This window comes from Sphingobium fluviale (assembly GCF_004122115.1).
Lineage (GTDB): Bacteria > Pseudomonadota > Alphaproteobacteria > Sphingomonadales > Sphingomonadaceae > Sphingobium > Sphingobium fluviale.
This window is the reverse complement of sequence record NZ_SBKP01000002.1, coordinates 165,560-212,500: the sequence shown is the minus strand read 5'-3', so window position 1 is coordinate 212,500 and position 46,941 is coordinate 165,560. Positions and strand designations below refer to the sequence as shown.

Sequence of the window (46,941 nt, the reverse complement as noted above, 5' to 3'; positions counted from 1 at the left end):
TGATCATCGCCACCAGCGCGGGTGTGTGGTTCACCTTCATGCTCGGCACCGCGCTGATGAGCCTGGCCTTCCTTTCGAGCGGCACCGGGCATGACGAACAGATAGAAGATTATCTGAAGAAAGAAGCCGGATATGACGACGATTGACAGGACCGAGCCTGTGTTGCGCGTGGCGCCCAGACCGGGCGACATCAACGCCAATGGCCATATCTTTGGCGGCTGGGTGTTGAGCCAGATGGACATAGCAGGCGGTATCGTCGCCGCGCGCGAGGCGCAGGGCGCCGTGGCCACAGTGGCGATCGAGGCGATGAAGTTCATTGCGCCCGTGATGCTGCATGATGTCGTTTCGGTTTACTGTGCCGTCGAGCGGCGGGGCAGCACCTCTATCGCGATTCGGGTGGATGTGGTTTCCACACGCGGGCGCGCGCAATCCGAGGTGCCGGTTACGAGCGGGATTTTCACATTTGTAGCGCTGGATGAGAATCACCGGCCACGCCCGCTGCCGGAGGGGTGAGGCTCAGCGCGCGCTGAACGTCAGGTCGATTTTCTTGCTGCCATTTGCAGGGATGACTACGCTGACGATACTGTCCGCTCCGTCTGGCACAGGCTTTGGCGATGCGTTCAGCCGGTAGTTGCTGAAACGCGGCACGCGCAGCTCGACCTTCGCTTGGGACGGCAAGGCATTTGTCAGCGTGATTCGCACACGGCGCGCGCTTTCATCGACAGACAGCGTCTTCTGCTCGAACCGGACCTGCTCACTCTCGCCCACATCCAGCTCCACGCGCTCGGCCACCGCCTTATCATCCAGCCGGCTTTCGCCGACCAGCATGTCCTCGTCATTCTGCCTCTGCGTGATCACGACGCCGCCCGCGGGGAGAGGAACGCCAAGCCCTTCCTTCACCTTGTTCTGCATGCGCAATGTGACCTCAAGCGGTCCTTCATCTTCTGAATCCCACGGGTTCATCGTCCGGGTGTAAAGCCGCTCGAAGGGCACATTCGCCTTGCCTATGAGCGCCACTTGCTTCTGCCCATTGGGCACGACATCGACGGGAACGGGTACACGATAGAGCTTCAGGTCGCCAAGGTCTTCCTGCTGGGCCGTGACGGCGACCGGCGAGGCCTGGAGCGATTCGGACCGTTTCATCGCGGTGACGATCACCTCCTCGCTGCCGTCATACATTCCCGCCGCCATTGGGGGTGGAGCGGGCGCAGGAGAAGGCTGCACACCCCACGCGGGATAGGTGCTCGTCCCGTCCATCGGCCAGCATTGAAGCGCGAGCGACAGCGCCTCAGGCTTGGCGCCCAGCGCGCGGAAATCGCTCGTCTGGTTGGGCTTGCCCGCCACCGCCAGCAGCTGCGTGCCCCGATAGTCCGCGCCATTGCCGTTGGCGACGGTGAGCCAGGCGGATAGGTCGAGCGTCTTGCCGTCTTCCGCCACGGTCGCGACATAGGCGGCGCTCCAGTCAAACCCCGTGGCGAGATAGGTGAGCGTCACCTCCGCCGTGGTGGCGCTTGGGCTATTGGTATGCACCGAGAAAGTCGGTTTGGCAGACAAGCCCTCTGGCACAGCATCATAAACCAGTGCTTCCGGCAGGCCAGAGCAGCGCAACGCCTCTACCCCCTCCTGCGTTTGCAGCACCACCGCGCCGCCGGAGCCGGAGCGGATGATCGCATCGCCCTCGCTCACCTTGCCGGTGGCGGGATTGGTGCGGCGGATATGGACACGGTTGCCGAGTGAGCCATCCAGCAGCGAGGCGGGAGTAAGCAGCCGCGCATCGCGGTTCTTCTCGCTCACCCCGCCCGGCAGGCCGGAGACGACGGCGCTCACCGCGATCATGCCATCCGCCACGCCCTCGAACCGCACCACCGATTCGCCCGCGGGCAGGCTGATGCGCCGCTTTTCCGAGATCAGCGCATAGCCGTTGAGCCAGCCGGGGTTCATTGCCCCGTCCCCGCGCCCCATGTCCCGATAGACGGTGACGGATGTGGAGACCGGCGCGCTGCTCACCACCACGCTCTGCGCAAGGGCGGGAGCGCTGAGTATCACAGGCAAAATGGCGAGGGCCGCCCGCATCACGCGCGCCTCAATACCGCGTTTCGAACGTCGCCGTCACTGTGGCGCTGCCGTTCGCCGCCACCGGCACATGCCAGACCGTGGCGTTGGCGTCCTTGCGCTCGCTCTTCATCGATTCGGCGGTGATGCGCGTATCCGCCCACCACCAGTCGAGGCCGGACTGAACCAGATCGACCGTCACCGCGTCGGGCTTTGCGTTGGTCAGCTCATAGCGCATCGTCGTGCGCCATTTGCTGTCGCTCAGCCGCTGGCGCTGCTCTACGGTCGCCTTCACCTTCACGTCAAACGCGTCGCCGGTCTTCAAGGCAAGGCTGCTCCCCATCGGCGTGTGGCCGATGCCGTTCTCGCCGATGAACTGGGGCGCTCCGGCGGCATCCTTCATATAGAAGCGCACGGTCCCGGCAGGCAGCGCATCGCCAAGGCCGCCCTGTTTCGAGGTAGAGAACTTGACCACGCTCGCCGCGCTCTGCGGCTCGTTATTGCCGGAAAGCCAGCCGTTCACGAACTCATAGGTCGCCTGCGCTGCCACGCCCTGCACATCAAGGAAGCTCACCTGCTTGGTCTGGTTGGTGGCTATCGTTGTGCGCTGCGCGATGGGATAGAGATAGAAATCGCCCAGCCGCTCGCGATTGGCAGTCTCGGTGCCGGCCTTGACCATTGAGGGGCGCACCGGCGCATATTGGGGCCGGGCATAGGGTGGATAGCCGCCGCCATTCTGGTTGACGGCCCCCGCGACCAGCAGCGTGTTGGCGTTGGTATAGGTCGTGCCGCTATTGTTGGTGAGCGTGACCCAGCCCTGCACGTCGATCCTGCCCGCCTTGCTGTCAAACAGCGCGACATAATCGGCGTTCCAGCCGAGGCCGGGGGTGAGGTAGCGGATCGAGGCGGGGCGTGTGCCTGCGCGGTCACTATCGACCTTCACCGAAAGCGTGGGCTTGGCGCGCAGATTGGGCGGCACCTTGTCAAAGATCACCCGCACCGGCAGGCCATCGTCACGCAACACCTCGATCCGGCTGCCGATCTGGAGCACCACGCCGCCATTGACCGCCAGCACCCGCGCCTGCTCGCGCGTTTCCGCGCCGGTTGCGGGGTTAGTGCGCACGATCGTCACCACCTGCCCCACCGCCTTTTCCATCAGCTTGTCAGGGCTGAGCAGGTCATAATCGAAATTCTGTTCAATGATCGCGGCGCCCGGCGCGGCGAAGGAGAGGGTTTCGGCGCGGATCTGGGCCGAGACATCGGGAAACTCGATCCGGCTGACCCCTTGCGCGATGGCAAGCTGGCGCACATCCTGCACCAGCGCGAGATTGTTGTTATAGATGGTGACGGAGACATCGCCCTGCGCGCTAGGGCCAACCGGGTTGGCGCTGTCCTGCGCGCCAGAGGGAGTGGCGGCGAGCGCCAGAGCCAGACCCGCGCCCGCTAACAGAAACTGCTTCATCATCCTCAATCCTCTATCTGCTCCGCCCGCAAACGAATAGGGCGGTGTATCGCTACACCGCCCTTTCATCACTGTTGCGAGATTATCGCAAGCTGAACGGGATCAGAGTTTACTCTGCCGCCTCGACCGTCACCTTGCGCGGGCGGCCCCGGCGCTTGGGCGCGGGCGCTTCCTCTGCCGCCGGGGCGGGCGCGCTGTCTGCGGTGTCATTATCGGCCCGCGAGATCGATGGCGGCAGCACCGCCAGATCCAGACCGGGCGCATCCTGCTCCTGGCTTGCCACTTCACTGGACTCGCGGCGCGGGCGGCGTCCACGGGTGGGGCGCGCTGCGCGCTCGGCGCGAGGCTGTTCATCCTGCTGGTCTTGCTGAGGCGCGGGCTGCGCCTGCTCCTGACGCGGCTCGCGGGGTTCGTATGCCGGGCGCGGATCACGATCCTGCCGGGGCTGACGCGCCTCGCGCGGCTCGCGGTATTCGCGGGGTTCGCGGCGCGGGCGCTCGGCCTGCTCCATGCGCGCGTGCGGCGCGTCCTGCTCGTCGCCATCCATGCGCTCATCCGCAGCGCCGCTCTGGGTGCGCGGCTGATGCCGGTCCGCCTCGGTTGCCATCATCGGACCATCGTCATACGCGGAATAGCCGCCGCGCTCGCCCTCGTCGTCAAATGGCTCGTCGTTGCGGCGATAGCGCGACTGCTGCTCTTCCTGGCGCGAGCGGTTGTCCGCGATCACGCGGAAATAATGATCCGCGAACTGGAGATAATATTCGGTGTTGACCCGATCTCCCGCCAGCTGCGCATCGCGCGCCAGATTGCGATATTTTTCCAGAAGCTGCGGCGCATTGCCGCGCGCCCGGCTGTCTATCCGGTTGCCATTTTCGCCGCTGCTGCGGTTGTTGCCGTTATTCGGGCGACCATTGTTCCGGCCGCGATTGCGGCGACCGGCCTGACGATTATTGATCAAAGGTAGATCCTTGCTTTCAATGCCATCCTTAAACGCACTGCCCGATGCGCGGTAAGCGTCGCACGGGTTCGGGCCGTTCACGGCCCGGACCTCCATCTCAGCACCAGACACTCATTTATGTGTCCGACGATTGTGGGAGCCAGCCTCACCCGGATCAAACCGATCATCGGGCTTTGCCTGCCCGTCCTAGACGGTTCGGGTTAAGAAACCAAGCAGAAATGCCTTTGAGGCGGATAAAATCACAGCCGCACCAATTTGAGACAGCGCTGCCGACCGCCCAGATCGTTGAACACAGACACGCCCAGTCCGTTCGCCGCAAAGAGTGCGGCGGCGCTAACCCCTTGATCGTGGCCGATCTCAACCGCCGCCATGCCACCGGACGCGAGATGCCGCCCCATGTTCGGCGCCAGGACGCGGTAAGCGTCCAGCCCGTCCGGCCCAGCGAAGAGCGCGCCGTGCGGCTCATAGTCCACCACATCGCGGGGCAGCACGGCGCTGGTGGCGATATAGGGCGGGTTGGCGAGGATGAGGTCGAAACGTTCCTCGATACCGGCAAACCAGTCGCCCTCCACCAACTCCGCCCGCCCCCCCAGCCCGCACCGCAAGGCATTGCCGCGCGCCACCGCCAGCGCCTCACCGCTGATGTCGACGCCAATGCCGGTGGCGGACGGCCATTGCGATAACGCGGCCAGCAACAGCGCGCCTGAGCCGGTGCCGAGATCGAGGACGCGCTTTGGCCCCTCACTCCCGGCGAAATGCGCCACCGCCGCCTCTATCAAGGTCTCGCTATCCGGCCGGGGGGTGAGCACATCGCGCGTGACGGTGAGCGTCAGCGTCCAGAATTCGCGCGTGCCGACGATCTGTGATACCGGCTCGTGCGCCAGGCGCCGCTCCACCAGCGCGGCAAAGCCCTCCGGCTCCTTCATGTCGCGCAGCCGCAGGAGCAGCGCCCCGCGCTCCAGCCCCGCAGCATGGGCCATCAGCAGCTCGGCATCAAGCCGGGGCGTATCGGATACAGCGGCGAGACGGATAGCGGCCTCGCGCAGGGCTTCAGCGGCCGATATGCTCTCCTTACTGTTCATAATATCCCGGAGTTTATGTGGTTCGCGCAGAGGCGCAGAGTACGCTGAGGGGTAGAATTGACGGCGAAGCCGTCTCTAATAGATTGCACTGTAGAAAAAAATGGTGCCTGCGGCGCATGAGAACCCCTCCGCGTTCTCTGCGCCTCTGCGCCTCTGCGCGAAAAAAACCTCCCCGCTCACCCCACCCCATCCAGCTGCGCCAGCCGCGCGGCTTCGTCTTCGGCCATCAGCGCGGAGATGACCTCCTGCAATCCCGGCCCCTCCAATATCTCCGGCAGGCGGTGCAGCGTCAGGTTGATGCGGTGGTCCGTGACGCGGCCCTGCGGGAAATTATAGGTGCGGATGCGCTCCGAGCGGTCGCCCGACCCCACCATCGCCTTGCGCGCGCCTGCCTGCTCGCTGTGGGTGCGCTCCCGCTCCAGCTCGTAGAGCCGTGTGCGGAGCACCTTCATCGCCTTTTCCTTGTTCTTGTGCTGGCTGCGCTGATCCTGCTGGATCACGACGAGGCCGGTGGGAAGATGGGTGATCCGCACCGCCGAATCGGTGGTGTTCACATGCTGCCCGCCCGCGCCGGATGCGCGAAAAATGTCGATCTTGAGGTCAGTCGCCTCGTTGATCTGCACGTCCACGTCCTCCGCCTCTGGCAGCACAGCGACGGTGGCGGCGCTGGTGTGGATGCGGCCGCCGCTCTCGGTGACGGGCACGCGCTGGACGCGATGCACCCCGCTCTCGAACTTCAGTTTCGCGAACACCCCAACGCCGTTGACCGACGCCACCACTTCCTTGAAGCCGCCTTGCTCGGACGGCGAGGCGGAGATGATCTCCATCTTCCAGCCCTGCTCGTCGGCATAGCGCTGATACATGCGCAGCAGATCGCCCGCGAAGAGCGCCGCCTCGTCGCCGCCGGTGCCGGCGCGGATTTCGAGCATGGCGGGGCGAGCATCCGCCGCATCCTTGGGCAGCAGCTGCAGCGCGAGGGCGCGCTCGGCCTGCGGAAGCTGGGCGCGCAGTTCCTGCAATTCATCGTTGGCGAGCGCGCGCATCTCGGCGTCCGCCTCGCCGGAGGAAAGCAGCGCTTCGAGGTCGGCGATCTCCTTCTGGCAGCCGGAAAGCGCGCGCGCGGCCTTCACCACCGGCTCGAGCTCGGCATATTCCTTGGAGAGCTTGACGAACTCCGCCGCGTCAAGATCCGGCCGCGCCATCGCGGCCTCCGCCTCCTCATAGCGCCGCTCGATCTGGGAAATGGTGGCGGGGGAGATTTTCATGCCGGTTTCTTCCGCTCCCCGCCAGGGGAGCACATGACGGCAAGAATAGATAGTGCGCGCACATGAACCCACGCGCGCCCTCTCTGCGTCCTTTGCGGTCTCTGCGCGAACACAATTTTCTCGCGCAGAGGCGCAGAGAACGCAGAGGTAAAAATCTCTTCGTCATGCTGAACTTGTTTGGCTTCACCGCCCTGACGGGTCAGGGTCCATTTTGAGGCTGGCACCGGACCAATGGGCACGATGGATGCTGAAACAAGTTCAGCATGACGGTGGGGAGTAGTGGGGAGGATGTTCATTACTTATCCGAATTGCCCCGGCCTAAGACACGCGCAACAGACGTTTCAACCACATTGTTGGCCTGCTGATTGTCAGAAACAAAGGTAAGGTGAACGCTATCAGCTTCCAATAAAGGTTGACGCACATATATAATCGCAGTGTTGGCTGCCTTCCGTGCAATCTCTGCCTGACGCTTGGCATTGCCTTTATAGGCGACATCCACTGCAAGCCCTTCCGCGCGAAGCTTGGTAATTAGCGTATTTGCTTCACCTGACAGCTCTGGCTTGTCGGCAATCACTGCAACAGTGGGTGCATTAGGCAATCTATCCACCAACATCGCCAACCGCTCGATCCCCGCCGCCCAGCCGACGGCTGGCGTTGCGGGGCCGCCCATGTTCTCGATCAGGCCGTCATAGCGGCCGCCGCCGAGTACCGTCCCCTGCGCGCCCAAGCGATCCGTCACGAATTCGAACGCGGTGTGGCGGTAGTAATCGAGGCCACGCACCAGCCGCGCGTTGCGCTGCCAAGCGACGCCTGCCGCATCCAGCCCTGCCGTCACCTTGTCGAAGAACTGGCGCGCCTCTTCCGTCAAAAACGCATCGATATCCGGCGCCGCGTCGGCGATGGGGCGGTCGCGCGGGTCTTTGCTGTCGAGGATGCGCAGCGGGTTTTTCTCCAGCCGGGCGAGGCTGTCTTCGCTCAATTCCCCCCGATGCGCCTCGAAATGCGCGACCAGCGCCTGTCGCCACGCCTCGCGGCTCTGCGCGTCGCCCAGCGTGTTGAGTGTCAGCGTCACGCCCTCGTTGATGCCCAGCTCCTTCAGCAGTTGATCCGCGAAGCACAACAGCTCCACGTCCGCCAGCGGCTCTGCCGCGCCGATAATCTCGGCATCGACCTGATGGAACTGACGATAGCGGCCCTTTTGTGGGCGCTCATAGCGGAACAAAGGGCCGTGCGTCGCCACCTTCAAGGGCGCATATTGCTGCCACCCCTCGGTGATATAGGCGCGCGCGATCCCGGCGGTGAACTCAGGCCGCAGCGTCACCGAATCGCCGCCGCGATCCTCAAACGTGTACATCTCCTTGGACACCACATCGGTGCTCTCGCCCAGCGAGCGCGCGAACACCGCCGTCTGCTCAAACACCGGCACCTCGATGCGGCGAAAGCCATAGAGCTTCCTCACGCGCTCGAACGTCTCGACCACGTAAGCGAAACGATCCGCCAGGCTATCGGACGTGCCGCCGAGCATGTCCTGTGTGCCGCGAATGGGGCGGGGCGTTTCGATGCGTTTGGTGTCTTTATCTGCCATGCGCGCGCTCTAGCGGGAAAATGCGTTTATGGAAACAGGGCTGCAACAGACTTGCGGCAGCGCTGTGTTCTTGATATGTTCGAACCGAAGAAGGAGAGTGCCATGCAAGTTACAGGTGGATGCCATTGCGGCGCGGTGCGTTATGAAGTCAACGGCGCGCCAAAGCATGTGGCGCTGTGCCATTGCGTGGATTGCCGCAAGAGCGCGGGTGCGCCGATGGTTGCCTGGGCAGCCTTCACCGAAGCCGAGTTTTCGCTCACCAAGGGCGAGCCGAAGACGATCAACTCCTCTGGCGCCGCCTACCGCAGCTTCTGCGGAGAGTGCGGCACCGGCCTGTTCTATCGTAATGCCGAGTTCCTGCCGGGTATCGTGGACATACAGTCTGCCACAATGGATGATCCGGATGCGCTGCCCCCCACGGCGCATATTCAGGTGGCGGAGCGCATCGGCTGGATGGCAACGGCGCATGATCTGCCCGCTTTTTCCCGTTTCCCCGGCATGGAGTGACGCGACCAGTCGCGGCAGGGGTGGACGTGAGGGAAATCCCGCGTCATTCTGCGCTCCTGCACTCGAACAAGGCCTCCTCCATGCGTTCTTTGATCCCCCTGTCCCTGCTTCTATATTCCGCCCCGATTGCCCTCGCGCAAACAGCCGCCCCTTCACCCTTCACCGCACCCGCCACCCGCTCCGCCCCTGCCGCCCAGCCGATCCTCGATACCATCCCCGCCGCGCGGGACATTCCCTACCCCGGCACGATGCGGCTGGAGGTTGACGCGAGCGACACGACCCAGCGCATATGGCGGGTGAAACAGACGATCCCAGTCTCCTCATCCGGCCCGCTGGTGCTGCTCTATCCCGAATGGATACCGGGCGCGCACTCCCCACGCGGGCAGATAGACAAGTTCGCGGGCCTCAGGATCAGCGCCAACGGCAAGGACATCGGCTGGCGGCGCAACCCGCTCGATGTCTTCGCCTTTCATGTCAACGTGCCCGAAGGCGTGCGCGAGATCGTGGCGGAGTTTCAGTTTTTGAACCCCACGACCGACAATGCCGGGCGCATCAGCGCCACCGACAAAATGGTGAACCTGCAATTCTGGGCGACGGCGCTCTATCCGGCGGGCTATTATGTGCGCCAGATCCCGGTGCAGGCGAGCGTAACATACCCTGCCGGGTGGTCCGCCTTTTCAGCGCTTCGGGGCACGCAGGCCGGTGCGACGATGATCTATGAACCGACCGATTTTGAGACGCTGATCGATTCGCCGATCTTCGCGGGCAAATATGCTGGCACGGTCGATCTGGGCAGCAACGTGACGCTCAACATCGTGGCCGACAGCAAGGAGGAGCTGGCCGCCACCCCGGATCAGGTGAACGCACACAAGAAGCTGGTGGCCGAATCGCTCGCGCTGTTCGGGGCGCGCCACTTCGACCGCTATGACTTCCTGCTCGCCATCACCGACGAAATGGGCGGCATCGGGCTGGAGCATCACCGTTCCTCGGAAAATGCCGTCGACACAGGCTATTTCACCAAATGGAACGACGGGCCGGGCGACCGCAACCTGCTGCCGCATGAGCTGGTGCACAGCTGGAACGGCAAATTCCGCCGCCCCGAACTACTCTGGACGCCCGATTACCGCACCCCGATGCAGGACAATCTGCTCTGGGTCTATGAGGGGCAGACGCAGTTCTGGGGTTATGTGCTCGGCGCGCGCTCCGGCCTTTATACCAAGGAGCAGACGCTGGATGCTCTTGCTTCCATCGCCGCGCGGCTGGACCTCGCGAAAGGGCGCAGCTGGCGCGCGCTGGAGGATACGACGCATGATCCCATCATCTCCGCCCGCCGCCCGAAGAACTGGGCGAGCTGGCAGCGGGCCGAAGATTATTACAATGAAGGCCTGCTCATCTGGCTGGAGGCGGACGGTATTATTCGGCGCGAAAGCAAGGGCGCGCGCGGCATGGATGATTTCGCCAAGGCGTTTTTCGGCATGAAGGACGGCGACTGGGGACAAATCACCTACACCCGGCAGGATGTGATCGACACGCTGAACACGGTCCAGCCCTATGACTGGGCGGGCTTCCTCAGCCAGCGGGTGGACCGCACCACGACGGAAGCGCCCAAAGCCGGGTTCACGCTCGGTGGCTATGCCTTGAGCTTTGGCGATACACCCAACAGCACCACGAGAGAGATCGAAAAGGCGCTGAAGGGTATTGACCAGAGCTATGGCATAGGGCTGGTGGTGAAGACGGACGGGGATATCCTCACGACGATCTGGGATAGCCCCGCCTTCAAGGCTGGCCTCGCGAGCGGCATGAAGATCGTCGCGATAAACGGCACCGAATATTCCGGCGATGTCTTCAAAGCGTCACTCACGCAGGCAAAGGCCGATAAAAAGCCGCTGGAGCTGATCATGAAGCAGGGCAAAAATATCAGGGTTATCAGACTCGATTATTTCCTCGGCGTGCGCTATCCGCGCCTCACCAAAACAGGAGAGGGTGAGAGCAGTCTTGACCGGCTGCTCCAATCAAAAACAACATCGCCCTAACGATCAACACGGAACCAAGTCAGGCCATTCATGCGTATCGACCTTATCCCGGTGGGCACCAATCCGCCGCACAGCCTTAACGTCATCATCGAAGTGCCGACCGGCGGCGAGCCGGTGAAATATGAGTTCGACAAGGCATCCGGCGCCCTGTTCGTGGACCGCATCCTCCACACGCCGATGCGCTATCCCGCCAACTATGGCTTTGTGCCGCACACCTTGTCGCCCGATGGCGACCCGCTGGATGCGCTGGTCGTCGCGCGCTCGCCGTTCGTGCCGGGCTGCGTGGTGCGCGCCCGGCCCATCGCGGTGCTGAACCTTGAGGACGAGCATGGCGGCGACGAAAAGCTGATCTGCGTGCCGGACGACGCGACCTTCCCTTATTATAAGGACGTGCAGGAAAAGGACGATCTGCCCGACATCGTCTTCGCCCAGATCGAGCATTTCTTCACCCACTATAAGGATCTGGAAGCCGAAAAGTGGGTCCGTGTCGGCACCTGGGGCGATGCCACCGAAGCCCGGCGCGTGACGCTGGAGGCGATCGAGCGCTATGGCGCGGAGAAATAAGCAGGCCTCGCTTTACTGAAATTCACGACGCGCCGGGAGAGATTCCGGCGCGTATTTTATGCGGTTTGCGAAGCGGCGCGCTCTAACTTTTTGTTGTCGCATCGCTTTTTGCCAAAAACCGGTTCCCACTTTTTGGCGCGATGCTCCAGCTGATACGATCAGATCAAATACAGGCTGCTTCAGGTTCCTGCTCACACAGGCGCGCAGGCCTGGCTGAGCCAGACACCTGCGTCGCCCTCCAATAGCGGCGCGATACGGCGCAGGGTTTCTGCGTGATAGGCGTTGAGCCACGCGCGTTCGCTCGCGTCCAGCATGCCCGCATCCACCAGCGCCCGGTCTATCGGCACATGCGAGAGAGTGCGAAAGCCCAGCATGGGCTTCTCCGCCCCGGCCACTTCCCGCGCCTCCACCAGCACGAGATTCTCGATGCGGATGCCATATTCCCCGGTCTTGTAATAGCCGGGCTCGTTAGACACGATCATGCCCGGTTTGAGCGGTTCATCGCCCCCGCCGAAGGTCGCTATGCGCTGCGGCCCCTCATGCACTGAGAGGAAGCTGCCGACACCGTGGCCTGTGCCATGCGCATAATCCAGCCCCGCCTCCCACAAGGCGCGGCGCGCAAGCACGTCGAGCTGGCTGCCGCGCGTGCCCTGCGGAAAAAGCGCGCGGGCGAGTGCGATATGACCCTTCAGCACCAGCGTGAAGCGGGTGCGCATCTCTTCAGTCGGCGTGCCGATGGCGATGGTGCGGGTGATGTCGGTCGTGCCATCGCGATACTGCCCGCCGGAGTCGACCAGATAGAGCATATCGGGCGCGATGGCGCGGTTGGTGCGCTCCTCCGCGCGGTAATGGACGATGGCGCCATTCGGTCCCGCGCCGCTGATCGTATCGAAGCTGAGGTCGATGAGCTTGCCGGTCGCTTCGCGGAAGGATTGCAGCTTGGCTGCGGCGGAAAGCTCGGTTTCGCTGCCTTGCGGTCCAACAACGCTGATCCAGTGGAGGAACCGCACCAGCGCAGCGTTGTCGCGCAGTTGCGCGGCATCATGCCCCGCGATTTCGGTGGCGTTCTTGATCGCCTTCGCCAGCACAACGGGATCGCGCACGGCATCAATCTGCGCGCCGCCTCCCCCAAGCGCCTCGAAGATTGCCGCGACGGCGCGCTCCGGGTCAACCGTGACCCTTTTGCCCGCATATTCGGAGGCAAGCGCCTGCGCAAAGTCCGCCCGGTCGCGGATCGAGACGCGATTACCCAGATGCGCGCGCAGGGCGTCCGTGACTTTTTCGGGCGCTATGAACAGATCAACCGTGCCATCCGCCTTGGCGATAGCATAGGACAGCGCAACCGGCGTGCGCGCCACATCGCTTCCCCGGATGTTGAGCGCCCATGCGATGCTGTCCAGCGCGGAAAGCACCGCCGCATCGGCCCCGCGCGCCTTCAGCCACTCGGCAATGTCGGAGAGCTTGTCCTCATGCGCCTTGCCCGCAAATTCCAGCCCATGCGGCACGGCGGGCGCGAGGCTGGGGGCGGGGCGATCCTGCCACACCGCATCGACCGGGTTATCCTCCACCGCGACCAGTTCGGCCCGCTTCGCCGCCAGCGTCTCTCGCATCTTCGCCACCCAGTCGCGCGTATGGAGCCATGGGTCATAGCCGATGCGCATGCCCTCGCGCGCCTCCGCCACGAGCCAGTCGGTAGGCTGCTTGGCCGGCAGATCGCAATAGTCATACAGCGCGCCATCCACCTGATCGCGCACCTGCAATGTATAGCGCCCGTCAACGAAGACCGCGGCTTTCTCCGCCAGCACCACCGCGCTGCCCGCGCTGCCGCCAAAGCCGGTGAGCCACGCCAGCCGCTGGGCATAGGCGCCGACATATTCGCTCATATGCTCGTCCGTCAGCGGCACCACAAAGCCATCGAGCTGGCGGGAGGCCAGCTCTGCGCGCAAAAGGGCAAGGCGCTTAGTATAGTGGGCGGCAGAAGTGGACAATTGGTGCTCCTTGAAGCATGGCAGGCGCATCCAACATAAGCAGGCGTGGGCGATCCCGCTACCCGCAACAGCACCGGAACCGTGATGACCGATCCCAAGCCCCTTACCGCCGCGCCAATGGCCGCCCGCCGCGCCCACAGCATCAGCCATCATGGCAAGGTGATCGAAGACCCCTATTTCTGGCTGCGCGACCCCGGCTACCCGGATGTCACAGACAAGGATGTTCTCGCCTATCTGGAGGCAGAGAACGCGTGGTTCGAGCAGGCGATGGCCCCGCACAAGGGGCTGGTAGACACATTGTTCACCGAGATGAAGGGCCGCATCAAGGAGGATGACAGATCCGTGCCGCAGAAGGACGGAGACTGGATCTACTGGCGCGCGTTCGAGGTGGGGGCGCAATATCGCAAATGGTATCGCAAGCCCGCAAACGGCGCTGGCGCGGACCAGCTGATTCTTGACGAACCGGCGCTGGCCGAAGGACATGACTATTTCCGCCTCGGCGCGATGTCCGTCTCGCCCTGTGGCCGTTTCCTCGCCTTCGCGATCGATACCGATGGCGGCGAGCGGTTCGAGGCGCGCATCCGCGATCTCGAAACGGGCGATCTGCTTCCCGATGTCATCCCCGGCACCCTGTCCGCGCTGGTGTGGACGTCAGACAGCAAGGCGCTGCTCTATAGCCTCGCCAACGAGAACTGGCGGACGGACAATGCGCGTGTGCATGTGATCGGCACACCAATAGCCGAGGACCGCGAGATTTTTCATGAGGATGACGAGGGCTTCCGCGTCTCTATCGGCCTCACCTCCTCCGAAAAATGGATCGTCATCGGCACCGGCGACCATGTGACCAGCGAGGCGTGGCTGATCCCCGCCGACGATCCGTTCGCCACACCCCAGCTCGTTTCCGCACGGCAGGCGGGCCGCGAATATGATGTCGATGAGCATGAAGGCACGCTCTACATCCGCACCAACGACACCCACCCCAATTTCCGGCTGGTGAAGGCGGCGCTCGATACGCCGGACCAGTGGGAGGAAGTGATCGCGCCGGACGATCATTTCTACCTGACGGACGTGACCCTGTTCAAACGCTTCTATGTCACCGAAGGGCGGCTGGATGGCCTCGACCAGATCGAGCTGCGCGATTACACCACCCATGAGGCAAAGCGCCTGCCCTTCCCGGAGGCGAGCTATACCGCCTCGCTCGATGACAACCCGGAATATGATGTCGAGAAACTCCGCATCGGCTATGAATCGATGGTCACGCCGGACACGATCTATGACTATCATCTGGACAGCGAAGAGTGGGAGTTGCTGAAGGTTCAGGAAATCCCCGCAGGCTATGACGCAGAGAAATACGAGACGCAGCGGATCATGATTGCCGCGCGGGATGGAACGATGGTGCCGGTTTCCATCGTCTATCCTGCCGGTTTCCCGATGGATGGCTCCGGGCGGCTGCACCTTTATGGCTATGGCGCCTATGGGCTGGCGATGGAGCCGGGCTTTTCGACGGCGCGGCTGTCCCTGCTCGATCGCGGCTTCGCCTATGCCATCGCGCATATCCGTGGCGGCGATGATCTGGGCCAGCAATGGTATCTCGATGGCAAGCTCGACAAGCGCACCAACACCTTCACCGATTTCGTCGATGTGGCCAAGGGGCTGATCGAACGCGGCTTCACCGCCAAGGGGCGGATCAGCATTTCAGGCGGATCGGCGGGAGGCGAACTGATGGGCGCGGTGATGAACTCCGATCCTGACCTTTGGGGCGCGTGCGTCGCGCATGTGCCGTTCGTCGATGTGTTGAACACCATGCTGGATGCCTCGTTGCCCTTGACGCCCGGCGAGTGGCCGGAATGGGGCAACCCGATAGAGGATAGTCAAGCGTTTGACCTGATCGCCTCCTATTGCCCCTATCAGAATGTCCGCGCCCAGGCCTATCCGCCGCTGATGGTGACGGCGGGGCTGAATGATCCGCGCGTGACCTATTGGGAGCCGGCGAAATGGGTGGCGAAGCTGCGGGCGACGAAGACGGACGGCAATGCGCTCATCCTCAAGACCAACATGGGCGCGGGGCATGGCGGCAAGTCTGGCCGGTTCGAGAGTTTGCGCGAAACGGCGGAGGAGTTCGCCTTCATCCTGTGGCAGATGCCGGAATAATCATTCTGCGGACGCGGGCTCGTCCGTCTCCGGCAGGGGAATACGCTTTGGCTCCAGTATCGCCGCCGCCTCGATCACATCGAGCGCACGGCGCGCTTCGTTATATTGCCGGGCCATTTGCAGCCATGCGTCCGCCTTGTCATGAGTGCGCATCCGCTCGATCTCGGCCAGCGCCGCATCAACCCGGCCTGAGGCGAGCAGCATCTGCGCGCGCTCAACCACCCTTCGCGGCTCCGGGGAGGGCGCACCGGCCTTGCGCACGATGATGAGCGACGACAGCTCGCGCCGGGCGGCGTCCCACCAGTCCGCCTTCGCGTCGGCCCCGGCGAGCGCGGGGGTCAGTTCGCCAAGGCGCATCTGAAGATCGGGGATCGTGACCGGCGAGGCGGCAGCGTTGATGATGGTGGCGACGGCCCGCGGCTGCGCATCGGCAAAGCGCAAGCGCAGCTCAGCCTCCAGATAGCCCAGCGGCGCCCCGCGATCGAGCGCGCGGCGCGCGGCGAACGCGATCAACAGCGCCTCGGCGCGGGCGGCATTGCCACCGGCATTGGCTGCCTGCTCAGAAATGCTGTCCAGCTTCACGGAGACTGCCGCCAGCCGGGCCTCCAGCGCGGATGCGGTCTGTGGACTGGGGGTGGAGGCGGCAGGTGCCGCGACATTGGCGAGCGGCGCCTGCTCCGCTGCGTCCTGACCGCGGTCTAGCCACTGCCTGACCACCGGCACGGCCCAGACTGTCGCCACAACACCGCCCGCAAAGGCGATGAGCAACAGGATCAGCGTGATCGTGGCACGAGACTGATGAGAGGGTGGCCGATATGCGGGGGGCTGTGGCGCCATCGGCTGAGGCGCCCGATCCGGTGTTGAAACTTCGCTGTCCATCTCATCCCCTCCGGGTCGCGTCCGGCGCTGTGTCGTGGGGTTTGTGGCATAGTTCTTCGGCCAAGGCCAGCATGGCGGCATCGGAGGGATGCTGCGCGGCGACTCTATGTGCCCAGCCAGTTCCTGCGGCGATACGCGCCGTGTCTGATATGGCGATGAGGGAGAGGCTTGCGCGCTGGTCTGGCATCACCAATGTCGCAAGCCTTGCGCCAGATCGGGGCGAATGGACGAGGCAGATGTCGCCGGGTTGGAGCAAGGCAAGCGCCTCGCCCGTTTCGCGGGTATGATAGACAGGGATGCGCCGTATCGACAGGCCCTCCGCCTCCGCCGCGATGACCTCCGCGCCGCACAGATGCAGTGCGCGCCTGATGCCCGCCCGGCGCATATCTTCCACCAAGGCGGCGGCATAGCGCGTACCAATATGGGTGGGGTTCAGCCCGGCGGTGCGCGCGGCCTGCGCCGTCGCTTCGCCTACTGCGAACAGCGGCAGCGCGGCATAGCGCAACAGGACCGGCCCGGCATGGCGCGCGGCGTTGGCGCTGGTGAGCATCAGTGCGTCGAACTGTTCGGGGCCGGGCGGCATCCAATCCAGCGGCTCGACGGCAAAGAGCGGCGCGAGCAGTGTTTCCAGCCCCAGCGCGCTGGCCGCATCGGCGGTGGCGTCAGCCCCCGGCTGTGGGCGCAGGATGACGACGCGGCGCGTCATGGGGTGAATAATGCGCGCAGGTCTGGGCTGGCTTGCACCAGCATCTCCGCGCCCAATGCCTCCGCCAGCGCTGGCGCAGCTTCGGCTGGAAGCAGACGCTCCTCCGCCACTCTTTCCCGCCCATCGGCGGAAAGGATCTCGGCGCGCAGGCGGACGGTATCGCCTTCCATCGCCGCCAGCGCGGCGATAGGCGAGTGGCATGTGCCGCCCAGTCCCTTAAGGAGTGCGCGCTCCACCCGCACGCAGGCGGAGGTCGGCGCATCGTCAATCGCCACGATCAAGGCGCGCACGGCGTCATTATCGCGCAACGTCTCGATGCCGATTGCCCCTTGCGCGGGCGCGGGCAGCATATCCTCTACGCTGACTGGCGTGCCGACGCCCGCTTCGCCCAGCCGCACCAGCCCGGCAGTCGCCAGCAGGGTCGCCTCGGCCTCACCCCGCTCCAGCCGGGCGAGCCGCGTCGCGACATTGCCGCGAAACAGCACGATCTCGATATCCGACCGCAACCGCTTCACCTGCGCGGCGCGGCGCGGCGAGCTGGTGCCCAGCCGCCCGCCTTGCGGGATCGCCTGAATTGAAGGCGCGCCCACCAGGCTATCGCGCACATCGGCGCGCGGCAGCATCGCCACGATCTCCAGCGCATCAGGCCGCAGCGTCTCGACATCTTTCATCGAGTGGACAGCGGCATCGATATGCCCCTCGATCAGCCACTGGTCCAGCTCCTTGGTCCACAGCGCCTTGCCGCCTATCTCGGCAAGCGGCCGATCCAGCACCTTGTCGCCGCTCGCCGTCACCGGCACGATCTGGATGGCATCGCGATGCCAGCCATGCGCCGCGCACAGCGCATCCGCCGCCAGATGCACCTGCGCCATCGCGAGCGGGGAAGCGCGGGTTCCGAGGCGCACCGGGCGGCCCAAAGGAAGAGGGTTTGTCATAGGCGCTTGCTCTAATCCGCGCGGTCATTAGAGGAAAGGCGGAAATGAGCATCATCCTCGGTCTTGAATCAAGCTGCGATGAAACGGCGGCGGCGCTCGTCTGCCAAGACCGTCGCGTGCTGGCGCACAAGGTGGCGGGGCAGGAGGCGGCGCACCGGCCCTATGGCGGTGTGGTGCCGGAAATCGCAGCGCGCGCCCATGCGGAGGTGTTGACGCCGCTGATAGAGGCTGTGTTCGCCGAGGCGGGGCTGAAGCTCAAGGATGTGGACGCCATCGCCGCCACCGCGGGGCCGGGGCTGATCGGAGGCGTCATGGTCGGGCTGGTAACGGGCAAAGCGCTCGCCCATGCTGCGGACAAGCCGCTCATTGCCGTCAATCATCTGGAGGGGCATGCGCTCTCGCCTCGCCTCACTGCGCCGGAGCTGGCCTTTCCCTATCTGCTGCTGCTGGTGTCTGGCGGGCATTGCCAGCTGCTGCGGGTCGAGGGGGTAGGGCAATACCGGCGGCTGGCAACAACGATAGACGATGCGGCGGGCGAGGCGTTTGACAAGACGGCGAAGATGCTGGGCCTCGGCTTTCCCGGCGGTCCGGCGGTGGAACGGGCGGCGATGCTGGGCGACGCGAAGGCCGTGCCGCTGCCGCGCCCACTGATGGGCAGCGCAGAGCCGCATTTCTCGTTCGCTGGCCTCAAAAGCGCGGTGATGCGGGCGCAGCAATCGGGCCAGTATCGCACCGAAGACATTGCGGCGAGCTTCAGCGCGGCGGTGGTGGACTGCCTCGTTGATCGCACTGCGCGGGCGCTTACGCCAAGCGAGGGCGTAACCGCGCTGGTGGTGGCGGGCGGCGTCGCGGCCAATCAGGGCGTGCGGGGCGCCCTGTCTGCACTGGCCGAGAGCCACGGCCTGCCCTTCATCGCGCCGCCGCTCTGGCTCTGCACGGACAATGCGGCGATGATTGGCTGGGCAGGCGCGGAACGCTTTGCATTGGGCCTCACCGATGGCATGGATGTGCCCGCAAGACCGCGCTGGCCGCTGGACGAAGCGGCGGAGAAAGTGCGCGGCGCGGGAGTGAAAGCATGAGGGGATGCGCATGAAGATCGGCGTGGTGGGCGCGGGCGCATGGGGCACCGCACTGGCGCAGGTGATGGCGCAGGGCGGCGAGGTGCTGCTCTGGGCGCTGGAGGCCGAGGTGGCGGACGGCGTCAACCGCGATCATGTGAACGCGCTCTATCTGCCCGGCGTGCCGCTCTCGCCCGCCATCCGCGCGACGACTGATCTGGCCGGGATGGCGGCATGCGACGCGTTGCTCATCGTCACGCCCGCACAGCATCTGCGCGCCACGCTGGGCCGCCTGCCGCGCACCGATGCGCCCCTGATCCTCTGTGCCAAGGGGATCGAGGCGGGCAGCGGCAAACTGATGTCTCAGGTGGCGGAGGAGGTCGCCTCGCACGCCCCGCTCGCTGTCATCTCCGGCCCCACTTTCGCGCATGAGGTGGCGGCGGGATTGCCGACGGCGGTGACGCTCGCCTGCGCCGACGCTGCGCTGGCCGAGCGGCTGGCGGCGCGCATCGCTCGCCCGACCTTCCGGCCCTATCTGTCTGACGACGTGATCGGCGCGGAGGTGGGAGGCGCGGTCAAGAACGTGCTCGCCATTGCCTGTGGCGTGGCGGAGGGGGCGGGGCTTGGCCTCAATGCCCGCGCCGCGCTCATCAGCCGGGGCTTTGCGGAAATGACGCGCTTTGGCCTGGCGCTCGGCGCGAAGGCGGAGACGCTGGCCGGGCTTTCCGGGCTGGGCGACCTCGTGCTGACCTGTTCCTCCACCAATTCGCGCAACTTTTCGCTCGGCAAGGGGTTGGGCGAGGGGCAGGCGGCTGCGGAGCTGCTGGCCGAGCGCCGCACCGTGGCGGAGGGCGCATACACCGCGCCGGTACTGCGCGATGTCGCCCGCAAGGCAGGAGTCGAGATGCCGATCGTCGAGGGTGTATGCGCGTTGATCGAGGGGCGGGTGCCGCTCGGCCATATGATCGACGCGTTGCTCGCCCGTCCGCTACGCAGCGAATGACGATATACTTGGGCGGATGCTTCGCCTATTATGCCGCCTCCGTGGGGCAAGGAGCAGCAGTTTGGCGGTGAACCCGACGCCCGCAGGGGCGCAGCGCGAGGAAGGCGACATCGCCGCGCTGGCCAAAGGCGGGCGCACCAATGTTGCGGGATTTTTGCTGCGCCTTGCCGCGCGCATCCCGTTTCTGTTCATCGCGGGGCGAATCTATGGCCCGGAGGTGCTGGGCCGCTTTGCCTATGCTGTCATCATCGTCGAGTTCGCCGCGCAGATCGCGACCGTCGGCCTGAAGCGCGGACTGGCGGGCGCACTGGCGCAGACCAAGCGGCCAGAGGCGCATGTGCTGGCCGATGCGCTGGTGCTGACGCTGCTCTTCTCGCTGATCACGGCAGGCCTGTTGATGCTGGTGCCCCAGATCATGTTTCCCAATAGCGGGTTGAACGGGCTGGACCGGCTGCTGCCGCTTATCATCATCGCGATTGCCAGCACGGACGTGGCGCTCTCGGCCTGTGCGTGGCGGTTTGACATTGCCGCCACGGTGCGCGCCCGCGCGCTGGTGGAGCCATGGACGATCAGCATCGCGGCGTGGGTGCTCTCATACTACTCGCTGCGTGACGGCCTCATCATCTCTTATGTGCTGGCGATGGTCGCCGCGATGATCGTGGCATTGTGGGCGATGGTGCGCCATTTCGGCTGGAAACCGGGCTGGCGCCCGCACCCAAGGCGGTTGTGGCGCATGACCAAGATCAACCTGCCGCTTGCCGCCGCCGACGCGGTGGAGTGGGGCTCGCGCAGGCTGGACCTTGCGCTGCTCGGCCTGTTCGTCTCGCCCGCCACGGTGGGCATCTATTATGTGGCGCAGCAGGTCGCGTCCCTGCCGCAAAAGCTCAAATCCAGCTTCGAGCCGATTCTCGGCCCGGTCATCACCCGCAACCTAGCCGAGCATAATCATGCGGCGATTGCGCGGCAGGTGAGCCAGGTGGGGTTCTGGATATTGGCCGCGCAGACGGGCGTATCGCTTGCGCTCGGCATACCGGGCGAGGCGGTGATGGGGCTGGTCGGACCGGAATTTGCCGTGGGGGCTCTGGCGCTGGGCTTCCTGCTGGTGGCAGAGGTGGCGGCGGCGCCCTCGGTGGTGAGCGAGAGCGCGCTGGTCTATATGGCGCGGCACCGCAACCTCGCGCTGTCTATGGGGATGATCGCGATCCAGATCGGGCTGACGCTGATCCTGCTGATCGTGATGCGTAGGGGCGGATACCCTGAAATTGCGATGGCGGTCGCGCCCGCTCTGGCTTTGGCGCTGGCGCTGGGGTTCAACTCGGTGGTCAAGTCCCGCCTGTTGCAACGATTATTGCGCCTGCCGATCGCGACATGGCGCCCGGCGCTGGTGATGGCGTCCGCCGTGGCGGTGATCGTCGGCAGCGGCTTCGTCGCCTTGCCGCACGCGCTGGAATGGGTGGAACTGGCGGTGGGCGTGCCGGCGATATTGGCGGCCTATAGCGTGGTCATCTGGCGCTATGGCTTTGGCCCGGAGGACAGGGCGCTGTTCAGAAAGCAGGCCGGGTCAACCACATAGAAAAAGGGCCGCGATCCGAAGACCGCGACCCCTTTCTTGTATCGTGCTTCCGATCAGGAGATCAGAAGGAAACGCCAACCGAAGCAACGACACCAGCCTTGGCGATGTCCTTGCCGCTGAAGGGGCTAACCAGGGCACCCTTGGCAAAGTTGGTGTCGACATAGGAAACGCCGAAGGTCAGGTTCTTCCAGGCATAGGAAGCGCTCAGCGACCAGTCAGTGTAGTCCTTGCCAGCCGACAGGAAGCTGTCATCGCTGAAGTTGTGGCCGAGGTGCGCGCTCAGCGACACGCCGGTGTCAGGGATCGAACCGGAGATATCCAGCGCACCGTAGAGGTTGTCATCCTTGGTGTTTACGAGGGCCAGAGCCTTCTGCTTCGGAGCATATGCAGCCGAAACCTTCGCGGTGACGGGGCCAAATGCCTGCGAAACAGCAACATAAGGCTCGAAGAAGTCAGAATTGTAACCCGGAACCACATCGCCCGAACCCGGGTAGAAATAATAGAGCACGCCGACATCAACAGTGGTCGCGCCAAAGCTCTTCTTGTAGCCGAGGATAAAGTCGATTTCCTGATCCGAAGCAGCGGCGACATACTCGTCAACCGAGCTGCCCCACACGCTTGCATACAGGCCAGACGAGTGAGTCAGGGTCATGCTGCCCTGAACCGCAAAGCTCTTGTCGGTCTGCGAAATGCCGCGGAAGCGGTAGTCGGACACGAGGGTCGCACCGCCAGAGATCGTTACGGCCGGAGTCGCTTCTTCAGCGAAAGCAGGCGCAGAAACAGCTGCCAGCGCGAGCGCCGACATGCCAAGAATGATGTTACGCATAGTTATTTTTCCCTTCGTAGAGTCGATCAATTGATCGTCCCACCTGCGTTCGGGCCGCTGCCTCTGTGGATGCCCTGATCAAGAGCTGGGCCAGTCACCGCGAACACGCTTTTGATGGCCGGAACCTTCGCGCTGCACAAGACGAAATCGTGCTCGCAAACCCAATTAGACACACAGATGTTGCCTTTCTGCAACGCTTGGTCCGGTGAAGCTGGAATGGCGCATCTATGGTTAATAAAGGGTAAACGGCAAATAAAATATTATTTTACAACATGTTGCGAGAGCGGGTTACAGGCGAAGAAAGGCCTGCTCCAAATCGGCGATCAGATCCTGAGAGTCTTCAAGGCCAATATGCAACCGGATAAGCGGATCGGTAGCGGGCCATATTGTCGCGCTGCGGCATAGCTGTGGATCGACCGGCAGCGCAAGGCTTTCAAACCCGCCCCAGCTATAGCCGATGCCGAAATGGCGAAGCGCATCGATGAAGCGCGCCCGCGCTGCATCGTCGGCACCTTTGAGGGTGAAGCTGAACAGCCCCGATGACCCGGCAAAATCGCGCGCCCATTGGGCATGGCCGGGGCAGGAGGGCAAGGCGGGGTGCAACACGGCGCCTACCTCCGGCCGCGCGGCCAGCCAGCGCGCCACGCTGAGCGCGCTCTCCTGATGCTGCTTTAGCCGCACGGCAAGGGTGCGCAGCCCCCTCAGCGCCAGCCACGCGTCATCAGCCCCGCATATCTGTCCGAACAGGCGCGCTGTCTGCTCTATGCGCGGGAACAGTGCGGCGCTTGCGGTGACGGAGCCGAGCATCACATCGCTGTGCCCGGTGATATATTTGGTGCAGGCAAGGATGGAGATGTCCACCCCGTGGCTGTGCGCCGGGAACAGCAGCGGCGTCGCCCATGTATTATCGATCAGGGTCACGACATCGCGCGCCTTCGCCGCCGCGACAATGGCGGGCACATCCTGCACTTCGAAAGTCAAACTGCCGGGGCTTTCCATGAATATAGCGCGCGTGCGCTCGGTCATCAGATCCGCAATCGCACCACCGATCATCGGGTCGTAATAGACCGTCTCGATGCCCATAGGTTTGAGCACCTTGTCGCAACAGGCGCGGCTGGGGTCATAGACACTATCGACCATCAACAACTGGTCGCCGGGCTTCAGCACAGCCATCAGCGCGCAGCTGATCGCCGCGACGCCCGAGGGGAACAGCATCGTGCCCGCCGCGCCCGGTTCCATCTCGGTCAGCGCGTCGGCGAGCGCCCAGTGTGTAGGGGTGCCGCGCCGGCCATAATACCAGCGCTCGTGGCTGTTGCCGCGCGCGGCGCGCAGATGGGCGACATCATCATAAAGGATGGTGGACGCGCGCCATACCGGCGGGTTTACGACGCCGCCGGGCTGGCCGGGAATGCCGGTCCACTCCGCCCTGCGCCCGGCCTGTGTCACTTGCGTGGAAGGGCTGACCGCTTCCCCGTCGTCGCCCGGCTTGCTCATGCCGGGCCAGTGGCCTTGGGGGTGGCGGGGTCGGAGCCCCAGTCGCTCCAGCTGCCGTCATAGAGAGTCACGTCCTTCTTGCCGAGCAGGCGCGCGCCGAACAGCACGCATGCCGCAGTCACGCCGCTGCCGCAGGTCGTGATGAGCGGCTTGTCGAGATTGACCCCCGCCTCGATGAACAGGCCTTTCAGCTCATGCCCGCGCTTCCATGTGCCGTCCGCATTGAATAGGCGCGAATAGGGCAGGCAGACCGAGCCGGGGATATGGCCGGATGCCATGCCGGGGCGCACCTCGGGCTCTTCGGCGGTGAAACGGCTCATGGTGCGCGCGTCGACTGTCTGCGCGGCCTTCGTGCTGATGTTCTCCAGCACCTGCGCCTTGGTCGTTATCGCCTTGTCGTCGCGCCAGACGGTGAAGTGGCGGTGGCGCAGTTGCTGCTTGCCGCTCTCGGTTTCGCGCTTTTCGCTGAGCCATTTGCCAAGCCCGCCGTCGAGAATCGCGATGTTGGGGGCGCCCATGATCTCGAACAGCCACCAGGCGCGCGCCGCGGTGCGAAGTGGGCTGTTGTCATACAGCACGATGCGGCTGCCATCGCCCAGGCCCAGCGCCTGCATCCGGCTGGCAAACTTTTCCGCCGGGGGGACCGTGTTGGCGAGCGGGTTGGTGGTGTCCACCAGCTCGGCAAGGTTCAGGAACACCGCGCCGGGGATATGCTCCGCCTCATATTCGGCGGCCGCATCCCGGCCCATTTCGGGCAGGAAATAGCTCGCGTCGACAATGCGCAGGTCGCTCGCACCCATATTTTCCGCCAGCCAGTCCGTGCTTACCAAAATGTCCATGTATCGCCCCTGAAGTCCGCGTGAGTCCGTTTACAGCGATAGGGGAGTGGCCAGCCTCTTTCCAGCCCCTTTGCGCTGTTGGCGGCCATCGTCTATAGCGCGGGGCATGAACCCGATCCATCTTGGCCAGACCAGCCCGCTGCCCGCCTCTCCGCAAGAGGCGGTGCTCGATTATGTGCCCAACCCGCGCACGGGCGCGCGCTATATGGTGCGCTTTGCCGCGCCGGAGTTTACCTCGCTCTGCCCCGTCACCGGCCAGCCCGATTTCGCGCATCTGGTGATCGATTATGTGCCGGCCGAGACGATTGTGGAGTCAAAATCGCTGAAGCTGTTTCTGGGGAGCTTTCGCAATCACGCCGCGTTTCACGAGGATTGCACCGTCGGCATCGGCCAGCGCCTGTTCGATGAGATGAAGCCCATATGGCTGCGCATCGGCGGCTACTGGTATCCGCGCGGCGGCATCCCCATCGATGTATTCTGGCAAAGCGGCGTGGCCCCGGCAGACATGTGGGTGCCGGATCAGGGCGTGGCAGGGTATCGGGGGCGGGGGTGAGCATGGATGCACAAGGGGCGATGTTGCTTCGGTCCGCATGAACAGCAGCACAGGCCTGATCTCTCGCCCACATCGCATGGGTCGCCACGCTCAGGAAGGATAAATGATGGTGCTGCTGGAGAGGATTGAACTCTCGGCCTCTCCCTTACCAAGGGAGTGCTCTACCACTGAGCTACAGCAGCATCCGTCCTGTAGGCAGGGGATGAAGACAAACCCGCCGGAGCCGGGCCTATGGCCTTGCTCCACACAAAAAGTCAAGCAAGGCTTGAGCCGCGCCGCTCTTTTTGGTTAAGCCGCACTATGGCGGAAACGGAAACAAATCGTAAAAAGAGGCTGGCAGAGCAGTTGCGCGCCAATCTGCGCCGCAGGAAGACGCAGGATCGTGAATTGAACCAGCAGGCGACCGATCCCGGCGCGTCTGCCGAGCTGCCGCCTGCCGCCCCGGATACGCCCTGAAATATAAGCCGCGACAGCGTGTGCAATCTCTGCTATAAAGGGAATATTGCCGCGAAAATGGCCCGCAAGCATTCGCCGTAACTGAGAGACCAATGCGCTCCCGCTTGCCGATGGGAGTGTAAGATGGTTGTTTGTATCATGACGCAAGAGGCGCGTCCTTTGGCCCTGCCAACCAGCATGGCTTCCATCCTTTGAGCCGGGCCGTTCATATTGATGCCAATATGCAGGTTGTGATCGATTGCTGCGACAAGCATGCAATTGGCATTTCGGTGATAGAGCCGCTGCAATCCGGCGGCACGCGCGTGGTGCTGAACAACAGCGATGGCGCGGCCAGCCTGCGCATCCGCATGAAGAAGAACCTTATTCTGGGGCCGGTCACACGATCCGGCCTGTATATGAGACGTGCGCCGCTACCCTATCGGTAACGCCCTCCGCTTTCGGATGCGCTGGCCGGGTCGGGCGGCGTTTCGGTCATACTCGTTTCCCGGCCCGGCCTACACCGCTCGCCATCTGGCGGCGGTACATACTAAGGAACTACCCATGCCTACTGGCACCGTTAAATTTTTCAATACCGACAAGGGCTATGGCTTCATTGCGCCCGAAGATGGCGGAAACGACGCTTTTGTCCACATCTCCGCCGTAGAGCGCGCCGGGCTTCGCACGCTCGATAAGGATCAGCGCATCACCTATGAGCTGGAGCTGGACAAGCGCGGCAAGCAATCTGCCGTCAATATCCAGACAGCCTGATTTCTGGGATGGGCGCTATCCAATGGGGTGGCGCCCTCACCCCCACCTGCCGGAAAGGCCCCGGTATGAAATATGCCGCATTTTGCAGAACACAGGCCAATCAGGCGCGTAACGACGCGCTATCAACCCCGCTCGATAATGTGCGCGAGCGGTGCATGCGCTCCGCCACCGCATGGGAGCAGATGGCCGACCGCGCCGAACGCATCGAAAAAACCAAGAGCGACAGGCTGACAGCGGATCAGCTGGACGAGGATTGACCCCGCGTAAGACTGTTCAGCCGTCGCTGGCGCGTTCTATATCCGCGCCGACGGCCTGGAGTTTCTCCTCCAGCCGCTCATAGCCGCGATCAAGGTGATAGACGCGGTTGACCTGCGTTTCGCCCTCCGCCGCCAGCCCTGCGAGGATGAGGCTCATCGAGGCGCGCAGATCGGTCGCCATCACCGGCGCGCCGGTCAGCTTTTCCACGCCACGCACGACTGCAGTGCGGCCATTGACGGAAATGTCCGCCCCCATGCGCGCCAGCTCCGGCACGTGCATATAGCGGTTCTCGAAGATCGTTTCGGTCAGCACGCTCGCGCCGTCCGCCAGTGTCAGCATCGCCATGAACTGCGCCTGCATGTCGGTCGGGAAGGCGGGGAACGGCGCGGTCGAGAGGGTGAGCGGCAACAGCCGCCCTTCCGCAGCCACGCGGATCGAGTTGCGCTCCGCCTCCACATGCACGCCGCAATCGCGCAGCGCGGTCAGCACTGCCTGCATATCATCCGCATGCGCGCCAACCAGCTCTACATCGCCCCCGGTGATCGCCGCCGCGCAGGCATAGCTGCCCGCCTCGATCCGGTCCGGCATCACGGCATAGGTCGCGCCGTGCAGGCGGGGCTTGCCGTGGATGACCAGCCGGTCCGTGCCGATGCCCTCTATCTCCGCACCCATGGCGACCAGCATGCGGCACAGGTCCGTGATTTCCGGCTCGCGCGCGGCGTTTTCAAGGATGCAGACCCCGCTCGCCGTGCTCGCGGCCATCAACGCGTTTTCCGTCGCACCGACAGAGACGACCGGGAACACATATTTGCCGCCGGGCAGGCCGCCATCGGGCGCGGATGCCTTCACATAGCCCGCCGCCAGCTCGATATGCGCGCCAAAGGCCTCCAGCGCCTTCAGATGAAGGTCGATCGGCCGGTTGCCGATCGCACATCCGCCTGGAAGCGAGACGGTGGCCTCGCCTGCGCGCGCCAGCAGCGGCCCCAGCACAAGGATCGACGCGCGCATCTTGCGCACGATGTCATAGGGCGCCTCTGTCGAGGTGATCCGCCCGGCGCGCATCGTCATCACCCGGCCGAAATCCTCCGGCCGCGCACCCTCTATCATCGTGCTCGCACCAAGCTGGTTCAGCAGATGACCGAAGCTGTCCACATCCGCAAGCCGCGGCAAGTTGCGCAGCGTCACCGGCTCGTCGGTCAGCAGCGCGCACGGCAGCAGGGCAAGGGCGGAATTTTTCGCGCCAGAGATGGGGAGGCGGCCGGAAAGGCGGTTTCCGCCGCGAATGATAATGCGATCCATCTGGTGGCTATTAAAGCCTAATGCGCGCCGCGCAAGTATGGTTAAGGCTGCAGCTCGACATCCCAATAGAGCCAGTCATGCCAGCTCTCGTGCAGGTGGCCGGGCGGAAAGGCGCGGCCATGCTCCTGCAGCTGCCATGTCGTCGGGCGGATGGGCTGCACATGCAGGCTCATATGCGCCTCCTTGGGCGTCCGCCCGCCTTTCTTGAGGTTGCAGGGCGAGCAGGCGGTGGCGACATTCTCCCACGTGGTGCGCCCGCCCGCGCGGCGCGGCACGACATGATCGAAGGTCAGGTCTTTCAAACTGCCGCAATATTGGCACTGAAACTTGTCGCGCAGGAACAGGTTGAAACGGGTGAAGGCGGGATAGGCGGACGGGCGCACATATTGCTTGAGCGCGATCACCGAGGGGATTTTCATCTGCAGGCTGGGCGAATGTACCTCACGCTCATAGCTGGAGACGATATCCACCCGGTCCAGGAAAACCGCCTTGATCGCGGTCTGCCACGGCCACAGGCTGAGCGGATAATAGCTCAATGGGGTATAATCCGCGTTCAGCACCAGCGCCGGGCAACGCTCCACGTTCCAGTGTTCTTCCGGTCGTATCAGGTCGGGATGATACATAAATGCTCACTACCCCCTTGTTGCGCCCCGCTCATCGCCGATAAGCATGACAGCGCCATGACAGCATTAACCCTATCCTCCCGTCAAGAGTCTGTGTGACGATGAGCGCCGACATACAGCATATTGTGCGGCCAGTCGTCACCCGCTTTGCGCCCAGCCCGACGGGCAGGCTGCACATCGGCCATGCCTGGTCGGCGCTGATGGCAATGGATATGGCGCGGACGGGCGGCGGGGTGCTGCGCCTGCGGATCGAGGATATCGATGGCGTTCGCTCCCGCCCGGAGCATGTGGCGGGGATCATAGAGGATCTGCGCTGGCTTGGGGTGGAGTGGGACGGTGAAGTCATGTTCCAGTCCGCCCGGCTGGCACTCTATGACGCCGCGCTGGATCGGCTGAAGGCGGATGGCCTCGTTTATCCCTGCTTCTGTACCCGTGCGGAAATCGCAGCGGAGATTGCGGCCAGCGGCTCCGCCCCGCATGGGTCCGGCGGTCCGCTTTATCCCGGCACGTGCCGCTTACTGTCCGATCAGGAACGAGCGGAGCGGATCGATGCGCATGAGCCGCACTGCTGGCGGCTGGATATGGCGCGGGCAGTGGCGCGCGCCGGGCCGCTAAGTTGGCAGGATATGGATCGCGGCACTATCACCGCGCACCCGGAGCGCGCAGGCGATGTCATCCTCGCCCGCAAGGATGCGCCGACCAGCTATCACCTCGCCGCTACAGTTGACGATGCCGAAATGGGCATCACCCATGTGCTGCGCGGCGATGACCTCCTTAGCGCGACAGATATTCATCGGCTGTTGCAGGCGCTGCTCGGCCTGCCAAGCCCGCTCTATCGACATCATCTGCTGCTGGCGGATGCGCAGGGCAAGCGCCTCGCCAAGCGCACCGGCGGCATAGCCCTCGCGGATTTGCGCGAACAGGGCGTCAACCCCGCCCACCTGCGCGAAGACCTGCGTGCAGAACGCTTTCCGGTTGGCATCCGCCTGCTTAGCGCCTAAAGTCGTCGCATGAACACTTTCCTCATCCTGCTCCTCGTCGCCGCCATGGGCGCGACCCTGTTCATGCTCGTCAAGGGCATCGTCACCTTTTTGAAGACGACCGAGGCAGAGCTGAAATCGGGCGAAAGCGGCCCCAGCGCGTCTGGCCTCAAGCAGAACAAGGCAATGATGGGCCGCATCATGTTTCAGGCGCTGGCAGTGCTGATCATCGCGCTGTTGCTGATGATGCGCGGGCATTAACGGCCCGCCTGCCAATCATGGTCAAGCTCAACAAGATCTACACCCGCACGGGTGACGACGGCACCACCGGGCTGGTCGATGGCTCGCGCGTGGCCAAGCATGATGCGCTGATGCAGGCGGTGGGCGATGTCGACGAGGCGAACAGCGCGATCGGCATGGCGGTCGCCGCGCTGGGGCAGTGCGACGAGGCCGCGCTGTTGCGGCGCATCCAGAACGACCTGTTCGATCTTGGCGCAGACCTCGCGACGCCGGTGACAGACGGCGCGGACCCGGAATGGGCGCTGCGGATCACGCCCGCGCAGCCGGAGCGGCTGGAGCAGGAGATCGACCGTTTGAACGAGGCGCTGCCCGCGCTAGACAGCTTCATATTGCCCGGTGGCTCAGCAGCAGCGGCGGCGGTGCATCTCGCCCGCGCGATCACCCGCCGGGCGGAGCGCAGCGTGGTCGCCGCCGCTGAAACGCGCACGATCAATGCGCCAGCGCGCACCTATCTCAACCGCCTGTCAGATCTGTTGTTCGTGCTGGCGCGGCATGTAAACGCCTCCGCCGCACTGGGCGGGCAAGGCGACATCAAATGGGTGCCCGGCGCCTCGCGCTGATCGACGCGACCGTTTTTTTGCATTGCGGAATCGAGCCAGAGGCAGCATAGAGCCGCGCAGCAAGTTTACGCTTACGGAAAGGGAAAGACATGGGCACAATCGGGGTGATCGGCGCAGGGCTGATGGGCTCAGGCATCGCGCAGGTGAGCGCACAGGTGGGCTACCATGTGCTCCTGTCTGACATTGACCTCGCCCGCGCGCAGGCCGGCAAGGATGGCATCGCCAAGATTCTGGGCAAGCAGGTCGAGAAGGGCAAGATGACGCAGGCCGATCTCGACGCCCTGCTCGCCCGTATCGAGCCGGTGGCCGATTATGCGCCGATGAGCGCGGCGGAGATCATCATCGAGGCGGCGACCGAGCGCGAGGAGATCAAGGCCAAGATATTCGAGGCGGTGGGCAAGGTGCTGGCGCCCGACGCGATCCTCGCCTCCAACACCTCCTCTATCTCGATCACCCGGCTGGCAAGCTACGCCGCCGATCCCGCGCGTTTCATCGGCATCCACTTTTTCTCGCCCGTGCCGCTGATGGCGCTGGTAGAGCTGATCAACGGCCTCGCCACGGCACCGGCAACGACCGAGCGCGCAAAGGCTTATGGAGAGAAAGTGGGCAAGCAGGTCGTCGTCGCGGCGGACAGCCCCGGCTTTGTCGTCAACCGCATCTTGCTCCCCCTCATCAACGAGGCATGCTTTGCCGCGGGCGAGCGGCTGGCCTCGATTCCGGATATCGACGCGGCCTGCAAGCTGGGCCTTGGCCACCCGATGGGCCCACTGACGCTGGCGGACATGGTGGGCCTCGATGTGTGCCTCAATGTGCTGCACGTCTATCTCAAGGATTTCGGAGACCCGAAATACCGCCCCGCGCCGGTCCTCACCAAGCTGGTGGAGGCGGGCTGGCTGGGGCGCAAGACCGGCAAGGGATTTTACGATTATTCCGGGCCGGAGCCAGTGCCGAGCTTCTGAGCGGGCTGCGTGTAATTACCGGCTTGTTCCCTTGTAAAAATGCTGCATGATGCGCTCCTGTCTTTCTGGAGAGGGAACGCATCATGAGCGACACCGACCAAGGCACCCCACTGCCGCCTCAACCCGCTGGTCCGCCACCCGCAACGCCAGTCGGAGGCTTTGACTTCAACCGCCCGACGATCATCGGCCTGCTCTATGCCGGTTCGCTGCTCACCGGCGTCAGCGGGCTGATCGGCCTTGTTCTCGCCTATGTCTGGAAGGCCGAGCCGCATGAGCCGTGGGAGGCGACGCATTACACCTATCTCATCCGCACCTTCTGGTTCGGGCTGGCCGGATGTGTGCTGGGCGCGCTCACGCTCATCATCCTGATCGGGTTCGTGATCATGACGATCACCTGCATCTGGATGCTGATCCGCACCGTGCTCTCGCTCGTGAAGGCGCAACAGCGCGCGGCGATGCCCGATCCGCAGACATTGCTGTTCTGAAGAGCGTCCTTTTCGTCTGGCAAAAAACTCGCTAGGGGGCGCAGCCATGAGCAACAAACACGCCCCCGAACCCGCCCTGCTCGCCAAGGCCGAAACGCTTGTCGAGGCGCTGCCCTATATCCAGCGCTATACCGGCGAGACCTTTGTGGTGAAATATGGCGGCCACGCAATGGGCGACCCCGAAGCCGCGCGCGATTTCGCCGAGGACGTGGTGCTGATGAAGGCGGTCGGCATCAATGTCGTCGTCGTGCATGGCGGCGGGCCGCAGATCGGCGCGATGCTGAAGCGCCTTGGCGTCGAATCGCAGTTCGTCGGCGGCCTGCGCGTGACGGATGCGGAGACGGCGCAGATTGCCGAGATGGTGCTTGCCGGTTCCATCAACAAGGAGATTGTCGGCTGGATCGCGCAGGCCGGTGGCCGCGCTGTCGGCATTTCCGGCAAGGATGGCGGGCTGGTGCTGTGCGAGAAGGTTGGCGGCAAGCGCGAGGCAGACCCCAACAGCGGTATAGAGCGGCATGTCGACCTCGGCTTCGTCGGAGATCCGGTGCAGGTGGATCGCCGTATACTCGATACGCTGTGCCGCGATGGCATCATCCCCGTGGTCGCGCCAGTGGGCATTGGCGCAGACGGGCACACCTACAACGTCAATGCCGATACGATGGCGGGGGCGATCGCGGCGGAGCTGAAGGCCAAGCGCTTTTTCCTGCTGACGGACGTTCCCGGCGTGCTCGACAAACAGGGCGAGTTGATGACCGATCTTAACCCCGCGCGCATCCGCGCGTTGCAAAGCGACGGCACGATCACCGGCGGGATGATCCCCAAGCTCGATACCTGCGTTCACGCGGTCGAGGCCGGGGTGGACGCCGCCGTGATCCTCGACGGGCGGGTGCCGCACGCGATGCTGCTGGAGATTTTCACCCGGCGCGGCGCGGGCACGCTGGTGCGGGGGTAAGTTTGATCCGAAATTTCCGCGCTTGTGCCGGATGAACCGGCTGGGCTAAGGCTTGCTGCAAGCTTCAGGGAGTTAATATGGTCCTCGCTCTGTTTCAGATCATCATGATTCTCTTGAACGTGCTGTGGTGGATCATCATCGTGCAGGCGATCATGAGCTGGCTGATCGCATTCAATGTCATCAACACGCAGAATGAAGTGGTGCGCTCCATCTGGATCGCGCTCGACCGGCTGACCCAGCCCATTTATCGCCCGATTCGCAAAGTGATGCCGGATCTCGGCGCGCTTGACCTCTCGCCGATGGTGGTGCTGCTCATCATCATCATCTTGCAGACGATTTTGCCAGGCCTGTACTCTTCAATGATGTGATCCGGCGGTGAGCGCCGGTTTCTTGCGCGCTGATGGAGACGACCTCCTCCTCGCCATCCGCCTGACGCCGAAAGCTGCGAAGGAGCAGATCGGCGGCACATGGCGGGATGAGAAGGGCGCGGTCTGGCTCCAGATCAGCGTTCGCGCGGTGCCGGAAAGGGGCAAGGTCAACAAGGCTTTGATCCAGAGCATTGCGGAGCGGCTCGGCATTGCCGCAAGAGACATCGTGCTTGAGTCGGGAGACACCAACCGGCTAAAGCGCATCCGCCTCATCGACCACGCCCATGAAGCGGGCGCAATTTTGCAGAAACTGGACCCAGAACAATGACCATCGGCAAGCTGATAGACGGCAAGGGATTCGCGGCAGGGCTGCGGGTACAACTTACAGATCATATTATTGATTTTGTTGCAAAAACTGGGCGCAAGCCGGGCCTTGCGGTGGTGCTGGTGGGTGAAGATCCGGCCAGCGCCGTCTATGTCCGCTCCAAGGGCAAGATGACGGTCGAGGTCGGCATGGAAAGCTTCGAGTTCCGCCGCCCGGCCAGTATATCGCAGGATGAATTGCTGGAGCTGATCGAGGAGCTGAACGGAGATCCGCGCGTCGATGGCATCCTCGTGCAACTGCCGCTGCCGAAGCATCTCGATGAGCAGGCGGTGATCGCCGCGATCGATCCTGCCAAGGATGTCGACGGCTTTCATGTCATCAACAGCGGGCGGCTCGCCGTGGGCCTGCCCGCGCTGGTGCCCTGCACGCCATTGGGCTGTCTCATGCTGCTGAAAGACGAGCTGGGCGATCTTTCCGGGCTGGAGGCTGTGGTCGTCGGCCGCTCGAACATCGTCGGCAAGCCAATGGCGCAATTGCTGCTCGGCGAAAGCTGCACCGTGACCATCGCGCACAGCCGCACCCGCGACCTCGCCAGCGTCGTCCACCGCGCGGACATAGTCGTCGCCGCCGTGGGCAGGCCAGAGATGATCAAGGGCGAATGGATCAAGCCCGGCGCGGTGGTCATCGACGTTGGCATCAACCGCGTAGCGGCTGAGGAAGAGGGCAAGACGAAGATCGTCGGCGATGTCGCCACCGCCGAGGCAATCAGCCATGTCCGCGCGATCACGCCCGTGCCCGGCGGCGTCGGCCCGATGACCATTGCGGTGCTTCTGCGCAACACACTGGTCGCCGCCTGCGTCCGCGCGGGGCTGAAGGCGCCGGAAGGGCTGTAATTTCGGTTAGCGCTGATCGGCCTGTTGTGCATTGCGCGCAGTTCCGGCAATAAGGCCACAGGCCATGACCGACGCATTATCCCTAACCCCCTTTCCCTGGGCGGATGTCTTCATCATTCTCGCGCTTGTGGCGCTCAACGGATTGTTCGCCATGTCTGAACTGGCGATCGTTTCCGCGCGGCGGCCCCGGCTGCAAGCTGCGGAAAAGGCGGGGAAGAGCGGGGCACGGGTGGCGCTCTCACTCGCCGAAGACCCCGGCAAGTTCCTTTCCACGGTGCAGATCGGCATCACGATGATCGGCATCGGCGCGGGCGCTTATTCCGGCGCAAGCCTCGGCGGCCCGGTGGCGGAGCGGCTGGAGATGCTGGGGCTGAGCGCGGAGACGGCAGAAACCGTCGGCTTTGCGCTCGTTATCGGCCTCACCACCTTCGCGTCGCTGATCGTCGGCGAACTGGTGCCCAAGCAGTTCGCGCTGCGCGCGCCGGAGCCGATTGCCATCGTCATGGCCCGGCCGATGCTGTGGCTGGCGAAGGCGACCGCGCCGTTGGTGTGGCTGATGGACCGATGCTCCGCCCTCATCTTCCGCGCGCTAGGGCTCAACCGCGAGTCTCAGGCGCATGTCACGGCGGAGGAGCTGCACCTGATCGTCGCCGAGGCCAGCAAATCCGGCGTGATCGAGGAGAGCGAGCGCGCGATCATCTCCGGCGTGGTGCGCCTTGCTGACCGACCGGTGCGCGAGGTGATGACGCCGCGCACCGATGTCGACTGGGTCGATGTGTCGAGCGACGCGCGCGCGCTGCGTGCCAAGTTGCTCGCCACACCGCATACGCGCCTGCCGGTCGGGCGTGGCAGCGTGGAGGAGATCATCGGCGTGGTTCAGGCGCGCGACATCATGTCCGCCCTCTTGAAGCGCGAGAAGATAGACGTTTCAGCGCTGATGCGCACTGTCGCCGTCGTGCCCGATCAGGTCGATGCGATGGACGCGCTGGAGGTTCTGCGGCGCTCGGAAGTGCCGATGGTGATGGTGCATGACGAATATGGCCATTTCGAGGGGATCGTCACCCCGTCTGACCTGCTCTCGGCCATTGCGGGCACCTTCGCATCCGACGCGGACCTCTATGACGAGCCGGATCTGGTGGAGCGCGAGGACGGCAGCCTGCTCGTTTCAGGCCAGATGGCGATGGACCAGCTGGCCGAGCGCATCGGCCTCAGCCTGGAGGAAGAGCGCGATTATGCCACGGTGGCCGGGCATGTGCTGTGGCGCTTGAAGCACCTGCCCGAAGTGGGCGAGCATTTCGAAGATCAGGGCTGGGTGTTCGAGGTCGTCGATATGGACGGGCGCAAGATCGACAAGCTGCTGGTCACGCCCAAAGCTGGCTGACCGCTCAGGCGCGGCGTACCCAGGCGGTAGGCAGAGCGCGCACGAGGAGCAGCACCGCCGCCACGCCCGCATAAATCCACGGCTCCGGCTGGAAACCCTTCACCCGCAATATGAAATGGATCGCCGTGAATATCGCAGCGAGATAGACCAGCCGGTGCAGCGCCTGCCACCTCCGCGCACCGATCCTCCGTATCGCGCCGCGTGTCGATGTCAGCGCCAATGGAAGCAGCAACGTAAACGCCGCCATGCCGAGCAGGATGAACGGGTGCTTGGCGACGCTCTCCCACAACAGGCTGAATGACCCAAGCTGATCCAGCAGGAAATAGACGCTGAGGTGCAACAGCGCGCAGGCGAACGCCCAGAGGCCGAGCGGCCGCCGCAGCGGCGCCAGCCAGCTCCACCGCGCCCATGTGCGCAGCGGTGTGATCGCCAGCGAAAGGATGAGAAAGCGGATCGCCCACAGGCCGAGGTAATTGATCGTATAGTCGATCGGCTCCGCGCTCAGGCCCACGGCGCGCGGATCGCTCCCCATGATCATCATTACCCAGCGAACCGCCAGCACCAGAACGGGCAGCGCCATGACGATATGGGCCAGCCCTTGCCTGTGCGCGCGCAGCCAGCCCATCAGAAATAACGCTTGAGGTTCATGCCGCGATAGAGCTGGCTCACCTCCGCGCCATAGCCATTATAGGGCAAAGTCGCGCGCGGCAGCCAGTCACCGATGCGCCGCTCGCGCGCCTGGCTCCAGCGCGGATGATCGACGGTGGGGTTCACGTTGGAATAAAAGCCATATTCCTGCGGGGCGGAGATGTTCCAGCTCGTCGGCGGCTGGCGATCGACCAGCCGGATACGCACGATCGACTTGATCGACTTGAACCCGTATTTCCACGGCACGACGAGGCGGATCGGCGCGCCGTTCTGGTTGGGCAGCGCCCGGCCATATAGCCCGACAGCCAACAACGTGAGCGGGTGCATCGCCTCATCGAGCCGCAGCCCCTCTACATAGGGCCATTGCAGCACCGAACTGCGCTGGCCGGGCATCTGGCGCTGGTCTTTCAGTGTCTCGAACGCGACGAATTTGGCCTTGCCGAGCGGCTCGACCATCTTGAGCAGGGCGTTCAGCGGAAAACCGACCCAGGGAATGACCATCGACCAGCCCTCGACACAGCGCATGCGATAGACCCGCTCCTCCAGCGGCGCGAGGCGGATCAGCCGGTCGATGTCGATCGTCTGCGGCTTGGATACCAGCCCCTCCACCCGCACCGTCCACGGCCGGGTGCGCAGCCTGCCGGCATTGCGCGCCGGGTCTTCCTTGCCGGTGCCGAACTCATAGAAATTATTATAGTGGGTGACGCTGTCATAGCTGGTCTGGTCTTCATCCAGCCGTCGCGTGAGACGCGAAGGCAAGCGCGGCAAGCCGCTGCCCTCGCCTTCTTCCGCCGCCTGCGCCAGATGCGGCATCAGGCCCGCGCCGATCATCCCCGCCAGCACCGCCCGCCTGTCGCGATACAGCGGCTCCGGCGTGGCGTCGCGCTCGTGCAGGTGAGACTCGGGGAGATTTCTGATGAGCATCGGTCCATCCTTCCGATCGGCAGGCGGCGTTTCGCCGTGCGCCAGCTTATCGAACAGACCAGATGAACGCCAGTTGTACGTGTTACGCGGCGTCCTGCTCGCGTTCCACCTCTCTCCATCCGATATCGCGGCGGCAAAAGCCCGACGGAAAGGACAGAGCGTCCACCGCCGCATAGGCGCGCACCTGCGCCTGCGCGATGCTGGCCCCCAGCGCGGTGACGTTAAGCACGCGCCCGCCGCTCGCCACCAGCGCGCCGTCTGCAAGCGCCGTGCCCGCATGAAAGACCTTGATGCCGGGCGCTGTCCCTTCGGCGGCATCGATGCCGGATATTGCGCCGCCCTTGTCCGGCGTGCCGGGATAGCCCTTTGCCGCCATCACCACCGTGAGCGCACAGTCCTCCGCCATCGTTACCGCGCCGCGCTCGCCCAGCCTGCCCGTCGCCACATCCATCAGCAATTCGGCCAGATCCTCCTCCAGCCGCATCATCAGCACCTGGCACTCCGGGTCGCCAAAGCGGGCATTATATTCGACCAGTTTCGGCCCTTCCGGCGTGAGCATCAGCCCGGCATAGAGCACCCCACTATAGGGCATGCCCTCGGCGCGCATCGTATCGACCGTGGGGCGGATGATCCGCTCCATCGCCTCCCGCTCCAACTCCGGCGTCAGCACCCGCGCGGGCGAATAGGCGCCCATGCCGCCGGTATTGGGGCCGGTGTCGCCATCGCCCACGCGCTTGTGATCCTGCGCGCTGCCGAAAGCGAGAATATCCGTGCCGTCGGTCAGCGCGAAAAAGCTCGCCTCCTCGCCCGTCATGAACTCTTCCAGCACCACCTCTGCCCCCGCCGCGCCGAAGCTGCCGGAGAACATATCGACAAGCGCTTCGTCCGCTTGGTTATGCGTCTCCGCGATGATCACGCCCTTGCCCGCAGCCAGCCCATCCGCCTTGATGACGACCGGCAGGCTAAAGCGCGGCAAAGCTGCGCGCGCCTGTTCCAGCGACGTAGTGCGCACATAACCCGCAGTCGGTATGTTCGCCCGCGCGCACAAATCCTTGGTGAAGCCCTTGGACCCTTCCAGTTGCGCCGCCGCCTTGTTCGGCCCGAACACAGCGACGCCAGCGGCGCGCAGGGCGTCCGCCAGCCCATCGACCAGCGGCGCTTCCGGGCCGATCACCACCAGATCAATCGCCTGCACCGCACAGAACGCCGCCACCGCATCATGATCCGTCGCATCGAGCTTTACCAGCGTGGCGCACTCGGCGATGCCGGGGTTGCCCGGCGCGGCGAACAGTTTTTCGCATGTGGGCGATTGCGCCAGCTTCCAGCTAAGGGCATGTTCGCGTCCGCCCGAACCCAGCAACAGGATGTTCATACCGATAATGCCCCCGGAAGAAGAAATGGATGCCGCCTTCGATGCGTCGGGCCGCCTGTTAGCGCAAGAGCGCGCGGGGGACAACGCGCCTGCGCTCTCCGTGTCCGAATTGTCGGCGCAGCTGAAACGCACGGTGGAGGACCGCTTTGGCCATGTGCGCCTGCGCGGTGAAATATCGGGCTACAAGCGAGCAGCCTCGGGCCACATCTACCTCAGCCTCAAGGATGACAGCGCGCGGATAGACGGCATCATCTGGAAGGGCGTGGCCGGGCGGCTTGGCTTTATGCCGCAGGACGGGATCGAGGTGGTCGTCACCGGCAAGCTCACCACCTATCCTGGGCGCTCCAGCTATCAGATCGTGATCGAGCGGATGGAGCTGGCGGGCGAAGGCGCGCTGATGCAGCTGCTCGAACGGCTGAAGAAGCAGCTTGCCGCCGAGGGGTTGTTCGCGCCGGAGCGCAAGAAGCGCCTGCCCTATCTGCCGCGCGTGATCGGCGTTGTCACCTCGCCCACGGGCGCGGTGATCCGCGACATATTGCATCGACTGGCGGATCGCTGCCCCACCCATGTGCTGCTGTGGCCCGTGCTGGTGCAGGGCGAGGGCGCGGCGGCGCAAGTGGCGGCTGCGGTGCGCGGCTTCAGCGCGATGGCGCCGGGCGGGCCTGTCCCCCGGCCCGATCTCGTCATCGTTGCGCGCGGTGGCGGCTCAATCGAGGATCTGTGGGCGTTCAACGAGGAAGCCGTCGTGCGCGCGGTGGCGGACTGTACCATCCCCATCATCTCCGCCGTGGGGCACGAGACGGACACGACCCTGTGCGACTATGCGGCGGATGTGCGCGCCCCCACCCCAACCGCCGCCGCCGAGATGGCGGTGCCGGTGCGTGCGGAGCTGATAGCGGGGCTAACGGAGCTTGGCCTGCGCGGCGGCAGGGCGATGCGGCGTGGGCTGGAGCTGCGGCGCGAGCGGCTCGCCATGACCGCGCGGCTGCTGCCAACGCCTGAGGCCTTGCTCGCCACCCAGCGCCAGCGCGCCGATGATCTGGGCGAGCGGCTGGGAAGGGGGCTGAAGCAGCGCGTGACGCTCGCCTGGAGGCATCTGTCCGAGGCGGGCGGCGCGCTGCGTCCGGCCCTGCTGCATCAGCGGATCACGAGGGAGCGCGCCCGGCTCGATGTCGTGCGTCTGCGGCCCGATCTCGTCACGCGCGGCATCGCGCAGCGGCGTGAGCGTCTGGAGGGTACGTGGCGGCTCGCGCTCTCGCTCGATCCGCGTCGGCCATTGTCCAAAGGCTTTGCGCTGGTGAGCGTGGGTGAGCGGGTGTTGACCTCGGCGTCGGCGGCGCAGGCGGCGGGGGCAATGCGCCTCACCTTCCATGACGGCGCGCTTGATGTTGCCACGCTGGGCGAGGACGGGCTTGAGTCCGCTGCCACTTCCCGGTTATCATCGCCGCAGAAGCTGGCGCGCAAACCCGCGCGCGCCCCATCCGCAACCGTGCAGCAGGATTTGTTCGGCGCGGACCAAGAGAAAGACGACTGATGCTGATGCAAGGCAAGGACCAGCCCGCAAAGCTGCATTACATGCCCTACAGCTTTCGGGTGCTCAGCCCCGGAGATTATGTGCTGTGCGCGGTCACTGGCGCGCGCATCCCGCTCGATGATCTGCGCTATTGGTCGATCGTGCGGCAGGAGGCCTATGTCGATGCCGCCGCATCCACCCAAGCCGAGGTGCGCTGGCGCAAGGAGCAAGGGCTGCCCGCCTGAATGATATGACGCGGCTTTTCCCCGCCCTGCTCAGCGCGCTGGTGCTGAGCGCCTGCGTCAGCGCGCCCGCGCCTAAACCTGCGCCTGCCCCGCCACCCGCTCCTGCCAAGACGCCACCTGCCCGCCCCGACTTCGTGCTGGAAGGCACGGCGCGGCAAGGCGGCGCGATCTATGGCTATGCGCCATCCCACGCGCGCGCCGTTACGCTAAATGGCCAGCCGATCATATTGGCGCCCGACGGCCGTTTCCTGATCGCGTTTGACCGGGACGCCGCGCCCAACGCCCTGCTGGCGGCAGAGCTGGATGATGGCGCGCGCCTCGCCCACACGTTAGCGGTAGCGCAGGGCGACTGGCGGATCGAGCATGTCAACGCCTCGCCCACCGCCAATGTGCCAAGCGCCGAGTTCCAGGCGCGCAGGCCCGCCGAGCTGGCGCGCATTGCCGCTGCGCGCGCACTGATGCCTGTATCCGAAGGCTGGCGGCAGGCGTTCCTCTGGCCCGCCAAGGGGCGTATCTCCGGCATATTCGGCTCACAGCGTGTCTATCGCGGAACGCCGGGCAGCTATCACAACGGGGTGGATGTCGCGGCGCCCACTGGTACGCCCTTCGTCGCGCCTGCCGACGGGGTGGTTGTGCTCGCCGCTGCGGATGCGCCCTTCACGCTGGAGGGGCATTTGCTGATCGTCGATCACGGCATGGGGCTCTCCAGCGCATTCCTGCATTGCGCAAGCCTCGCCGTGAAGGAAGGCGATATCGTGCGGCAGGGCCAGGTGCTGGGCACCATCGGCGCGACCGGGCGCACCAGCGGGCCGCACCTGCACTGGGGCATGAAATGGCACGACGCCCGGATAGATCCGCAGACCCTTGTCCCGTCGGACGGCCCGGTCCCATAACATCACGCCCGATATATCGCTTTGGACCCGGTGGTGAATGTGATATCATCTCCTTTGTGGATCCTGCGCGATCCTGTGCAGGCCACAGGAGGAGGATGCATGATGCAGTGGATCCTGAACAACAATCGCACAATCGGAAGTGGATATACGGGCAACCGGGCCTCGCCCCTTGCCATAGGCGCGACAATCGCGGTGCATGTCGCGGTTGGGGGGGTGATATGGATGCTCCCGCCGGGGACGATACCCAAGGTTATCCCCAACATTATCTGGGTCAAAAATATTCCCGCCGCCAAGCCGCCGCCGGAGCAAATATATCGGCCAGAGAAGCGCCAGCCCTTGCAGCGCGCACGTAACCAGCAGCAAACCGCCGAGCCGCAAACCCCACCGCTGGACCCCACCCAATATACCGAAGAATCAGGCCCCACAGGGCCGGATAAGGGCGGCGGAACTGGCGTCTCTACCGGAACCGGGCCGGTTACGCATCAGCCCGTGTTCGTCTCCGCCATGCCGGACCCGAAGCGCCTGCGCGATTTCCAGCCCGATTATCCTCCAGCCATGATCCGTGCGCAGATCGAGGGCTATGCCACCGTCCGCATACACATATCGGCGGCGGGCAGAGTCGAGACGGTGGAGTTGGTCGATACCAGCGACAGCGCCTTCTGGAAGGCGACGCGTGAACAGGCGCTGGAGCGCTGGCGCTTCAGGCCCGCCACGCGCGATGGCGTTGCCGTGTCGAGCGAGCGGGTGATGACAGTGCGCTTCCGTCTGAGCGACCTCTGAGCGGGAAGGGAGGGGGCGCATCCCGCGCCCCCTCCCCTTTATTTGAACAGGCCGCCCAGCACGCCGCGCACCAGCCCGCCAATCAGGCCACCGCCCGACGACTTGCGCGACGAGCCGCCCAACACGGCCTTGCCGATCTCGTTCGCGACCTGACGGCCGAGTGACGAGCCGACCGAACGAGTGGCGGATTGCACGGCGCGGTCGAAATTGCTCGGCTTGGCTGCCTCGCGCGCGGCGGCGGCATCGGCGCGGGCCTGTGCTTTCAGCTCCGCCTCGCGCTGCCTCGCATCAATCTTGGCCTGCGCGGCGGCTTGCTTGTCAGCCTCAGCCTGCGCCTTTTCCGCCTCGGCCGCTGCGGCGGCGGCCCGCCCCCGCGCGGCGAGGATTTCCTCCGCGCTCTCCCGGTCCACCGCCATGTCATATTTGCCGTCAACCGGCGAGACAGAGCGGATGATCGCGCGCTCCTTGGCATCGAGCGGGCCGAGGCGCGAGCGCGGCGGCGCGATCAGCGTGCGTTGCACGATGCTGGGGCTGCCGTCTTCCTGCAACAGCGAGACGAGCGCCTCGCCGACCTTCAGTTCCGTGATCGCGGTTTCGACATCGAGGTCCGGGTTGATGCGAAATGTCTCCGCCGCCGCCTTGATCGCCTTCTGGTCGCGCGGGGTGAAGGCGCGCAACGCATGCTGCACCCGGTTGCCGAGCTGGCCCGCCACCTCTTCGGGAATATCGATCGGGTTCTGCGTCACGAAATAGACGCCCACGCCCTTGGAACGGATCAGGCGCACCACCTGTTCGATCTTGTCGGTCAATGCCTTGGGCGCGTCATCGAACAGCAGATGCGCTTCGTCAAAGAAGAAGACGAGCTTGGGCTTTTCAGGGTCGCCGACTTCCGGAAGTACTTGAAAAAGCTCGGAAAGTAGCCAGAGCAGGAAGGTGGAATAGAGCTTGGGACTCTGCATCAGCCGGTCCGCCGCCAGCACATTGATAAACCCGCGCCCCTTATCATCCACGTGGAGAAAGTCATGGATATCGAGCGCCGGCTCGCCAAAAAACGCCGCGCCGCCCTGGCTGTCGAGACTCAGCAACTGCCGCTGGATGGTCCCCACGCTCGCCTTGGTCACATTGCCATATTTGGCGGAGAGCATGTCCGCATTTTCCGCGCAATAGGCCAGCATCGCCTGCAGATCACCGAGGTCGAGCAACAGCAGCCCTTCCTCGTCAGCATAGCGGAAGGCAATGTTGAGTACGCCTTCCTGCGTCTCGTTCAAATCCATGAGGCGCGCGAGCAGCAGCGGCCCCATCTCGGAGACAGTCGTGCGGATCGGGTGGCCCTGTTGCCCGTAAAGATCCCAGAAGATCACCGGGTTGTCGGCATAGGCATAGTCCGCCATGCCGATCTCCTTGGCCCGCGCCTCCAGCTTGTCTGCGTTTTTGAAGGTGGGCGAGCCGGGCATGGCTATTCCCGCAAGGTCGCCCTTCACATCGGCCATGAACACCGGTACGCCGAGGCGGGAGAAGCTTTCGGCGATACCCTGTAGCGTCACGGTCTTGCCGGTGCCGGTCGCGCCCGCAATCAGGCCATGCCGGTTGGCGCGCCTCAGGTTGAGCGCCTGCGGCTGCCCACCCGCCGCGCCGATGAAAATGCCGTCACTCATGAAAGGCTCCCCAGTTTCAGGTTCGCCCATGGCATAGCGCCCGTCACCGCCGCTGGAAAGAGCGAGGTGACGGGCGCCAGTCAGAGTTTACTTTATTTCGTCAGTTCGACCGGTACATAGCCACGGAACCGCGCGCTGGGGCGGGCGATGAGCAACAGAACCGCGCTCTTGCCTGCCGTGCGGGCAGCGGCGACCGCCCCCTTCACGTCGGCGGCGGTGCGCACCTTGCGGCCATCGACCTCAAGGATCATGTCACCCCGCTGGATGCCGACAATTGCGGCGTCGCTCTGCGGGTTGACGCCATTGACGACGACACCCTCCACACTGTCGTCAAGGCCAAGCTGGCGACGGATCGCCGGGTTGATCTCCAGCAGCGCAAGGCCAATGCCATTTTCATTGGGATAGCGCGGCACATAGCTTTGCTGTGGCGTTGACGGGGCGGCCTGCGGTTCGTCATCCGGCAAGAATCCCCCGGAAAGCTCCTTCTCGCTGGGGCGCCGGCCCAGCGTCACGGAAACGGTGCGGCGTTTGCCATCGCGGATCAGCTCTACTGGGACCGGCTTGCCAATCTGGAGGTCCGCCACGATCACCGAAAGCGGATTGTCGATGTTCACATCCTTGCCGCCCACGCTCAGGATCACGTCTCGCGGTTGTATGCCTGCGCGCCCTGCCGGGCCATCGCTGGGCACCGCATTGACGAACACGCCGTGGTTCTTGTCTACGCCCAGCGCGCGCGCCAGCTTGTCGTTGATCTGGGAATAGCCGATGCCGATATATCCGCGCTCGATCTTCTCTCCGCGCATAAGCTTTTCGACGATGGGCCGCGCGATCTCTCCCGGAATGGCGAAGCCGAGACCGATATTGCCGCCATTGGGCGATGCGATCCAGGTGTTGACGCCCAGCACATTGCCCTTGAGGTCAAACATCGGCCCACCCGAATTACCCTGATTGATCGAGGCATCGGTCTGGATGAAGCGGTCATAGGGCGAGCCGGAGCCGGTGGTGCGCGCGATGTTGGAAATAATGCCGGTCGTCACCGTGCCTTCGAGGCCCAAAGGCTGGCCGATCACGATCACCCAATCGCCCACGCGCGCGCTCTTGGTGGTGCCAAAACGCACATAGGGCATAGGCTTGCTGGTCTTGATCTTGAGCACCGCGAGATCGGCCACTTCATCGCGCCCCACCAGCTCGGCGGCATATTCCGTGTGGTCGTTCATCGTCACAGTGATCGCCTCTACTGTGGCGTTCGGCCCACCCGGCGAGACGACGTGGCTGTTGGTTACGATATAGCCATCCGCCGAGATCAGGAAGCCCGCGCCGAGCGACGTGCCCTCCTGAATCTGCGGCCTGTCCGCACCGCCCGGCCCGCCGAGCAGATTGCCGAACAGATCATCCAGCGGGTTGCGGCGCGCCTGCACACGCTGGCGGGTGGAAATATTGACGACAGCGGGCTGAAGTCGCTCCACCATGTCGGCAAAGCTGGCCGGAGCGCCACCCGGCGCAACGGGGGTCTGTATACCTTCGTTCTGGGGGGGCTGCGCATCCAGAGGTTCATGCGAACTGATGGCGATGGCGGTGCCGCCAAGCAGCAGAGCGGCGGTCAAACCATAGACGTAGCGCAAAACACACTTCCTCTCATACACTCAATGGCGCAGGCGTGGCCTGCCCTAAACAATGCCCAGATGGATGCCAACACCCGCCTGAACCGGAATTGAATAAGCCGCGACCGCAGGGGCGCTATCGCCCGCGAAACTCCCGCAGGAAGTCATTGTCGGGTGACAGAATGACGCTGGTCTGTCCGTCGTTCTGCGGATTGAACGTGCGACGATATGCCTGCATTGCGCGATAAAAGTCATAGAATTGCGGATCTTTGCCAAAGCTGGCGGCATAGACCTGTGCTGCCTGGGCATCGGCCTCGGCGCGGATGATCTGCGCCTGCTTCTCGCCTTGGGCGCGGATAGTGAGCGCCTCCTGTTGGCGCGCGGTGCGCATGCGCTGAAACGCGCTCTGCAATGGTGTGCCATCGGGCAGGTCCGCCCGCTTGATCCGCACGTCGATCACCTCGGCGCCATATTGCCGCGCCACGCGGTTAAGCCCCGCGCGAATATTGTTCATCACCTGCCCGCGCTCCGGCGACAGGAGCGCCGCAAAAGGCCGCTTGCCCAGTTCATTGCGCAGCGCAGAGCCGAGGATCGGGCGCAAGGCCTCCTCGACATTCTGCTCACTGCCTGCAGCCACATACATGCGTAGCGGGTTCGTGATGCGATAGCGGGCATAGGCATCGACCTGAAGCCGCAGCTGATCGGTGGACAACACCTGTTGCCGCTCCATCTTGACTGACTGGATGCGCTTGTCGATCCATACCACTTGCTCGGCGAAGGGAACCCGCACAGCAAGACCCGCGCCGGTTTCGCCAAAGCGCTCCTTTGGGTTATAGCTATTGAGGATGCGCACCGGCTGGCCGAATCGCACGATCACGCCTTGCTGGGTCTCTGGCACGATCGAGACGGTGCTGCCGAGCAATATGAGGAAGCCGAGCGCCGCGAGCGCGGCCAAAACCGGGTTACGGAGGACGCGTTCCATCAGCGGACCCCCTCAACAGTGGTGGTGTTTGCTGCGCTGTCTCTGGACTTGCGCTTGATTTCTGGCAACGGGAGATAGGGCATCACATTGTTCGCCTCGACAATAGTTTTGTCCGTATCGGCAAGAATCGCCTCCATCGTCTCATAATACATGCGCCGCCGGGTCACTTCGGGAGAAAGCTTGTATTGCGCATACACCTTGTCGAAAGCCGCAGCCTCACCCTGCGCGC

50 protein-coding genes and 1 tRNA gene (2 of these 51 only partly in view) are annotated in these 46,941 nt (G+C 64.3%); 28 read left to right on the top strand and 23 right to left on the bottom strand.

Translation table 11 applies throughout. The features are described 5' to 3' along the window. Together EQG66_RS03485 and EQG66_RS03480 are read left to right on the top strand one after the other, a co-directional pair. Positions 1-146, top strand: partial view of a hypothetical protein gene (locus EQG66_RS03485; RefSeq protein ID WP_129403146.1) — the end only. It extends 157 nt beyond the left edge of the window; only the last 146 of its 303 coding nucleotides appear in the window; its start codon lies off the left edge, out of view; it ends in the stop codon at positions 144-146. After that, complete coding sequence (locus tag EQG66_RS03480; RefSeq protein ID WP_129403145.1) at positions 133-513, top strand: acyl-CoA thioesterase; 381 nt, start codon at positions 133-135, stop codon at positions 511-513. Before EQG66_RS03485 ends, EQG66_RS03480 begins: the two co-directional genes overlap by 14 nt. A gap of 3 nt (positions 514-516) precedes the next feature. Here EQG66_RS03480 and EQG66_RS03475 read toward each other — a convergent pair whose 3' ends face one another. The 6 genes from EQG66_RS03475 to hisS form a co-directional block, all read right to left on the bottom strand. Further along, entirely contained in the window at positions 517-2,073 is a 1,557-nt protein-coding gene (locus EQG66_RS03475) for a DUF4139 domain-containing protein (protein WP_129403144.1), read from the bottom strand. A gap of 10 nt (positions 2,074-2,083) precedes the next feature. Continuing rightward, positions 2,084-3,517, bottom strand: coding sequence for a DUF4139 domain-containing protein (locus EQG66_RS03470; RefSeq protein WP_425470210.1), 1,434 nt, complete (start codon positions 3,515-3,517; stop codon positions 2,084-2,086). 106 nt (positions 3,518-3,623) lie between these two features. Beyond that, positions 3,624-4,472, bottom strand: coding sequence for a DUF4167 domain-containing protein (locus EQG66_RS03465; protein ID WP_129403279.1), 849 nt, complete (start codon positions 4,470-4,472; stop codon positions 3,624-3,626). 239 nt (positions 4,473-4,711) lie between these two features. Further along, complete coding sequence (gene prmC / locus EQG66_RS03460) at positions 4,712-5,554, bottom strand: peptide chain release factor N(5)-glutamine methyltransferase (protein ID WP_129403143.1); 843 nt, start codon at positions 5,552-5,554, stop codon at positions 4,712-4,714. Positions 5,555-5,730: 176 nt separating this feature from the next. Then, entirely contained in the window at positions 5,731-6,819 is a 1,089-nt protein-coding gene (gene prfA, locus EQG66_RS03455; protein WP_129403142.1) for a peptide chain release factor 1, read from the bottom strand. A 295-nt stretch (positions 6,820-7,114) separates the two neighbouring features. After that, positions 7,115-8,404 carry a histidine--tRNA ligase gene (gene hisS, locus EQG66_RS03450; RefSeq protein WP_129403141.1) on the bottom strand — a complete coding sequence of 430 codons (1,290 nt, stop codon included), beginning with the start codon at positions 8,402-8,404 and terminating at the stop codon, positions 7,115-7,117. A 102-nt stretch (positions 8,405-8,506) separates the two neighbouring features. On the opposite strand from hisS, the gene EQG66_RS03445 reads away from it, so the two are divergent. The 3 genes from EQG66_RS03445 to ppa all read left to right on the top strand — a co-directional run bounded on the left by EQG66_RS03445 (position 8,507) and on the right by ppa (position 11,508). Further along, a complete protein-coding gene (locus tag EQG66_RS03445; protein WP_129403140.1) occupies positions 8,507-8,911 on the top strand; it encodes a GFA family protein in 405 nt (134 codons plus the stop codon). An 80-nt stretch (positions 8,912-8,991) separates the two neighbouring features. Then, complete coding sequence (locus tag EQG66_RS03440; RefSeq protein ID WP_129403139.1) at positions 8,992-10,944, top strand: M61 family metallopeptidase; 1,953 nt, start codon at positions 8,992-8,994, stop codon at positions 10,942-10,944. 30 nt (positions 10,945-10,974) lie between these two features. Beyond that, the gene (gene ppa / locus EQG66_RS03435; protein WP_129403138.1) at positions 10,975-11,508 is read left to right on the top strand and encodes an inorganic diphosphatase; all 534 of its coding nucleotides are present in this window, start codon (positions 10,975-10,977) and stop codon (positions 11,506-11,508) included. 191 nt (positions 11,509-11,699) lie between these two features. Here the strand turns inward: ppa and EQG66_RS03430 are convergent, their stop codons facing one another. Continuing rightward, positions 11,700-13,496 (bottom strand): aminopeptidase P family protein, encoded by a 1,797-nt coding sequence (locus EQG66_RS03430; protein ID WP_425470209.1) that lies wholly within the window; start codon positions 13,494-13,496, stop codon positions 11,700-11,702. 84 nt (positions 13,497-13,580) lie between these two features. On the opposite strand from EQG66_RS03430, the gene EQG66_RS03425 reads away from it, so the two are divergent. Further along, positions 13,581-15,647: a S9 family peptidase gene (locus EQG66_RS03425; protein WP_129403278.1), complete on the top strand. Its 2,067-nt coding sequence runs from the start codon at positions 13,581-13,583 to the stop codon at positions 15,645-15,647. On the opposite strand, the gene EQG66_RS03420 is transcribed toward EQG66_RS03425, so the two are convergent. From EQG66_RS03420 to hemC, 3 genes are read right to left on the bottom strand one after another with little or no spacing between them, the layout of a single operon-like run. Then, the gene (locus EQG66_RS03420) at positions 15,648-16,526 is read right to left on the bottom strand and encodes a hypothetical protein (RefSeq protein ID WP_220428626.1); all 879 of its coding nucleotides are present in this window, start codon (positions 16,524-16,526) and stop codon (positions 15,648-15,650) included. A 1-nt stretch (position 16,527) separates the two neighbouring features. Next, complete coding sequence (locus EQG66_RS03415; protein ID WP_129403136.1) at positions 16,528-17,232, bottom strand: uroporphyrinogen-III synthase; 705 nt, start codon at positions 17,230-17,232, stop codon at positions 16,528-16,530. Further along, complete coding sequence (gene hemC, locus EQG66_RS03410; protein WP_129403135.1) at positions 17,229-18,167, bottom strand: hydroxymethylbilane synthase; 939 nt, start codon at positions 18,165-18,167, stop codon at positions 17,229-17,231. The genes EQG66_RS03415 and hemC overlap by 4 nt, the downstream gene beginning before the upstream one ends. Positions 18,168-18,211: 44 nt before the next feature. Between hemC and tsaD the strand changes: the two genes are divergently transcribed. From tsaD to EQG66_RS03395, 3 genes are all read left to right on the top strand, one after another. Continuing rightward, positions 18,212-19,246, top strand: a complete 1,035-nt coding sequence (tsaD, locus tag EQG66_RS03405) for a tRNA (adenosine(37)-N6)-threonylcarbamoyltransferase complex transferase subunit TsaD (protein ID WP_129403134.1) — start codon at positions 18,212-18,214, stop codon at positions 19,244-19,246. A 10-nt stretch (positions 19,247-19,256) separates the two neighbouring features. Continuing rightward, on the top strand, positions 19,257-20,228 hold the full coding sequence (locus EQG66_RS03400; RefSeq protein WP_129403276.1) for an NAD(P)H-dependent glycerol-3-phosphate dehydrogenase: 972 nt from the start codon (positions 19,257-19,259) through the stop codon (positions 20,226-20,228). A 67-nt stretch (positions 20,229-20,295) separates the two neighbouring features. Next, positions 20,296-21,801: a lipopolysaccharide biosynthesis protein gene (locus tag EQG66_RS03395; protein WP_245987849.1), complete on the top strand. Its 1,506-nt coding sequence runs from the start codon at positions 20,296-20,298 to the stop codon at positions 21,799-21,801. Positions 21,802-21,862: 61 nt separating this feature from the next. On the opposite strand, the gene EQG66_RS03390 is transcribed toward EQG66_RS03395, so the two are convergent. From EQG66_RS03390 to sseA, 3 genes are all read right to left on the bottom strand, one after another. Further along, the gene (locus EQG66_RS03390; protein ID WP_129403132.1) at positions 21,863-22,627 is read right to left on the bottom strand and encodes a TorF family putative porin; all 765 of its coding nucleotides are present in this window, start codon (positions 22,625-22,627) and stop codon (positions 21,863-21,865) included. Positions 22,628-22,915: 288 nt separating this feature from the next. Then, complete coding sequence (gene metC / locus EQG66_RS03385) at positions 22,916-24,121, bottom strand: cystathionine beta-lyase (protein ID WP_129403131.1); 1,206 nt, start codon at positions 24,119-24,121, stop codon at positions 22,916-22,918. After that, positions 24,118-24,960 (bottom strand): 3-mercaptopyruvate sulfurtransferase, encoded by an 843-nt coding sequence (sseA, locus tag EQG66_RS03380; protein ID WP_129403130.1) that lies wholly within the window; start codon positions 24,958-24,960, stop codon positions 24,118-24,120. The genes metC and sseA overlap by 4 nt, the downstream gene beginning before the upstream one ends. Positions 24,961-25,066: 106 nt before the next feature. Between sseA and queF the strand changes: the two genes are divergently transcribed. Continuing rightward, complete coding sequence (gene queF / locus EQG66_RS03375) at positions 25,067-25,513, top strand: preQ(1) synthase (RefSeq protein WP_129403129.1); 447 nt, start codon at positions 25,067-25,069, stop codon at positions 25,511-25,513. A gap of 107 nt (positions 25,514-25,620) precedes the next feature. Here the strand turns inward: queF and EQG66_RS03370 are convergent. After that, positions 25,621-25,695 (bottom strand) — tRNA-Thr (locus tag EQG66_RS03370). A 118-nt stretch (positions 25,696-25,813) separates the two neighbouring features. Between EQG66_RS03370 and EQG66_RS15265 the strand changes: the two genes are divergently transcribed. The 4 genes from EQG66_RS15265 to EQG66_RS03355 all read left to right on the top strand — a co-directional run bounded on the left by EQG66_RS15265 (position 25,814) and on the right by EQG66_RS03355 (position 26,973). Then, the gene (locus EQG66_RS15265) at positions 25,814-25,969 is read left to right on the top strand and encodes a hypothetical protein (protein WP_164975569.1); all 156 of its coding nucleotides are present in this window, start codon (positions 25,814-25,816) and stop codon (positions 25,967-25,969) included. A 191-nt stretch (positions 25,970-26,160) separates the two neighbouring features. After that, positions 26,161-26,394 (top strand): hypothetical protein, encoded by a 234-nt coding sequence (locus EQG66_RS03365; protein WP_129403128.1) that lies wholly within the window; start codon positions 26,161-26,163, stop codon positions 26,392-26,394. A gap of 115 nt (positions 26,395-26,509) precedes the next feature. Then, positions 26,510-26,716, top strand: a complete 207-nt coding sequence (locus tag EQG66_RS03360; RefSeq protein ID WP_129403127.1) for a cold-shock protein — start codon at positions 26,510-26,512, stop codon at positions 26,714-26,716. 65 nt (positions 26,717-26,781) lie between these two features. Further along, the gene (locus tag EQG66_RS03355; RefSeq protein ID WP_129403126.1) at positions 26,782-26,973 is read left to right on the top strand and encodes a hypothetical protein; all 192 of its coding nucleotides are present in this window, start codon (positions 26,782-26,784) and stop codon (positions 26,971-26,973) included. Positions 26,974-26,989: 16 nt separating this feature from the next. On the opposite strand, the gene murA is transcribed toward EQG66_RS03355, so the two are convergent. Continuing rightward, positions 26,990-28,273, bottom strand: a complete 1,284-nt coding sequence (gene murA, locus EQG66_RS03350) for a UDP-N-acetylglucosamine 1-carboxyvinyltransferase (RefSeq protein ID WP_129403125.1) — start codon at positions 28,271-28,273, stop codon at positions 26,990-26,992. A 41-nt stretch (positions 28,274-28,314) separates the two neighbouring features. Beyond that, positions 28,315-28,896, bottom strand: coding sequence for an HNH endonuclease (locus EQG66_RS03345; protein WP_129403124.1), 582 nt, complete (start codon positions 28,894-28,896; stop codon positions 28,315-28,317). Positions 28,897-28,991: 95 nt separating this feature from the next. Here EQG66_RS03345 and gluQRS point away from each other — a divergent pair, with 95 nt between their 5' ends. The 10 genes from gluQRS to EQG66_RS03295 all read left to right on the top strand — a co-directional run bounded on the left by gluQRS (position 28,992) and on the right by EQG66_RS03295 (position 36,099). Then, positions 28,992-29,897, top strand: a complete 906-nt coding sequence (gene gluQRS, locus EQG66_RS03340; RefSeq protein ID WP_425470207.1) for a tRNA glutamyl-Q(34) synthetase GluQRS — start codon at positions 28,992-28,994, stop codon at positions 29,895-29,897. Between the two features lie 9 nt (positions 29,898-29,906). Continuing rightward, positions 29,907-30,137, top strand: coding sequence for a twin transmembrane helix small protein (locus EQG66_RS03335; RefSeq protein WP_129403122.1), 231 nt, complete (start codon positions 29,907-29,909; stop codon positions 30,135-30,137). Positions 30,138-30,154: 17 nt separating this feature from the next. Next, positions 30,155-30,736, top strand: a complete 582-nt coding sequence (locus EQG66_RS03330; protein ID WP_129403121.1) for a cob(I)yrinic acid a,c-diamide adenosyltransferase — start codon at positions 30,155-30,157, stop codon at positions 30,734-30,736. An 89-nt stretch (positions 30,737-30,825) separates the two neighbouring features. Next, positions 30,826-31,695 (top strand): 3-hydroxyacyl-CoA dehydrogenase family protein, encoded by an 870-nt coding sequence (locus EQG66_RS03325; protein ID WP_129403120.1) that lies wholly within the window; start codon positions 30,826-30,828, stop codon positions 31,693-31,695. A gap of 83 nt (positions 31,696-31,778) precedes the next feature. Then, complete coding sequence (locus tag EQG66_RS03320; protein WP_245987833.1) at positions 31,779-32,180, top strand: DUF4870 family protein; 402 nt, start codon at positions 31,779-31,781, stop codon at positions 32,178-32,180. A 46-nt stretch (positions 32,181-32,226) separates the two neighbouring features. Beyond that, positions 32,227-33,132, top strand: coding sequence for an acetylglutamate kinase (gene argB / locus EQG66_RS03315; RefSeq protein WP_129403119.1), 906 nt, complete (start codon positions 32,227-32,229; stop codon positions 33,130-33,132). A 77-nt stretch (positions 33,133-33,209) separates the two neighbouring features. Further along, positions 33,210-33,500, top strand: coding sequence for a YggT family protein (locus tag EQG66_RS03310; protein ID WP_129403118.1), 291 nt, complete (start codon positions 33,210-33,212; stop codon positions 33,498-33,500). Between the two features lie 7 nt (positions 33,501-33,507). Continuing rightward, the gene (locus tag EQG66_RS03305) at positions 33,508-33,828 is read left to right on the top strand and encodes a DUF167 domain-containing protein (RefSeq protein ID WP_181951775.1); all 321 of its coding nucleotides are present in this window, start codon (positions 33,508-33,510) and stop codon (positions 33,826-33,828) included. After that, complete coding sequence (gene folD, locus EQG66_RS03300; RefSeq protein ID WP_129403117.1) at positions 33,825-34,718, top strand: bifunctional methylenetetrahydrofolate dehydrogenase/methenyltetrahydrofolate cyclohydrolase FolD; 894 nt, start codon at positions 33,825-33,827, stop codon at positions 34,716-34,718. Before EQG66_RS03305 ends, folD begins: the two co-directional genes overlap by 4 nt. Before the next feature lie 64 nt (positions 34,719-34,782). Next, positions 34,783-36,099: a hemolysin family protein gene (locus EQG66_RS03295; RefSeq protein WP_129403116.1), complete on the top strand. Its 1,317-nt coding sequence runs from the start codon at positions 34,783-34,785 to the stop codon at positions 36,097-36,099. A gap of 4 nt (positions 36,100-36,103) precedes the next feature. Here EQG66_RS03295 and EQG66_RS03290 read toward each other — a convergent pair whose 3' ends face one another. From EQG66_RS03290 to purD, 3 genes are all read right to left on the bottom strand, one after another. Continuing rightward, positions 36,104-36,724, bottom strand: coding sequence for a protein-methionine-sulfoxide reductase heme-binding subunit MsrQ (locus EQG66_RS03290; protein WP_245987832.1), 621 nt, complete (start codon positions 36,722-36,724; stop codon positions 36,104-36,106). After that, positions 36,724-37,671 carry a protein-methionine-sulfoxide reductase catalytic subunit MsrP gene (gene msrP / locus EQG66_RS03285; RefSeq protein ID WP_129403115.1) on the bottom strand — a complete coding sequence of 316 codons (948 nt, stop codon included), beginning with the start codon at positions 37,669-37,671 and terminating at the stop codon, positions 36,724-36,726. Before msrP ends, EQG66_RS03290 begins: the two co-directional genes overlap by 1 nt. 82 nt (positions 37,672-37,753) lie before the next feature. Continuing rightward, entirely contained in the window at positions 37,754-39,043 is a 1,290-nt protein-coding gene (purD, locus tag EQG66_RS03280; protein ID WP_129403114.1) for a phosphoribosylamine--glycine ligase, read from the bottom strand. Between the two features lie 7 nt (positions 39,044-39,050). Between purD and xseA the strand changes: the two genes are divergently transcribed. The 4 genes from xseA (at position 39,051) to EQG66_RS03260 (ending at position 42,474) form a co-directional block, all read left to right on the top strand. After that, the gene (xseA, locus tag EQG66_RS03275) at positions 39,051-40,577 is read left to right on the top strand and encodes an exodeoxyribonuclease VII large subunit (RefSeq protein ID WP_129403113.1); all 1,527 of its coding nucleotides are present in this window, start codon (positions 39,051-39,053) and stop codon (positions 40,575-40,577) included. Next, positions 40,577-40,801: a DUF2093 domain-containing protein gene (locus EQG66_RS03270; protein WP_129403112.1), complete on the top strand. Its 225-nt coding sequence runs from the start codon at positions 40,577-40,579 to the stop codon at positions 40,799-40,801. The genes xseA and EQG66_RS03270 overlap by 1 nt, the downstream gene beginning before the upstream one ends. Positions 40,802-40,806: 5 nt before the next feature. After that, positions 40,807-41,694 (top strand): M23 family metallopeptidase, encoded by an 888-nt coding sequence (locus EQG66_RS03265; protein ID WP_129403111.1) that lies wholly within the window; start codon positions 40,807-40,809, stop codon positions 41,692-41,694. A 99-nt stretch (positions 41,695-41,793) separates the two neighbouring features. After that, positions 41,794-42,474 (top strand): energy transducer TonB, encoded by a 681-nt coding sequence (locus tag EQG66_RS03260; RefSeq protein WP_245987829.1) that lies wholly within the window; start codon positions 41,794-41,796, stop codon positions 42,472-42,474. Positions 42,475-42,512: 38 nt separating this feature from the next. On the opposite strand, the gene EQG66_RS03255 is transcribed toward EQG66_RS03260, so the two are convergent. From EQG66_RS03255 to hflK, 4 genes are all read right to left on the bottom strand, one after another. After that, positions 42,513-44,129, bottom strand: coding sequence for a helicase HerA-like domain-containing protein (locus EQG66_RS03255; protein ID WP_129403110.1), 1,617 nt, complete (start codon positions 44,127-44,129; stop codon positions 42,513-42,515). A 92-nt stretch (positions 44,130-44,221) separates the two neighbouring features. Then, positions 44,222-45,751 (bottom strand): trypsin-like peptidase domain-containing protein, encoded by a 1,530-nt coding sequence (locus EQG66_RS03250; protein WP_129403109.1) that lies wholly within the window; start codon positions 45,749-45,751, stop codon positions 44,222-44,224. 115 nt (positions 45,752-45,866) lie between these two features. Beyond that, positions 45,867-46,712, bottom strand: a complete 846-nt coding sequence (gene hflC / locus EQG66_RS03245; RefSeq protein ID WP_129403108.1) for a protease modulator HflC — start codon at positions 46,710-46,712, stop codon at positions 45,867-45,869. Beyond that, positions 46,712-46,941: the end of a protease modulator HflK gene (gene hflK / locus EQG66_RS03240; protein WP_181951774.1), read on the bottom strand. It continues 976 nt past the right edge of the window; the window shows 230 of its 1,206 coding nt (coding positions 977-1,206); its start codon lies beyond the right edge, outside the window — the gene reads right to left on this strand; its stop codon occupies positions 46,712-46,714. Before hflK ends, hflC begins: the two co-directional genes overlap by 1 nt.

Excerpts from the sequence above, each read along its gene's own strand:
- EQG66_RS03345 (WP_129403124.1), bottom strand. The coding sequence starts at position 28,896 with ATGTATCATCCCGACCTGATACGACCGGAAGAACACTGGAACGTGGAG.
- EQG66_RS03290 (WP_245987832.1), bottom strand. The coding sequence starts at position 36,724 with ATGGGCTGGCTGCGCGCGCACAGGCAAGGGCTGGCCCATATCGTCATG.
- EQG66_RS03425 (WP_129403278.1), top strand. The coding sequence starts at position 13,581 with ATGACCGATCCCAAGCCCCTTACCGCCGCGCCAATGGCCGCCCGCCGC.
- EQG66_RS03325 (WP_129403120.1), top strand. The coding sequence starts at position 30,826 with ATGGGCACAATCGGGGTGATCGGCGCAGGGCTGATGGGCTCAGGCATC.
- EQG66_RS03480 (WP_129403145.1), top strand. The coding sequence starts at position 133 with ATGACGACGATTGACAGGACCGAGCCTGTGTTGCGCGTGGCGCCCAGA.
- EQG66_RS03255 (WP_129403110.1), bottom strand. The coding sequence starts at position 44,129 with ATGAGTGACGGCATTTTCATCGGCGCGGCGGGTGGGCAGCCGCAGGCG.
- ppa (WP_129403138.1), top strand. The coding sequence starts at position 10,975 with ATGCGTATCGACCTTATCCCGGTGGGCACCAATCCGCCGCACAGCCTT.
- tsaD (WP_129403134.1), top strand. The coding sequence starts at position 18,212 with ATGAGCATCATCCTCGGTCTTGAATCAAGCTGCGATGAAACGGCGGCG.
- EQG66_RS03330 (WP_129403121.1), top strand. The coding sequence starts at position 30,155 with ATGGTCAAGCTCAACAAGATCTACACCCGCACGGGTGACGACGGCACC.
- EQG66_RS03270 (WP_129403112.1), top strand. The coding sequence starts at position 40,577 with ATGCTGATGCAAGGCAAGGACCAGCCCGCAAAGCTGCATTACATGCCC.
- EQG66_RS03360 (WP_129403127.1), top strand. The coding sequence starts at position 26,510 with ATGCCTACTGGCACCGTTAAATTTTTCAATACCGACAAGGGCTATGGC.
- purD (WP_129403114.1), bottom strand. The coding sequence starts at position 39,043 with ATGAACATCCTGTTGCTGGGTTCGGGCGGACGCGAACATGCCCTTAGC.
- metC (WP_129403131.1), bottom strand. The coding sequence starts at position 24,121 with ATGAGCAAGCCGGGCGACGACGGGGAAGCGGTCAGCCCTTCCACGCAA.
- EQG66_RS03320 (WP_245987833.1), top strand. The coding sequence starts at position 31,779 with ATGAGCGACACCGACCAAGGCACCCCACTGCCGCCTCAACCCGCTGGT.
- EQG66_RS03310 (WP_129403118.1), top strand. The coding sequence starts at position 33,210 with ATGGTCCTCGCTCTGTTTCAGATCATCATGATTCTCTTGAACGTGCTG.
- EQG66_RS03400 (WP_129403276.1), top strand. The coding sequence starts at position 19,257 with ATGAAGATCGGCGTGGTGGGCGCGGGCGCATGGGGCACCGCACTGGCG.
- EQG66_RS03295 (WP_129403116.1), top strand. The coding sequence starts at position 34,783 with ATGACCGACGCATTATCCCTAACCCCCTTTCCCTGGGCGGATGTCTTC.
- EQG66_RS03475 (WP_129403144.1), bottom strand. The coding sequence starts at position 2,073 with ATGCGGGCGGCCCTCGCCATTTTGCCTGTGATACTCAGCGCTCCCGCC.
- prfA (WP_129403142.1), bottom strand. The coding sequence starts at position 6,819 with ATGAAAATCTCCCCCGCCACCATTTCCCAGATCGAGCGGCGCTATGAG.
- hisS (WP_129403141.1), bottom strand. The coding sequence starts at position 8,404 with ATGGCAGATAAAGACACCAAACGCATCGAAACGCCCCGCCCCATTCGC.
- EQG66_RS03260 (WP_245987829.1), top strand. The coding sequence starts at position 41,794 with ATGATGCAGTGGATCCTGAACAACAATCGCACAATCGGAAGTGGATAT.
- EQG66_RS03335 (WP_129403122.1), top strand. The coding sequence starts at position 29,907 with ATGAACACTTTCCTCATCCTGCTCCTCGTCGCCGCCATGGGCGCGACC.
- xseA (WP_129403113.1), top strand. The coding sequence starts at position 39,051 with ATGCCCCCGGAAGAAGAAATGGATGCCGCCTTCGATGCGTCGGGCCGC.
- queF (WP_129403129.1), top strand. The coding sequence starts at position 25,067 with ATGAACCCGATCCATCTTGGCCAGACCAGCCCGCTGCCCGCCTCTCCG.
- EQG66_RS03265 (WP_129403111.1), top strand. The coding sequence starts at position 40,807 with ATGACGCGGCTTTTCCCCGCCCTGCTCAGCGCGCTGGTGCTGAGCGCC.
- EQG66_RS03470 (WP_425470210.1), bottom strand. The coding sequence starts at position 3,517 with ATGATGAAGCAGTTTCTGTTAGCGGGCGCGGGTCTGGCTCTGGCGCTC.
- folD (WP_129403117.1), top strand. The coding sequence starts at position 33,825 with ATGACCATCGGCAAGCTGATAGACGGCAAGGGATTCGCGGCAGGGCTG.
- prmC (WP_129403143.1), bottom strand. The coding sequence starts at position 5,554 with ATGAACAGTAAGGAGAGCATATCGGCCGCTGAAGCCCTGCGCGAGGCC.
- argB (WP_129403119.1), top strand. The coding sequence starts at position 32,227 with ATGAGCAACAAACACGCCCCCGAACCCGCCCTGCTCGCCAAGGCCGAA.
- EQG66_RS03440 (WP_129403139.1), top strand. The coding sequence starts at position 8,992 with ATGCGTTCTTTGATCCCCCTGTCCCTGCTTCTATATTCCGCCCCGATT.
- hflC (WP_129403108.1), bottom strand. The coding sequence starts at position 46,712 with ATGGAACGCGTCCTCCGTAACCCGGTTTTGGCCGCGCTCGCGGCGCTC.
- EQG66_RS03390 (WP_129403132.1), bottom strand. The coding sequence starts at position 22,627 with ATGCGTAACATCATTCTTGGCATGTCGGCGCTCGCGCTGGCAGCTGTT.
- sseA (WP_129403130.1), bottom strand. The coding sequence starts at position 24,960 with ATGGACATTTTGGTAAGCACGGACTGGCTGGCGGAAAATATGGGTGCG.
- EQG66_RS03420 (WP_220428626.1), bottom strand. The coding sequence starts at position 16,526 with ATGGACAGCGAAGTTTCAACACCGGATCGGGCGCCTCAGCCGATGGCG.
- murA (WP_129403125.1), bottom strand. The coding sequence starts at position 28,273 with ATGGATCGCATTATCATTCGCGGCGGAAACCGCCTTTCCGGCCGCCTC.
- msrP (WP_129403115.1), bottom strand. The coding sequence starts at position 37,671 with ATGCTCATCAGAAATCTCCCCGAGTCTCACCTGCACGAGCGCGACGCC.
- EQG66_RS15265 (WP_164975569.1), top strand. The coding sequence starts at position 25,814 with ATGGCGGAAACGGAAACAAATCGTAAAAAGAGGCTGGCAGAGCAGTTG.
- EQG66_RS03355 (WP_129403126.1), top strand. The coding sequence starts at position 26,782 with ATGAAATATGCCGCATTTTGCAGAACACAGGCCAATCAGGCGCGTAAC.
- EQG66_RS03445 (WP_129403140.1), top strand. The coding sequence starts at position 8,507 with ATGCAAGTTACAGGTGGATGCCATTGCGGCGCGGTGCGTTATGAAGTC.
- hemC (WP_129403135.1), bottom strand. The coding sequence starts at position 18,167 with ATGACAAACCCTCTTCCTTTGGGCCGCCCGGTGCGCCTCGGAACCCGC.
- EQG66_RS03415 (WP_129403136.1), bottom strand. The coding sequence starts at position 17,232 with ATGACGCGCCGCGTCGTCATCCTGCGCCCACAGCCGGGGGCTGACGCC.